The organism is Bacillus sp. FDAARGOS_235 (assembly GCF_002073415.2).
In the GTDB taxonomy this organism is placed as follows: Bacteria; Bacillota; Bacilli; order Bacillales; family Bacillaceae_G; genus Bacillus_A; species Bacillus_A toyonensis.
Genome location: NZ_CP020437.2, coordinates 1,268,774 through 1,326,444, shown reverse-complemented (window position 1 = coordinate 1,326,444; position 57,671 = coordinate 1,268,774). Strand labels below are relative to the sequence as shown.

Here is a 57,671-nt window from a genome sequence, read left to right as displayed (position 1 = left end):
TATTTATGTGAAGCCGTCTCATGAATTTGTTGCAAAGTTTGTTGGTAAGGCAAATTGGCTTGTAGAGAATAAACAAATGGTTCGTCCAGAGCACGTGAACTGGGCAAAAAATGAAGTGTGCGATACGTATACAGGTGAAATTCAGCACGTTACATATGTAGGAGAACGTTATGAAGTGAAAGTAAACATGGGGACACTCGGTGTATGGACAGCTTATCACAATAGTAAGCTAAGCGTCGGTAAACCGGTATCGTTATATGTACAAAAAAAATGTATTCATCATATAGGGGGAGAGTCGTATGAAGAAATTCAGTTCGCTTAAGTCTTTATTTGTATGTACTTTACTATTTTCAGCTGTAGTAACAGGGTGTAGTTCAAAGACAGGTAGTGCAGATGCAAAAAATAAAAATTCTAATGAAAAGAAAATTGTTGTATATAGTGCAGGACCGAAAGGATTAGCAGAAAAAATTCAAAAGGACTTTGAAAAGAAAACCGGTATAAAAGTGGAAATGTTTCAAGGAACAACAGGTAAGATTTTAGCGAGAATGGAAGCTGAAAAGAAAAATCCAGTCGTTGACGTTGTCGTACTCGCTTCTTTACCAGCGATGGAAGGACTAAAGAAAGATGGTCAAACGTTACCTTATAAAGAAGCGAAACAAGCTGATAAGCTACGTTCTGAATGGTCAGATGATAAAGGACATTATTTCGGATATAGTGCTTCCGCATTAGGAATTGTGTACAACACAAAAAATGTGAAAACAGCACCTGAAGATTGGAGCGATATAACGAAAGGAGAATGGAAAGGAAAAGTGAATCTTCCAGATCCAGCACTTTCAGGTTCAGCTTTAGACTTTGTAACAGGATATGTGAAAAAGAATGGACAAGATGGATGGAAATTATTTGAACAACTTAAGAAAAATGAAGGTACAGTAGCGGGGGCAAACCAAGAAGCGTTAGACCCAGTTGTAACAGGTGCGAAAGATATGGTAATTGCGGGTGTTGATTATATGACGTACAGTGCAAAAGCTAAGGGTGAACCGGTTGATATCGTATATCCAAAAAGCGGAACAGTTATTAGTCCACGTGCAGCAGGCATTATGAAGGGTAGTAAAAATGTAGAAGGTGCAAAAGAGTTTATTGATTATTTATTATCAGATGATGTACAAAAACAAGTTTCTAAAGCGTATTTATTGCCAGGTAGAAAAGATATAAAAGCTGAAAATAGACCGAATGTAGAAGAGATTCCAGTATTACATATTGACTGGAAAACAGTTGAGAAAGAACAAGATGCAATAGGAAAACAATTTAAGAAAGTATTTCAATAAGATGGTGATTACATGGTAAATCGATTCGTGTCAGTAAGACAAGTTGGAATGACAGTAGCGTTGTTACTTGTGGCGATGTTAATCGTCATTCCGCTTTTTCTCATTTTATTTTCTAGTGTATATGAAAATAGCAGTTGGAATTTTTTAAAGCCTTTTGAAGTCATGCAGAGTGGCGGATTAGCTGGGATTTTTCTGAATTCGATGCTGCTAGGTGTACTCGTTGTAATAGGAGCTACAATATTTGCATTTCCATTGGCGTTCATTATGAGTAAAACAGATGTAGGAAAGTATAGTAAGTTAGATATTGTTTTTATGATTCCATTTATGACCCCGCCTTATATCGGATCGATGGGATGGATTTTGTTCATGCAACCTAAGGGCTATTTTGAACAATTTTTTCCGATGCTAAAGACGATTTCATCATCGTTTTTTAGTTTAGGAGGTATGGTCTTAATTATGAGTCTGCATTTATTCCCATTCCTTTATTTCATGTTGAAAAACACGTTACTTCAGATTGGGAGTAGTAAAGAAGAAGCGGCAGCAGTTCATGGTGGGAGCTTTTTCTATCGTTTACGAAAAATAATATTGCCGTTATTAGTATCAAGCTATGTCATGGGTGCTTTACTCATTTTCGTAAAGACGATTGCTGAATTTGGAACACCAGCTACATTTGGGCGTAGAATAGGATTCCACGTGTTAACATCAGAAATCCATAAATTTATTTCGAGTTGGCCGATTGATTTTAGTAGTGCAACAGCATTATCTTCTTTATTACTTAGTGCATGTATGCTCATTTGGTATATGCAAAATGTATTGAATCGAAAGTATTCATATGCAATGGTTAGTGGAAAAGGTGTGAAATCTAAAAGGTATACTTTGTCTATATTTGCGCGCGTTGTAGCATGGGTTTATGTGATTAGTTTGCTAATCGTATCAATTGGTATCCCATACTTTTCTATACTAATTGCTTCATTGTCGAAATTAAGAGGTGGTGGATTACATGTAAATAACTTTACAATAAGTCATTATGAAGCATTGTTTACAATGGGTTCTCCAGGATTAGAAGCTTTATGGAACAGTTTTCTTTTTTCGCTCGTAACAGCGGTTGTTGCTGTAATGATTGGAGTCTTTTTAGCACTTATGATTCGAAAGGGGAAGAAGTCTTCTGAAAAATGGCTTGATATGTGCGGTATGTTACCGAATATGGTACCAGGAATAGTGATGGTTGTAGGTCTTATTTTATTTTGGAATTCACCATATATGCCTATGTCCATTTACAATACACCTGTTATGGTTATCGTAACGTATGTTGTTCTTTTTTTACCTTATACAGTGCAGTATGTAAAATCATCGCTCGGACAAATTGATGACTCTCTTGTGCAGGCAGGAAGTATTTTTTCCGGGAATTATATTTATATTTTTAGGAAAATAATATTGCCTCTTATTATTCCTGGCATTCTCGCTGGATGGGCGATGACATTTACGATTTCAATACGAGAGTTAGTAGCATCGCTTCTCGTATTACCTCCATCAGTAGAAACGTCAGCAACGTTTATTTTTGCTCAATTTGAACAGGGGGAAGTATCTATAGGAATGGCGATGGCAGTTGTTTCTGTTGGACTTACAACACTATGCTTATTACTTCTGCAACATATGGAGCAAAAAAGAAAAGGGGTCGCATGATGAGGGTAGAAGTATGGGGAGGAGCAGGAGAGTACGGTCGTTCCTGCTATTTTGTAAAAAATAAAGAGACAAAAATCGTATTTGATTGTGGTATTAATCGATCGTATGAAGATAGTTATCCAAAAATAGAAAGAGAAGTCGTTCCATTTTTAGAGGCGGTATTTTTATCGCATATTCATGAAGATCATACGATGGGTTTACCTTTATTAGCGAAGTATGGATATAAGAAAAAAATTTGGACAACTCGTTATACAAAGGAACAACTTCCAGCTTATTTTGAAAAATGGAGAAACTACAATCTTTCGCAAGGGTGGAATGTACCTTATAACGATCAAAATATAAAAGATTTAAATTATGTATGTATTGATGAGATTAGTAATCCAAATGAATGGATACAGATTACTCCTACATTGCGGTTTCAATGGGGGTATAGTGGGCATGTATTAGGAGCGGTTTGGTTTTTAGTGGATATGTGTAATACATACGTATTTTATTCTGGTGATTATTCCGCAGAATCTAATATACTACGAGCTAATTTACCTGAGAAGTTGCGAAGCAATATAAAAATTGCAATTGTAGATGCCGCTTACCATACTGATGATGTTTCGCAAAATGAAAGATTAGATGATCTATGTGCAGAAATTGAACGAGTTATGAAAAATAAAGGAATAGCATTACTACCGCTGCCGCAACTTGGTAGGGCGCAAGATATAGTATTGTATTTATATGAACGATATAAAGAATTTCCGCTTATAGTAGATAAAGAAATTTTGGCTGGATTTGAAGAGATGTTCCTATATAAAGATTGGATAAGAAATAATGAAGAACTTCAATGGGTTATGGAGAGTTTAAAAAGAAACATAATCGTTATGGATCATGACATTAGTATACAAAATAGTTACGGAATAGTTGTAATGAGTGATGCGAATATGCAAACGAAACGCGCACAGTTATACTATGAACAACTTCGGCATGAAGAACGGAATTCCATTATTTTTACAGGACATATTGCGAAAGAGAGTTTTGCAGAAAAAGTTATGAAAGAGCATGTAAGGAATACATGTAGGGTGAATCGAGTTCCGTATAAGGTTCATCAAAGTATGGGTGATGTTAAGGCCATGTTAAATATATTATTACCGGAACATACTTTGTTAGTGCACGCTCATAAAGAGGATACGGATCGATTACAACAAAAGCTAAGTACAGCAGGATATGAAAATATATATTCACTTGCAATGGAACGTATAGAAGTCATTTAAAATGTAAAGGGGATAGGTATATGAAAAAAGTATTTGTATTCGTAAGCATTTTCTTTTGTTGTTTCCTTTATAACGTGATGGAAGGGTTTGCTGCTAGTCCAATGAAACCTAGTTTTGAAGTGAAGTTATTATTAAAGCCAGAACAAGTATTAGGTTATAACAAAGAGATGAAGCAAGAGGTACTAGAACATTTCCAGGTTGGTACAAATTATGAAAGAATACAAGTGCAATTTTTAGATACGGCGAATAAAAGTTTAAGTAACGAAGGTTGGTTTGCGAGAATTCGAAAGAAAGAATTTAGTAAAGATTTTGAGCTAACATATAAAAAAAGATATCCTATTCAAAATGGTGTAATTCAAGATGCACTAGAAGTAGCTAAAAAAGAAGGATTTGATAGTAAAACTGATAGTTATGAGGCGGAAGTAGATTGGGGATTTGGGAAGAAAACGTTAAGTATTTCAAATAAGAAAAGTTACAGTGCTAAAAGATATGGGGTACTTGATTTACCAAATGAACATGCTTCTCAAAATATGTTAATAGAAAAGTTACCAGGGAAAATGAACAAATGGTTGTATACGAATTGGGGAGAAGAGATGTTAAGGGGTTCTCACATATACGGTCCTGTATTAATGAAACGGTATACAGGTGAATTTGAAAATATAAAAACGAATATTGAAATTTGGCCATTAAGTAATACTGGGAAGATAGAAGATGACTTCGTAATAGAAGTGTCGTTTAAAACAAATGAGGAAATTATTGCGACAAAACAAAGAGAATTATTAATGGCGAGTATAGAGAAAAAAGGATGGTTGTTACCGAAAGATAGTTTGAAGACAGAGCTTATTTTTCAGTAAATGAGAAAAAAGGAATCCATATTTCGTGGATTCCTTTTTCTAATATATGAGTATTAAGCTAAGTCAGCTGACACGAACATATCACTATTTTGAAGATTTTTAGAGCGTAAACTATAAGCAACTACCTTCTTTTTATGTTGTTTTACAACATCAACATGCTCCTCGTGACTATAAATATAAAATGTAAAATCCTTTTTGCCACGTTTTGCATTAATAATTAAAGGAGTGCCTTCATTGTGAGGCGGTGCATAATAGCGATCTAAAAATAAACCTTCATTAAAATCATGAATGATTTGAGACTTTTTTTCGTCTTCTACGCTCTTCCCATTAATAGTAACAGTCACATTCTCTTCTTCAAGTTGTGGATGTGTTTCGTACTTGCTAATAATGGATTCAATAACAGTGTTAGGAAGGCTAGAAACGATAATTTTAAATGCCCCAAATACAACTAACATTACAATAAACCAAGTCGTCATAGTATATCATCCCCTTTATTCTATTTAATAATATAACTCATATGGTAATAGTACATATGGTGAAGTTTTGTATAATTTGTGAAAAATATGCCATTTTTACGAACGAAATGTTAGAAAAATCAATTTTGTTACAAAAAGTTGAAATCGAAGTATTTTAAAAGAAAAAGGTTTATAATAAAAATATAACTAATAACCACATTACTAATTATAAGGAAGTGTAACTATGAGTACTGTAGCAATCGTGTATGGTATTATTCTTTCTACAATTATTGTTTTATTTTTCGTTGGAGTTTCACGTTATATTCATAAATGGAAAGAAGGCGTTGCGAAATTAAATCACATTGAAGAAGAACTTAGTGATTTAATGTTACATCATGGTAAGTAAAAGAGTTATTATTTAACTAAACAATGTGAAGGCTATCACAAAACATGTTTTCCTAATGAAAGCATGTTTTTTTATTATGTGCTGAATAGGCACATATCATCTATTTTTTCCATACGATACATCGTTAAGTACAAAATGTTAGGAGCGGAAAAGAGGGATGATATGAGTACGTCAGGTTATGTTCCAGATAATAAAAATTTAAAGAAAAGCTCAGGAACTCCAAACCTTTTCTTTGATTCAAGAAAAAATGTCTTTTTTAAAAGGGATGAGAAAAACGTTGCATATGAAGTTACTTCAACGCAGTTACCAGCAATGATTGGAGGAGCATTTGTTGATTTATTTATGACGAAGGGACATATGCGAGAACCGCATTGGCATCCGAATGCATGGGAATTAGATGTTGTTGTATCAGGAGAAGCAGTTACATCCATTTTAAATCCTGAAACGAATCAATTGCAAAATTATCATGTAAAAGCGGGGCAAACAGTCTTTATTCCAATGGGATGGTGGCATTGGATCACAGCCATAACAGAAGAAGTACAATTACATTTGTTCTTCAATAACGATCAGTTTGAAACAGCAGAAGGATCAGACATACTTAGATTAACACCACCAGAAGTATTTCAAGCTGCATACGGTGTAAGTGCAGAGAAATTAGAGAAGGACCTTTCGCCAATTAAGGAGTCAGTTGTAATTGGTCCACCTAACTCCAAACGGCTAAAAGATGTTAAAGAAAGTGACGACTCAAATATAGTCGTTACGTTAAATGGACAAATAACTTCATGTGAAATAGAGTAACTCTTTCTTTTTTAGGAAGAGTTATTCTGTTTTGTATAATTTTGTAATTAAATTCGTTATAATAATTATATAGAAGGGAATGTATCTGGCATTGACGGGCAGTAAAACTCCCACCTTAAAATTCGGCTGGAGCGAAGATGTTAGGTGAGAGTCGGGCTGCCCGTAAACGTCGATTGGTTTAACTAATAATCAGTGGGGGATGAAGAACCCCACTGATTATAGTTTCACTTTATTAGAGGGGGTATATTGTGAACATATTTAAGATTATAGGAATTGTTGCAGGAGTGATTCTAGTAGCTGTTATAGCTTTCTTTGTCATTATGAGAAGTACTATTTGTCAAAAGAAGATCCTGATTACGTATTAAAGTACATAAAAGAACATAAAGACGATGAAACATGTTCATTATTTATTAAAAGAAATGGAGAAGTATTAACTTCTATAAATGCAAATAAAAAATTACCATTGGCGAGTACGGCGAAAATCGTAATAGCAGTTGAATTTGCTAAGCAAGTATCAGAAGGGAAAATAAGTCGAGATGAACAAATTTCATTGCAGGAGCTAGAAAAATATTACGTTAAAAACACTGATGGTGGAGCGCATCCTAACTGGTTAGAAGATGCTAAAGCGAGAGAGTTAGTGAAAATGGACAAATCGCTTTGGAAGAAGTCGCTAAAGGGATGATTCATTATAGTTCGAATGCAAATACAACATATTTGTTAGAAAAGCTTGGAATAGAAAGAGTAAATGAAAGTATAAAAGAGTTAGAGCTTACTAGTCATGACAAGTTCTCTTCGTATACTGCTTCACTATATATGAGAGGGTATGTAGAAAAAGAGCTTCATGAGCCAGAAAATCAATCTTTAGAAACGATACGTAACATGTCAAAGGATGAGTATAATAAACATGTGTTACAAATACATGAATGGATGAAAGATGAAGAAGAATGGAAAAAACGGGATATCCCATTAAAGGTAGATATGGAATTTCAGCGAATTTGGTCAGATCGATTAGTGGGTGCAAACGCTAAAGATTATATGAGTATAATGGGGAAAATAAATAGTAGAAATTATTTTCCAAAATCAATGCAAGATGAAATTGAGAATGTTTTTAACGGAACAGTTAAAAATAGTAAGTTTGAATATGCTGGACAAAAGGGTGGTTCTACCGCATTCGTATTGACAAAAAGTTTGTATACTACGGATAAAAACGGCAATAAGGTGGAAGTTGTAATTATGTTTAACGATATAGATGATCAAGTTGCATATCAAAAACTTAGAAATAACATAGATTATTTTATTCAAGATTTTATAACAAGTAAGGAATTTAGAAATAAATTATAATGAAATAATTTTATTATGTAAACAAAAGAGTGCTTTTTAAAAAGCACTCTTTTCTATAAATGATACAGGATTTTCTAATTATGCCATTGAATATAGATTGAAAATAAGAAAGGAAGTTGAAAAATGACGACAATATATTTCGTTCGCCATGCCCACTCAACATATACAAAAGAAGAACGTGAACGGCCTTTATCTGAAAAGGGACACTGTGATGCAGAAAATGTAACACGCTTATTAAAAGATGGACATATTGATGTTGTGATCTCTAGCCCGTACAAAAGAGCAATTCAAACTGTACAAGGAATTGCGAATACATATAATGTATCGATACAAATAGAAGAAGATTTACGGGAAAGGTTATTAAGTTCAGAGCCACTAGAAGATTTTAATGATGCCATTGAGAATGTGTGGGAAGATTGGACTTTTGCATATGAAGGCGGAGAATCAAATGATGTAGCACAAAAGCGTGCTATATTATGCATGCAAAATATATTGGAAAAATATAAAGGGAAGAATATTGTAATAGGTACTCATGGGAATATTATGGTGTTACTTATGAATTATTTTGATTCGAAATATGATTTTCAGTTTTGGAAAACAATTCAAATGCCTGACGTGTACAAATTAACTTTTGATAATAATCGTTTCATTTCTGCTGAAAGAATAGAGGAAGCAGGTCATCGGATAAATATTTTGTAAAAGTTTATCAAAAAAAGAGGAAAGAGAGAAGTTATTGTAGAAGTATGACTTTGTAACATAAAAAATATATGTTAAAGGAGGCTGTTTACATGTTTGAGAAAGAGAAAGAAGGGCTTATTGAAGTTCACAACGTATATGAAATTGCACCAGCAGATGGAACAATTATTGGTATGGCAACGGAAGAAGAAATGGAAATTGCTGCTGAGCTAGAGTTACAGTACTGTGCCCATTCTCGTTTGTTAGAAGCAAATATTCAGTTAGACGGTTCCTCCTATAAAGAGTTACTTCAGGAGTTCCAGGAGTATGAAAGAAAATCGATGAACTTTTGGCGAGCATTACATAAACGTTTAGCTGTGCCATGGGCATGGGTACTACGTATTGATGTTGCGAATGGTCCTATATATGTAAGCAATGGGTATTCGTATTACGAAGAAATTGATGATGAAGAAGATTATGAATAGATAAGTAAGGAAGCAGCTTTAGTTGCTTCCTTTTTTTGTGTGTAATGAGTGAATAGCTTCAATGATAATATCTGGTCGATCATTTTCTATTCCGTGACTAGCATGTTCAGCTAGAATATATTGACTGTTTATAGAGAGGTGAAATTGTTCACGAATTAGTTTTTGCCACGTCGATTCAAGTTGTGTTGCTTCCTCTTTTGGCATGCCGCCCTCAATCATTTGAGTAATAGAATAATGAGGATCTCTACCGATAACGATTAATGGTATTTCTAATATTATATCTAGCTCTTTTATTGAACGAGCACAGTTTTTCCACTTGGATAGTTCAGAAACCGTCGCTTTATATAATGAGGGTGATGTGGAGAATTCTATATAATGTTTTGGTTTGTTGACGAGCATAGGTTTTTGTTCATTATAAAGTGTGTCGACATCCATTTTGGAGTACGTATTATATTTTTGAAGCCACATATCATCAGAATCAGTTTGATCAGAAATCGGTAAATGAAGTTCGTCTAATCGGTGTAAGTTTATGGAAGTAGAATCAACTAAAAGAAGTGCTTGTAGCCTATCTTCATGTAACATCGTAAAATGTTGTGCACATAATCCTCCATAGGAATGACCGATTAGAATGATTGGCTCATGAATATATAGTTTGTCTAGTAACATATGTAGTTCTTTTGCTACTTGTATCGTAGTACGCGGATACATTCCCAACTCACTTTTTCCGTAACCTGGGCGATGGTATGAAACGACTGTAAAGTGCTCGGAAAGCTTTTTCATAATGGGAAGCCAATCATAAAAGGAGCAAGTCATTCCAGTTTGAATGACTATAGTTTGTTTACTACTTCCTTTTATATATACTTCTATATTTTGTCCCAATATCTCTACAAATTTATGAATAATAATTCCTCCTAAGTTTGAAATAATTTTTGGCAAGCAAAAACGATACACCAAGCACCTATACCGAGTAGGACAGATGTACTAAGTGCAAATGAATTTTTTAAACTAATATAGACGATAAATAGTAGTAGTGCTGATGCAGGAAATCCATATAATACACCTAAAGCAAATTGACTCAATTCTTGTTTGTTACCGCCTTCGAAAGAAATCCAAAATAGACTAAGTAAACTTACAAGAGGAAGGGCAGCGATAAAGCCGCCTATCGTACTATAATGTTTAGCGACTTCAGTAATGATACCGATAATAAGTGCCGAAACGATAACTTTAACGAGGAAATGCATATTTTGCCTCCTTCGCTAATAAAGAAAAGGCTTTTTCAATTAATTGTTGTTCTTCTTTTGATAACTGTGCTTCTAATATTTTTATCTTTTCTTTATCTAGTAAAGTATGCTTTTCTAATACTTCCATTCCTTCGGTTGTTAATGTAAGATTTACGACCCTTTCATCTTGTTTATTTCTCTCTTTAAGGAGGAAATCCTTTTGAATAAGGCGCTTTACGTGTTCAGATGCTGTGTTATGAGAGAGACTAAGCTCAGAAGCAACTTTTCCAATTGTTATATTTTTCTCACGGGAAACAATTTGTAAAATACGAATTGCTTGGTGGGAAAGATTGTCCTCATATTCACATCGTAAGTGATAATAAATGCTCTCCCAATGTTGATTGATGTCTTTCATAATAATAAATCCCCCTATTTTTATATCGTATAATAAGATATATTCGTTAATGCAGAAATAAAATCCTTTTATTTGGATAAAAAATATTGAAAAAGTTTATTTTTATTGAAATATAAGGTAATCTATGTGTAAAGGTATACATTTAGCAAGAGAGAGGATGATAGCTGTGAATACATTTAAATGGATTAGTCATGAACAGATGTATGTAGATGAAATACATGTTGAAAAATGTGGTCCTCTTTCAGTCGGCGTATACGGTGGAAACCAAGAAAGTGATGCATATGAAAGAGGAGATGCGGTGCTTGCTTGGTGGGATCCTGAATTACAATTTGAATTTGTTATGATTTTTGATACACATCATAAAACGAAAAATATCCATTATATAATAGAAGCAATTTCAGAAAGAAAAGAGAAACTAAAAGAATTATTTTCATACCCAATACATTTAGCTTTTCATCATACACATATGTACTTATTAGCGTTATTCACAGATGAGTTATTTATTGAAAAATGTGATCAAAATGATGAAGAACTTGCATGTTTAATTTGTTTGCGAAAAGGCGAGTTTTTATATTGGCTATCAGTTGGTGATTGTTTCGCATACTTATTCCATTCTGAGCAAACGAAGAATGGAAAAGGACGATTAAATAAACGGAAGAATTACGAATATATTGGCAGGAAAAATATTTTCGCAGCAAATACACCTTGTTTTACTTCAGGTGTGAGGGGATTAGAAAAAGGTACGAATCACATTGTAATGGCAACGGACGGTATTTTAGAGTGTGATAAACGAAGGTTTGATGATGATCAATCTTTAGTAGAAATATTACACGACGGAAATAGCTTACAAATTGAGCCGGTATTAACAAATGTACTGCAGTGGAAAGGTAGAGATTGTGCCACGATTATCGGATGGTCTATCGATACTGAAAATAAACAATGCGCTAATTAATAACAAAAAGGAGTTCAAGGTTTGTTGTCCTTGAACTCCTTTTTGTTAAGCAATATGAATATGATACGTTTTCAACCATTCATTTACTTGTAGCATATACTCCATAGCACTCCTCGCTTCAAAAGTGTTAATCTCTTTATTACTTTGATTAGCAATTGAAAGTAGAATGGAATGGTTAATGAGTGAGAAAATAGGATTGTTTTTATTACTACACATATCAAGTGTTAAATTACGAATTGTTTGTAAGTAGTGTGGGTCTTGTGAAGTTGGATAAGCGCTTTTTCTTCTATTTCGTATATCGTCAGGTAAAGCTGGTTTTAGTGCTCTACGTAAAATGCCTTTTTCAATATTATCAATACTTTTTATGTTGAAAGGAACGTTCCATAAATATTCAACTAATCTATAATCACAAAACGGTACACGAACTTCAAATCCTACAGCCATACTCATACGGTCTTTACGATCAAGTAAGAACGGGAGAAATCTCGTTAAAAATAAATAAAACATTTGGCGTTGTTTCGCGGATTTTTTACTTTCCCCTTTAAGAGTAGGTACTTCAAGAACAGCTTCATGGAATCGTGTATGAATATAATGCTCAGGATTACATTGCTTTGATACGTCGTTTAATAATAGAGAAGATGTGTTTTTCCAGTTTGTTAACCATGGAAACTTATCTACATATAATAGTTCTTCTTGATGAAACCAAGGATACCCACCGAATACTTCATCGGCAGATTCCCCGGATAAAGCTACAGTTGCATCTTTTTTCATTTCGCAAAATAGTAAATATAGTGAAGTTTCCATTTCGCCTGCACTTGGTAAGTCTTTCGCATGAAGGGGAACGAATAAGTGATTTGCTAATTCTTCAGCATTCACAATAATGTCATGATGCGACGTCCCTACATGTTCAGAAACACGTTTTACCCAAGGAGCATCTAGACCAGTTCGAGCAAATGTCAGTTCGAAATCTTTCGCGCTATTTAAAAAGTCGATTGAATATGTGTGAAGTGTTTTGTGTTCCTCTGCAAATTCTTTCCCCGCAAGTGCAGTAATACCACTAGAATCTAATCCGCCTGATAACATACAAACGAGTGGAACATCGGCAATTAATTGTCTTTTTACTGTATCTTGTAAAATAGATAAAATATGAGAAGATGTATCTTCTATAGAGTCTGTATGGATCTTACTTTCTAAGTTCCAATACTTCGTAACTACTTTTTTATCACGTGTAAATGTTATAGAATGTCCAGCACGTACTTCTTGAATATGCTTAAACACACCACATCCTGGAGTTCGAAATAACCCTAATCCAAATATTTCATTTATTCCATCCGCATCAATTTCAGCAGGGACAGATGGATGCGCTAATAATGCTTTAATTTCAGAACCGAAAATAATACTGTCATTTCTTTCTGTATAAAAAAGTGGTTTTACACCTAAATGATCGCGTGCTAAAAATAATTGTTGTTTCTGATCATCCCATAAGGCGAAAGCGAAAATTCCATTTAAATGTTGTACGCAGTCTTCTTTCCATTCTAAATAAGCATGTAGTAACACTTCTGTATCTGAATGAGTTTCAAATGCATGTCCACATTTTTGAAGTTGCTCTCTCAGCTCACGGAAATTATAAATTTCTCCATTATAAGTAAGAGCATACGTATAATCACCAGCACGGAATGTTTTTGGTTGTGTCCCGCCTTCTGGATCAATTACAATTAATCGCCGGTGTGCAAAAGCCGCTCTAGGTGAAAACCAAAATCCTTCAGCATCCGGACCACGATGCTCAATGCTATTCGCCATCTTTTCTAAAACAACATGTTCATTGGAAAGGTCCTTCTTCCAATCTACCCAGCCTGTAATTCCACACATACACATCTCATCTCCTAATTTAAAATAATTAAAAGTAGATTAACAAAATAAAATGTACACTAAGTTAAAGAATGACTACATAAATAGTGTACTACATGAATTAAACTGTAGACTTGAGAAAATTTTCTTCAAATGCAAAGTTATATGAGACAATGGCTGAGGAAAAGTATTCCATTACATAAAAAAATAATAAAAAAGATGAGAGAAAACATTTTTCAGGACGTTATATAGGGTGTAAAAGCTTTTACAAAAAAATAAGGGGAATCGCTACATGAAATCAAATGAGAAAAATTTTATAAAAAGATTACAGCGGCAAAAAGAAGATGCCTTAGAATTTGTTGTTGATACATACTTACCACTCATAAAGGGGATCACGCATAAAGTTCTTCTTCCAGTTCAAAATGATGGATTGATGGAGGAATGCATAAATGATATATTTCTTTCCATTTGGAATAACGCAAATAAATTTCATGGAGAGCCGAGTGACTTTAAAAAATGGATTGCGGCAATTGCAAAGTTTAAAGCAATTGATTATTACCGAAAAGCGAATAAAAAAGTAGAAATCATTTCAGATGAGTTTCATATTAGTACCAAAAAATCGGCAGAAGACGAATTAATCGTTATGGAAGATAGGGAAGAATTATTGAATCTTATTAATCAATTGGAACCGTTAGATCAAAAAGTATTCATTATGAAATATCTTCTCGGTATGAAGACAGAAGAAATAGGAGACAAGTTAGGGTTAACTCGGGCAGCGATCGATAATCGCGTGTACCGTGGGAAAAAGAAACTACAACAAAATGCTACGAATATTAGTTTTGGAGGTAGTGCAATATGAAAGATATTTATGAACTATTAAATGATATTGATATAGATGAAAAAGAACTTGAGGAAATTGGGACTTCTGAAATTGAAAAAGAAAAAGTGAAGCGTAACTTAAAACAGTCGATACGTACGAAGAAAAAGATGAAAAGTTGGAAAAAAGGTGTTGCTGCAGCATCTATTTTAGTCGGCGTATCGGTTGCCATGCTTGGCATCGGATTTCCTACATACGCTGGAGGACTACCAATAGTAGGGGACATATTCCGATTTTTAGATAATGGTAGAACAGGGTTATATGAAAATTATAAAGCTGACGTAGAGAAGACGGCGGAGCTTCATAATAATTATAAACAATACGCTATAGTACTAAATATGATAAAAGAAAGCAATGGAATTAAGATAACGGTAAATGATGCGATTTTCGATGGGAAGACAGTATCAATAAACTACTCTATAGAAAGTAACAGAGATTTAGGCAAAAATCCAAGTACATTGGATTTTTTAACTATTAAAGGAGCAGGTGCCCAATCAGGAAGCAATGAAATTACTAAAGTCGCTGATAGAAAATATACAGGTTTAATAAAAACAAGCAGCGATCTAGTTAGTAGTAAAGAAACTACAGTGAACATTGAATGGAGTATAAAAAGTATAGACATTTTAGAAACAGAAGAAACGATAAAAGGGGATTGGAATTTTAATATTAATCTAAGAGGAATAGAAAATAAGGAGCAATTGATTAGAGGTAGTACAGAAAAAGATGGTGTAAAAGTAAATATGGAGAGAATGGAAATAACACCAATGTCGTTTATTTTATACTACAATCAAGAAGTATCTCAAGAAATAAGGGGTGTATGGGATGGAGTGGATATCGATTTAGAAGTGAGGGATGATTTAGGTAATCAGTATTCTGGGGAAGGAAATGGAGGCTCAGGTGAGAATTCTTATAATTTTAATTGGAGTAAAACATTCCAACAACTCAATGAGAATGCAACCAAGCTAATAATAACGCCTCACGTTAATTTAAGAATTCACACTCCTGAAAATTATGGTTCGGTAACAATAGTTGGAGGACAAGTAAAGGAGAGTTTCGTGTCTCGAAAACTGGGAGGCAATAAGGGTATTGTGTTAGATGATATTGTAATTGATTTAAAGAAATAAAAGAGAGACTGCCTAAAAACATTAGGCAGTCTCTTTTTCGTTAAAAACTAGTTATGAGTAAAGCATGCGGATGCTGCGTTTTATACTCATCTTTCCACGGAATGTTTAGTTGTTCCCACGATTCGCCGCTATCATTGGATTGAAAGACGCCATTGTTATTTAAAGTGTAAAACGTATGTGGTTCTGCTGGATTTGTCGCAAACATCGAAATGACTGTACCGATTGCAGACGGTAGTCCTTGCTGTACTTGCTCAAAAGGAGTATCTTTCGTTTTTCGATATATATAAGATTCATAAGGAATACGGTGATGAGCGAGATCGGCACTTGGCGCAGCAGAAACGAGAACAGTATCGCAATCAGCTGGATCGATAGCCATGCTGTATAAATAATGATGCTCAAGTCCTTCACTACATGAGATCCAGCTGTTTCCACTGTTATAACTTTCAAGATAGGCACGATCAGGTCCGCCCATAAATCCGTCACCACATGATGCATAAAGGCGATTGGGGGCTTCGGGGTGCATGAGTAATTGATGGGCGTCGATAGGAGCACCGAATTTTTTATCAATCCATGTATGCCCTTTATCGTTACTTTGAATAACAGCACCAGCTTCGATTGAAACGTGAATTGTATTTGGATTGTTTGGATCAACTGTGATCCAGCGTACGTGATGGGTAAAAGGTCTAGGCGGGAAAGCCCACGTATAAGAAGATAATAATGATTTCATATTTTTAAGTTCCGTCCACGTTTCACCACCGTTTTCTGAACGGAATAAAGCGCTCGGTTCAGTCCCTACATAAACGACTCCATATTCGTTAACTTGTTCATTAGGGCTTATCGTTATAGAAGTGATAGAGGAGTGTAAAATACCATCTTCTTTAGGGAAATCAAAGTAGCGATAGGAATCCCCAATTGGTCTCCACGAATCTCCGCCATCGTCGCTTAACCATAAACCTCGTCCAAATGTTCCGCAATATATACGATTTTGTTGGAACGGATCAACGGCAATACAGGTAGGTTGCATATTTTGCAAGTGACAAGTCGTTTCGTAGTTACCATCTTGTTCTTTCACTACAACAAGTTCACGCTCCATACAGAGAAATAAACGTTTCATTTTCGTAACCTCCTTAAAATTTCTTTCAATAGTAAACAATATGAAAATAAAAAAGAAGTAGTCTTGTTTTTATTTGAGAAAAAGGGATTGTTTAAAAAGTAGCGAAGTGTGTATACAGAGGAAGCGGGGTTTACGGGCGGTCAATTCGGGATAAAGATGGGGAGTTTGTTTCATACTAACATACAGGTATGGCACTTAAAGGAGTATAAGTATGGGACATTCACATGATCACGGGCATTCTAAAAATAAAAAGGCGTTACTACTTGCATTCTTACTAACAACAAGCTTTATGGTTGCTGAAGTTATTGGCGGATTTGTAACAAATAGTTTAGCACTATTATCTGACGCGGGGCATATGTTAAGTGATGCAGTATCCTTGGCTTTAAGTTTACTTGCGTTTAAGCTTGGAGAAAAAGTAGCGACGACTGCAAAAACATACGGGTATAAGCGCGTCGAAATGTTAGCGGCATTATGTAACGGTGTCGTTCTTATCGTCATTTCTATATACATTTTTATTGAAGCAATTCGTCGTTTTAAAGAACCAGTTGAGATTGCTAGTAATGGGATGCTCATTATTGCTGTACTTGGTTTGCTTATTAATATTTTATCAGCTTGGATATTAATGAGAGGCGGAGATGTGAAAGGTAATTTGAACTTAAGAAGTGCTTTCTTACACGTACTAGGTGATCTATTAGGGTCAGTTGGAGCGATTATTGCTGCGTTACTTATTAAATTTTTCGGATGGAATGTTGCAGACGCAATTGCTAGTATTCTTGTGTCTATTTTAGTCGTTATTAGTGGGTGGCGTGTAACACGTGATACAGTCCATATATTAATGGAAGGTGCACCGCAGCACATAGATATGGATGAGGTGAAAAATACATTATTAACGATTGCGATTGTAAAAGAAGTTCATGATTTGCACATATGGTCTGTCACATCGGATTTTCAAGTATTAACTTGCCACCTAATTATAAAAGGTAATGAAACGCAAAGTGTATTAAAAGAGGCTACGGATGTATTAAAGGAGAAGTTTCATGTAGAACATGTCACCATCCAAGTAGAAATGGAAGGTGAGTTTTATCATAGCGAGACAACTTGCAAAGTATGAAAGAAAAAGGATCAGAAAAAGTGTCATAACATTTTTCGCAGGGCATACATATATATAATGTGGCCACAAATACTTTGTAAGGTAAATATTTCATAAGATTACTTTACTTATTAAGAATCATCTTTTATAATCAAAAGTGGTAATTGATAAAGATTATCATTTTCAATGATCGTAGAAAGGAGTTTTTTAAAAGATGAGTAGTCAACTCCGTTTTGCTGTTGAAAATCGTAAGAGGCATTTAATTGATGAGTTAATTGGAGCAGGGGTGTTTAAGATTCGCGACAGACAATTATACGAGCTATCTTTAGAGGAATTGGAAAAAGAGTACGAAGATATTGAAGATTACGCGAATATTCAGGCATAGCATATAGATTAGTAAAGAGGGAGCTGGTTACACTTTTGTGTAACCAGCTTTTTTATTCTTTCATAGAAATCATTTTTTGTATTTCTTTCATGGGACGGAGCCAGTTTTGAGCCATCATTTGTTCCATTTGTTTTTCGTCCTGCTTTTGAAGTGCTTGAATGATAGAGTGATGTTCTTTAATAGATTGACTTGCAGGCACAAAGTTTTGGAAAAACAAATATTCAAGTCGTAAAACGTGAAGCTGCATATTTTCTAGAAAAGGTTCAATATATCGGTTTTTAGCAATAGAAGTAATTGTATTGTGAAATTGTATATCTAGTTTTAAAGCTTTTTTTGAATCTTTTTCATGTATAGATTGTTGAAAAGTATCATTTATCTCGGAAAGTAGTTTAATATCAGCATCTGTAACTTTTTGAAGTGCTTGTTTTCCTATAATTGAGTGAAGACCGGCCAGCGTCTCATAAATGATAGATACGTCTTCTAATTTAATAGGAGCAATTTTCGTTTTTTGACCGGGAATCATTTCTACTAGCCCAGAAAGCTCTAAAATTTGTAAAGCTTCTCTAACTGGTGTTCTGCTTACACCTAGTGCTTCCGCCAATTCCCCATCATTAATTTTTTCATCTGGTTGTAATACACCTTCTATAATCCAATCTTGTAGTTGGGTTAAAACGAGTGACTTTGCGGAAACTCTTCCAGGTTTTTTATAATTTTGAGGGACAGGCATAAATAATTCAATCCTTTCATTGTATGTTTTGTTTTTTTCTACTCATAAGTTTTAGCTTCGGTTTTCCTTCATCCGGCTTTTGGCTTAATATAAGCACCATTACAATGACACAAAAAGCACCTAATAACTGAAAAGATTGAAACGGTACGTGCAAAATAAGTACGGAAGAAATAATAGCTGCGAGCGGCTCTGTACAACCAAATAACGTTGTTTCTTTCGGCGTAAGGTATCTTATACTATCTAAGTACAAATAAAATGCTATGAGTGTCCCGAAAATGACTACAAATGTAATGAGCGGGAGGGTACTTAGTTTTACATACTTTATAGTGGATAATAAAATGAATTCGTTTGTGGAAACAAAGTGTAAAATCGTTACACCAATACCCCCAATAATCATACCCCAGCCAACGATAACAGATGAAGACCACTTTTCTAACAATTTTTTTGAATACAAACTATAAAATGCAAGAGATAGTCCAGATAAAATGCCCCAAATGATAGCTGGTGTAGATACAGCTAAGTTATGCATAGACCCGTTTGTTAATAAGAGAAAAGTCCCTACTAATGAGAGTGTAATTGAAATATAATCAATTTTTGATGGACGAACGTTCCATTTGAAAAGTAAGTATACAGTGATAAATATAGGGGCTAAATATTGTAACAAAGTTGCAACAGCAGCGTTTCCTTCTTTAATAGAGGCGAAGTACGTATACTGTACAGCAAGCATGCCGAAAAGACCGAACAAAATCATTTTACTAGCGTCGGATTTTTGCTTCCAGATGGCAAAAATCTCTTTTTTTCTCGTTCCGAATGATGAAATAATGAGTAGAATAACCCCAGATATAAGCAAACGGATCGTAACTAACCATTCGGTTGAAACATTTTCATATTGAAAAAGTTGTTGCGCAGCTGTTCCGGACAAGCCCCATAAACAAGCACCGATTATGACCATTATAATTCCTTTTAATCGATTTGGATCCATAAGACATATAATCCTCCTTCCAAAAATATATATTGGATACAATATGCAATATATCACAAAAAAGAGCATCAATAAACTGAAACTTCTAATTAGATGAAAAGTTATTAATAATGGAGACGAATTTTTTTTGTACGTGGTAAAATATTGTAGAGAGGGTGGTATTGAAATGCTAGCAGGATTTTTGGTTTGTTTATTTGTTGGATTACTTATCATTTTTTTAGGGTATCAAATACATGTGAAAAAGAGATTGTTTTTGCTGGCAGGATATCAAGAAGAAACGTTTGTTGGAGATAAAAATAAATTAGCGAAGCTTTCAGGAGTATTTTCCTATATAGTCGGAGTTGCTACTATACTATTACCGTTTGGCTTAGAAAAAATAGGTGATGTAGTTGGTGTCGTATATGCTACCTTAATTGTTTTCGGTACAATGGTGTTTCTTATGAAAGCAAATATGTTAAATAAGAGTACTACAAAGTGAAAAAAGGCTCCATGCTACGGAAGCCTTTTTTCACTTTGTTATGAAGTATAAGTAAAAGCTGGAATAGGATCAACAAAGTTATTCCAATCTTGTTTCATTTCTTTTTCTGTTAATAGACAACTATCTAATGATTGTTCAATTAAAGAACGATCCATGTCAATTCCGATAAATACGAGTTCAGTTATTCGATCTCCATATTGTTCATCCCAGTTTTTCAATACTTCTGGTTCTTCTGTAATGATTTGATTTTTTTCCGCCTCAGGTAATGCCGCTATCCATTCACCAGCACCTTGAATTGTAATAGAGGAACCAGCTTGTGATAGAAGCCCTATCATAGTATTACGAGAGGCGAGCCAGAAAAATCCTTTCGCTCTTACAACATCTAATGGCCATTTTTCTAGCCAATTCATAAAGCGTTCAGGATGAAAAGGATATTTACGACGGTACACAAAGGAATGAATACCGTATTCTTCCGTTTCAGGTGTATGATGGTCACTATTTAATTCTTGCATCCAGCCAGCCGATTGACTGGCCTCTTCATAATTAAATAAATTTGTGTTTAAAACTTCTTGCAATGGTACTTTGCTAAATGAAGATTCAATAACCTTGGCGCTAGGATTTAATTTCTTTAGTAAATGATGGAGTTCTATCACATCTTCTTTTTCTAGTAGGTCTATCTTATTAAGAATAATTACATTTGCAAACTCAATTTGATCTATTAATAAATCAATAACTTCCCGAGTATCAGTTTCATCGATTGCCTGTTTTCGGTCTAGCAAACTTTCTCCATCTGCAAAATCATCCCAAAATCTATGTGCATCTACAACTGTAACCATCGTATCGAGGTGACAATTTTTCGTTAAATCAATGTTAAGAACTTCATCTGTATAAGTAAAGGTTTGGGCAACTGGAATAGGCTCACTTATACCAGAAGATTCAATAACTATATAGTCAATATCACCATTTTCAACAAGACGATTCACTTCTATCATTAAATCTTCTCGTAGTGTACAACAAATACAACCATTTTGAATTTCTACTAGTTTTTCCTCTGTGCGTGAAAAACCACCTTTTTTTATAAGGGACGCATCAATGTTTACTTCGCTCATATCATTAACGATAACAGCTACTTTTAAGTTGTTCTTATTAGTCAAAATGTGATGTAGTAAGGTAGTTTTTCCAGATCCTAAAAAACCACTTAATACAGTGATAGGTACTTTTTTCATGAAATAATCTCTCCTTCAAATCGTAATCATTACGTTTTATAATAAATGATGGGAAAGGAAAAATCAATAATAAATCATAATGATTACGATTTAAGGTTGGGATATACCATAAAAATTGTGCTGTATTAGGAATCATTTTGACAATCATCCGGCTTAAAGTGAAGGCGAGACAATGAATCTTTAATTGAATTTCAAAAGAATAAATTCTGCATATTTTTATGAAATATAATCATAATCGCAATGAAAAAAAAATAAAGATAAGAGTAATTTGGTTTGTTAAAAATATGTGTATAAGGAGATATGCAATGAACTGGGTTACTCATAAACCATCGTTTGACTTTGAAAAATTTAGTCCTATTATTCGGTCACAATCTGCGTGGAGTGGGCATTTAAATTTCGCATATGACTTAGTACGATTTGAAAAACCAGCAACTTTAGTTGAGTTAGGTACACATCTAGGTGCTTCCTTCTTCAGTTTTTGTCAGGGAGTAAAAGATGGTGGGTTAACTACAAAATGTTTTGCTGTAGATACCTGGGCTGGAGATGGGCATACAGGTCCATATGGAGAAGGGGTTTTTCAAATAGTAGAAAAAGTTGTGAGCGCTAACTACCTTAATATAGGAAAATTAATTCGGTCTACTTTTGATGATGCTATAGATCAGTTTCAAGATGAAACGATAAATCTTTTGCATATTGATGGCTATCATACGTATGAAGCTGTTTCTCATGATTATAAAACGTGGTTACCTAAAGTTTCCAAAAACGGTATTGTATTATTTCATGATATTGAAGTGAGAAGTGGTGATTTTGGCGTGTATAAGTTTTGGGATGAGATCAAGGCGAAGCACCCTCATTTTCAGTTTGGACATTCATACGGACTCGGAGTATTATTTCCAAAAGGGTGTAGTGATAAGTTTTCGGAGATACTTAAAAATAAAGAAGAAATACAAAATTTGTATAAATAAAAGTGGAGCATGCATCATTTTAATGATGTGTGCTTTTTTTGGGAGAAAAATGGTAGTCCTTAAAAGGTGAAGATAATAGTAAAAAATCTTATTGTGGCAAATATTAAAAAAGTTATTCTTAGATTATTCTATCTAAATAAAAATGTAACATTTTTTATATTTTCCATTGCGAAAAGTAACATCTACTTTTACAATAGAAAAGGTGTCCAATATATTATACTGGAAAAATAAATCGAAATAATATGAAAATTTTGTTTTGTCTTCGCTAATTGTATACTACATACATGTAAGACGACATACATCATGTTATCGACTTGTAAGGAGAGAAAAAAATGAAAAGTGTAAGATTACCATCGATACCAGAAATTATCGTTCTTTTAATGCTATTTCTTGCTGTCGTCTTTTCCTTCCAAACGATTTTTGATCTCCCAATTCAATTAGCGCTGTTTATTTCATGGTTTTTAGTTATTGCGCTTGGATTAAGGTTAGGATTTCGTTATCAAGAATTGCAAGATGCAATTACAAAAGGAATTTCTAATGGATTAGAAGCTATTCTTATTTTAGTTGCAGTAGGGGCTTTAATTGGAACATGGATTGCTGGTGGGGTTGTACCAACATTAATTTATTATGGATTAGAATTTATCCACCCAAGCATATTCTTACTGGCAACTTTAATTATTTGTTCTATAACTTCTATTGCGACCGGAACATCATGGGGAACAGTTGGAACAGCTGGTATAGCTATGATGGCGATTGGTGAAGGGCTTGGATTACCACTGCCGCTTGTTGCTGGTGCAGTTCTTTCGGGAGCTTATTTCGGAGATAAATTATCACCACTTTCTGATAGTACAGTTCTTGCAGCTTCTATGGCCAAAGTAGATGTTATTGCTCACGTTCGAGCTATGCTTGTATTAGACGTTCCAGCGTATATTATTACTAGTATTATGTTTACTGTAGCTGGCTGGATGTACGGCGGGGATAATGTAGATTTGAACCGAGTAGAGTTTTTAAAAGAAGCTTTATTAAAGCAATTTGATATTAAAATATGGATGCTTGTTCCAGCGGTCATTGTTATCGTTCTATTAGCAATGAAGAAACCGTCGATGCCAACAATTGCAATGGGAGCTTTAATCGGTGCAATTTGGGCAACTCTTTTCCAAGGGATGAACTTTGGGGAGGCAATTGGAACAGCCTATAATGGATTCTCAATTCAATCTGGTGTTGAGTTTGTCGATAAGTTATTAAACCGTGGTGGAATTAACGGTATGCTTGGCTCAGTAGCCGTTATTATATTTGGCTTAGGTTTTGGTGGATTACTTGAAAAGCTAGGTGTTCTTAAAGTAATCGTATCGAAATTTGAGAAGAAATTAAATTCTGCAGGTAATGTAACGTTGTCTACATTAATCGTTGCATTTTTAGCGAACGTATTTGGTTGTGCGATGTACGTATCACTTATTTTAACGCCGAAAATTATGGAAGATAGCTATGATAAACTAAAAATAGACCGTCGTGTATTAGCACGTAACTCAGAAGTAGGTGGAACGTTAACTTCAGGTATGGTTCCATGGTCGGATAATGGTATTTTTATGGCTGGTATTTTAGGGGTAGCAACGTTATCATATATTCCATTTATGTGGTTAAGTTTTGTATCGTTAATTTTAGCAGTTATTTACGGATATACAGGCAAGTTCATTTGGTATGTAGATGATGCGGATAAAGGAAAGCAAGCATCATAAATGAAAAATCACCTTCTACACATTGTAGAAGGTGATTTTTTTATTTTGTATTTTGAGCTATTGAGGTTATTTCATGCTCATATTTAGTGATTTTTTGTTGTATCTTTTTTAAGTTCTTTTCAGTATCTTGAATGTGCTGTAAAACATTTATCTTTTGTTGTTTCATTAATTCTAATCGTTGAAGGATAGTAGATTCTCCATCCATGGACCAGTCAATAAATTGTTTTATTTTTTGAATAGGCATACCAGTTTCTTTTAAACATAAAATCATCTCTAAATATTTGAGTGCTTCTTCGTTAAAAACTCGATCTCCTTTTTCATTTCTTTGAAGAAAAGGGAACAGTCCTTGTCGATCGTAATAATGTATTTGAGAAATAGTTAAGTGGTGCATTTTGGCGACTTGACCAATTGTATAATACATGCGATTCATCCTCTTGTTACCAGGGTATAATTCCGTTTTTATTTAATATTTTACCATTATAGTTTGTTGCACTTAATGCATATTTAATAATAATCTTAGCACTTTCATTGGTTGTATGGCCACCAGGTGCATTTCCATTAAGGTCGGTAGTTGTAAAACCAGGTGTTACCCCGAAAACTGCTGGACCGTTAGTACCAAATTCTTTGCTAAAAGCTAATGTTAAAGCGTTAATAGCTGTTTTTGAAGAATTATATCCTAAAGCATTAATTGGATGTGTTTCACCATTAGCGAACATTGTTTGTGAAGCCATGTCAGTTGTTACATTTATTATTTTGCTGTTGTTTGACTTCTTTAATGATGGTAAAAAGGCTTGCATCATTTGGAAAGTTCCAAAAAAGTTAATTTCAAATCCTTGACGTAAAGTTTCAATATTTAATTTGCTAGGTAGCGTATTGAAGTCTAGTGCTATACCTGCGTTATTGATTAGTAAATCTAAGTGATCAGTCGTTTCATACATTTTTTTCATTGCTTTTTGAATGGATTGTGAATTTGAAATATCTACTTGAACATAAGAAACGTTGGAAATATTTAAAGATTTCACAGCTTCTTGACCAAGTTGTTCATTGCGAGCACCTAAAAATACGTGATAGCCTTTCTCTGCTAATTGGCGAACGAGTTCATATCCAATTCCTTTATTTGCACCTGTTACAAAAGCGTATTTTTTCATATTGAATTCCTCCAGTATCTTTTTAGTAGGTCACAATGGAAAGGATACAGCCTAAACTTAAGTTTAGGTCAAGAGGAATTTTAAAAAATAAATATCAAATATTTATATATACGAGTGAGAATCCTTATCATTTGAAGGGAAGTCTGTTAATATAAGAAATGTAGGTATTAAATTTTCAAGGGGATGAAAAAATGGAGTACAGAATTGAAAGAGACACATTAGGAGAAATAAAAGTTCCGGCTGATAAATTATGGGCAGCGCAAACACAAAGAAGTAAAGAGAACTTCCCAATTGGAACAGAGCAAATGCCGCTTGAAATTGTAAAAGCATTTGCGATTTTAAAGAAAAGTGCGGCCCTTAGCAATCAAAAACTAGGGAAGTTATCAGAAGAGAAAGCAAAAGCAATTGTGGAAGCTGCTGATGAAGTGATTGAAGGGAAATGGAATGAGCATTTTCCACTTGTCGTATGGCAAACGGGTAGTGGTACACAATCTAACATGAATGTGAATGAAGTAATTGCAAACCGCGGGAATCAAATTTTGAAAGAAAAGGGATCTGACGTACATATTCATCCGAATGATGATGTGAACATGTCTCAAAGTTCAAACGATACATTTCCAACAGCGCTTCATGTAGCATGTGTAATTGCGGTAGAAAATCACGTATTACCAGCAATTACGAAGTTAAAAGAAACTTTAGCAGAGAAAGCAACTGCATTTGAACATATTATAAAAATCGGTCGTACACATTTACAAGATGCAACACCGTTAACTTTGGGACAAGAAATTAGTGGATGGCACCGTATGCTTGAAAAAACTGAGCGTATGATTGCTGAGAGCAATACATATATGAAAGAGTTAGCAATTGGTGGTACTGCAGTTGGAACGGGTATTAATGCTCATCCTAAATTTGGTGATATGGTATCTGAGGAAATTAGCCAATTTACAGGTAAGAACTTTATTTCTGCACCAAATAAGTTCCATGCATTAACGAGCCATGATGAAGTTGTATATACTCATGGTGCATTAAAGGCATTAGCGGCTGATTTAATGAAGATTGCTAACGATGTACGTTGGCTTGCAAGTGGTCCACGTAGTGGTCTTGGAGAAATTATTATTCCAGCAAATGAGCCAGGAAGCTCGATTATGCCAGGTAAAGTAAACCCAACACAAAGTGAGGCGTTAACAATGGTTGTGGCGCAAGTGATGGGAAATGATACAACAATCGGATTTGCTGCGAGCCAAGGGAATTTTGAGTTAAACGTATTTAAACCAGTTATTGCTTATAACTTCTTACAATCAGCGCACTTATTAGCGGATGCAATTGTTTCGTTTAATGATAATTGTGCAGTTGGTATTGAAGCGGATGAAGAAGTAATTAACGAAAACGTGAATCGTTCATTAATGCTTGTTACAGCATTAAACCCTCATATTGGGTATGAAAATGCAGCGAAAATTGCAAAACATGCTCATAAAGATGGTTTAACTTTAAAAGAGGCAGCATTGCAATCGGGATTATTAACAGAAGAGCAATTTGACGAAATTGTAGATCCGAAAAAAATGATCGCTCCAAAAGAATAATAGAAGAAGCCCAGATTCGAAATTTCGAATCTGGGCTTCTTTCTCACATATAAATTTTAATCCCTTTTTATGTTTTCTTCAACTGCACAACTGTAAGTTCTGAAATATTATTTGGTAGTGGTCGAATGGATTACTTTTATATGTGGGCAGTTCTCTTTTAAGAGTGAAATGAATTTTTCTTCGTCTTGTGGTACGAAAGTTTTCACGGAATCAAATAAATTGTAATCAATTTCTAATTGCTGTCGAGTCCATTTTTCTGAACGGAGTTTTTTTCCAGAGTATTTAATGTGACGAATGTCTTCAAATGGAATTTCAGTGCGCAGTATGAACCCGTGTTTTACAACAATTGATGATTTCGTTATATTATAGTGTGAAAAATAGAATGAAGAAAGATTCACGATATTTAACAGCATCATAAGAGTAAAAAAAATAGAATTTTCATTTTGGAAGAATAGTGAAATGAAAAAAAAAATTATAAATAATATAATGAAAATGACGTGAAATGGATTTTTTTTTGCTTTAAATTTCAAGTAAGTCACCTCGATAAAAGTGTTCTTTAAATAAATTAAATCACAATATCTTAATGAATCGCAAAAATATGCAAGATTGCATATTTTTGGGGTTTGTTATTCGTGTAAAATTTTTTGATAGGATAAATGTAAATAAAGTTTTTTTATAGTGGAGTGGCATGAAGTGGCTTATAAGAATAGAAATGTAGCGCTAGTCATATTTAGTTGTATAATGATTATGAGTGGCTGTTCAAATAAAATGGTTGAGGATGGAAACCGAAAACATGTATTTATAGAGACAAGTAAAGTTTTAGTAGAGGTTGTTTACAAAAAATATAAAAGATGAAAGGGTGCTTCCATAAAAGGAAGCGCCTTTTTTGTAGTTAAAATGGAATATTTGATAGGGGGTAAATAGAGGGTTTGTTTCATTTCGGATATCACTTTAATTAAGTTATTACAGTTTCTCCATGGAATAATAATTTCATTATAGTTAGCGGTTATTTGAGAAATTTATAGATGATTTTATAAAAGTTTGCAAAATAGGTAAACGAAACATTGAAATGTCTGATTTCTGTATGTTAAGATGATGAAGTGATAATAAACGTAATTGTAATTTGTTTGTTTTTAAATAAACATTTTGAAGGAGTGTTTAGTGTGAACGATATTTCAGAGAAGTTTTGGGATGCGTCGGTAGAGGAATTGAAAAAAGGGTATGTGTTTGATGAGGAAGCAGAGGAGTATATTTGTTTAGCATGTGGAGAAGCGTTTATTAAAGGAGTTATTTATCAACATAATCAAGTTTTGTATGAAGCAGAGAAGTTTGTCCAATTGCATATGCATAGTGAGCATACGTCTATGTTTGATTATTTATTAAATCTTGATAAGAAGTTTACTGGTTTAACCGATTTACAAAAGAAGATGGTTCAGTTTTTCCATATGGGACTGAATGATAAAGAAATTGTAAAAGAGATGGACGGCGGTAGCACATCGACGATTCGTAATCATCGTTTTACATTGCGAGAGAAGATGAAGCAAGCAAAAGTATTTTTAGCGTTAATGGAATTATCAGAAGAAAAATCGAAGGTACAAACGAAATTTGTACCAATTCATAGAACAGCAACGATGGTGGATGATCGATATAATATTACGGAAGAAGAAAATGATGAAGTATTAAAAACTCATTTTATAGATGGATTAGATGGGCCGCTTTCTAAATTTCCGAAGAAGCAAAAGCGTAAATTAATTATATTACGTCACTTAGTGAAAAAGTTTGATAGTAATCAAAAGTATTCCGAAAAAGAAGTGAATACAATTTTAGAAAATGTATATCCAGATTTCGTGACTTTAAGAAGATATTTAATTGAATATGGATTTTTAGATAGAACAGTAGATGGAAGTCAATATTGGGTGAAGTTATAATAATGCGGAAAGAAAATGAATAGAAGCAAATCATTATAACAACTATACAAAGAGATAGAGATGGAAAAAAGATTTTTAATAAAAGGAGAAATGTAATTTGAAACCACCTACAGATAACAATAAAGAAGGTGTGGAGTCACATAAGTTAGAAAGTGAGAGTAAACCGATTTGGAAATCGATGTCTATGTTTTTAGTACCGTTATTATTAAGTAATGTACTTCAATCAGTTGGACAATTATTTGGTATGGTCGTAGTAGGGAGATGGCTTGGTGTCAATGATTTAGCAGCTATATCAGCATTCTTTCCGTTATTTTTCCTACTCGTTTCATTCGTAATTGGAATTGGGTCGGGTAGTTCTATTTTAATTGGTCAGGCGTTTGGCGCTAAAAATGAAGATCGTTTAAAAGCTATCGTTGGTACGACACTTACATTTACGTTTATTATCGGAGTTGCATTGGCGATAATAGGCAGTATTTTTGCAATGGATATTATGCGTCTAATGGGAACGCCAGAAAATATAATTGAAATAAGTGTACATTATGCAAGAATTTTATTTATATCGATGCCAGTATTATTTTTATATTTTGCATACACAACATTTATGAGAGGGACAGGAGATTCTAAAACGCCATTTTACTTTTTAATTGTAAGTACAGCGCTAAATATGATCTTATTACCAATTCTTATTTTTGGCTGGTTAGGAGCTCCGAAATTAGATGTGTATGGAGCAGCATATGCTTCTGTTATATCGACAGTTATTACGTTTATTGTCATGCTAGTGTATTTAAAGAAGAAAAATCATCCACTACAACTAGATGGAACGGTAAGGAAATACCTTCGAATGGATGGTGAGTTGTTAAAGCTATTGCTACGACTCGGTATTCCAGCGAGTATTAATATGATATTAGTTTCATTATCTGAAATTGCGGTAATCGCGTTTGTAAATCGTTATGGTTCGGATGCAACAGCTGCTTATGGCGTCGTGAATCAAGTTGCCAGTTATGTACAAATGCCAGCCGTTAGCCTTGGCATTACAGTCTCTATTTTTGCGGCACAATCAATTGGTGCAAATCAATTTGATCGATTGCAGAAAGTTGTAAAGGCTGGAATTATTATGAACTATGTTATCGGTGGTATGTTAATATCTCTTATTTACTTGTTCTCAAGAGACATTTTATCACTATTTTTAACGAGTCAAACTACAATTGATATTGCTCATAGTTTAGTTATGATTACATTATGGAGTTATTTAATTTTCGGTCATGCACAAATTATTAGTGCGACAATGCGAGCGAGTGGTACAGTATTATGGCCAACTGTTATTGGTGTTGTATCAATTTGGCTAGTTGAAGTACCAGTAGCATATTATCTTTCTTACCATACAAGCCTTGGAATTGAAGGGATATGGATTGGATACCCAGCAGCATTTATTGTTAGTCTCATATTACAGTATGCATATTATAAGCTTTCATGGCAGAAGAAACGAATTACACGATTAGTTAGTTAAATAGTGAAAATGTCCCTAAGTTATTATACTTAGGGACATTTTTTTGAAGCGTATGTTTATCTCGCAAAAGCCTGATTGATGAGGGCTAATAATTAGTGGGGATGAAGAAAACCCCCACTGATTAAAGTTTCACTTTATAAATAGCTTTTTAAAGTGATATCAAAATGTTGTCTAATAAGTTTTTTATCACTCATATAAAACTCCCACGCTTTTTCTGGTGCACCGATAATTTCAAAGGATTCTTCTGTAATATATAAAGCGCAATCATCTTCTAGTGCAATCCCCTCTATATTACCTTGGTGATTTTGTAAAAAGGAATGAAAAGCATTCATTCTATTTAATTGATTATAATGTGGGCAAAACCTTTTGTTAACAATCCCCCAGCCGTTACTTTCTACATAACCAGAACCTTCATAATCTGATCGGATACTAGATGTGAACCAACACATAGCACCAGCACTATACCCTGCAATGAGTGTTCCTTGCTCGAGAGCCAATAGTAATTTCTCATCTAGTTTATGTTCTTTCCATTGTGTAAGCATTTCAACATAGTTTCCACCACCAAGGTAAATGAAATCGGCTGAATGAATCATCTCATCTATTTCATATTTAGAAGGCATATCGGTTATTGTACGTAAAATTTGTACATCACAATGGAATTGGTTTTCAAACGTGTCTAAAAATAATTTTATATAGCTTTCATCATCATGACTAGCTGTTGGAATGAATAATATTTTTGGGTACTGTTTATTTGTTAATTCTATAAGTCGTTCATTAATATGAAAGTGATTTAAATCTTGTAAATCACCACCACCAATGACAGCTAATTTCATAGTAAAGCACCACCTAATCATTTTTGTTATGTAAAAATTCGATAGAAGAGAGTTACATTCCTTCTCTAATGTAATGAATAAAGAGAAAATACAGTTTAAATATATTGGAATAGTAAAGGGAATGATGATTATATAGAGTGATGAATTAGAAACAGTTTATTGATATATAATATTGCATACTATTGTTTCAAAATATGGAAACAATATGGTTAAATGGATATAACGACTCATTAATTAATATTGAATGAGTGTATATATTTTATAAAGGCGTCGGAAATACTAGGGATTTTACAAACGTATTTTTTACTTTTTATAGGAACTTGTATTACAATATGGTAAAATTATATTAATATATTTATTCGGTATAGAATGAAAAAAGGAGCGTGAAAAAAGTGGATTTTCGATTTGAATTTACAACGAAGTTGAAAGAATACTTAGATGATGAGAAGGATGAAAAAGTAATAAAAGATGGACATAGAGATATAATTTTTCATTATTTATATGCATTAGAGAGTGAAATTGGCGTCGTTAAAAATCCTAACTTTACTTTTTTTGCATCAGGAAGACGTTCACATATAGTATTGGAGAATGTTGAATTTAAAACGGAAGTCAATGTGAAAAGTAATATAATTGAAATTACAAAAATAGTGGATAATGTAGCTATTCCGTTAGACACTATCGTAGCGAAAAATCGGGAATTATTTGCACTTGGGCGTAATGAGAAGTTTAGTGTACAAATATTAGAGCAGTATCTATTTGATACATTTGGAGAGAAGTTAGGTTTACAATGAATGGATATTCATAATTAGTGGATAGCAGTTTATATCATTCGTGTTTGACCTTTCATTTAATTTGTACTACAATCTGTAGTGTGAAAGGAGCCATACTATGTTTACTCAAAATTATAAGTTAAATGAGCAAGGGTTAAATCACTTCTTTGGACCACTTGAAGCGAAAATAATGGAGATTGTTTGGTCCACTGAAGGTATTACCATTAAAGAAGTACAGCAGAAATTAAGTGAAGAATCACCGGTGAACTTTAATACTGTTATGACAGTTATGAACAGGTTAGTAGAGAAACTACACTTAGAAAAACAGACTGTGAGAAGAAGTGGCATATATCATGCTGTACAAACAAAAGAAGAATTCTTATCCAATCAAACGAAGAAAATGACGCAGGAATTAATGGGGGAATTTGGAGATTTAGTTGTAAATCATATGTTAGATGAGTTAGAGCAGGCTGATCCGACTTTACTAAAAAAATTAGAAGATAAATTGAGTCAGTTAAAAAAAGAGGATCGATAAAATGAAATGGCAAATGCGTAAAATCGTATTGTTAGCAGTAATTGTTAGTACTCTCTTTTTTTGTATGTTAACGTATTACGTTACATATCCATTTCTTTTTCAAAATAAGGCGTTCTTTCTTTCAAAGTTTTGCTTGTTTCAGTTAGAAAAACATATGAAAGAACTATCGTTGATTCGTATCATAATAGCTGGATTATTATTACTTACTGTACTGATAGTGTGCAAAAGAGTTTGGCGGCAATTTTTCTATAGTAAAAAATTACAAAAAATACTTGTACCTTTTATTAGAAAAGGAAAACAAATATATATATTACCGACCGAGGAAATTGCAGCATTTACAATTGGATTATTTCGTCCGAAAGTTGTCATGTCAGAAGGGATAATTCACACGTTTTCAGAGGAAGAAATTGATGCGATTGTTTTTCATGAAGAATATCATCAAAACAATCGGGATCCACTAAAATTATTTTGTTTTACGTTATTAGCAGAAGGAATGTTGTACATCCCGATATTAAAAGGGCTGCTACAGCGATACCATACGTATCAAGAGTTAGCAGCAGATAAATATGCGATGCAAAAAATGAAATCCTCATTCGAGTTAGGTAGCGCGTTATTAAAATTAATTAAAATAAAGACAATGGAAAATCGATGTGTGACAGCTTCATTTGCAAAAACAGCAATAAATTTACGAATTGAGCAAGTGTTAAATGAAAAAGTTGTGAAGCTTACTATCCCGTTACATACAAATTCGGTATATGTAACGCTAGGTTTATTCTGTATGTCGATTGTACTTATTGTCGGAGAGTGCATATAGCCTCTTTTTTTAACAATTAACACTACTAGGTGTAGTGTTTTTAGGGGGAATAAAATGAACGCAGCAGATTTAACAATTTGGCTTGTAGCTGGGGCGGGAGTATTGTCATTTATATCGCCATGCTCTTTACCTCTATATCCATCTTATTTATCTTATATTACAGGTGTTTCAATTCAAGATTTAAAAGAGAATCGTGGGATTATGCAAAAATCAGCGATTATACATACCGTATTTTTTATGATTGGATTTTCGGTTATATTTTATGCGTTAGGTTTGTCGGTAAGCTGGATTGGAATAACATTCTCATCTAACCAAAAATTGATTCAACAAATTGGTGGGGTTTTTATTGTTTTGATGGGGTTATTTATGACTGGATTGTTTCAGCCTAAGTGGCTTATGGCAGAGAAAAAGGTGCAGTATAGAAGTAAATCGACTGGATATATTCGTTCGATATTAGTCGGTATGACATATGCAGCGGGATGGACGCCATGTGTTGGGCCGATATTTTCAGCTGTACTCATGCTTGGCGCGACGAATCCTGAAGGGGCACTTCTTTATATTACAGCGTATACTCTTGGGTTTGCGGTTCCATTTTTCGTGATGGCATTCTTTATTGGGAAGGTAAAATGGATTGTTACATATGCCAATGTCATGATGAAAATTGGCGGTGGAATGATGATTGTAACAGGTGTTTTATTGTATACAAATCAAATGACGAAAATTACAGCGTTCTTTATTCGCCTATTTGGTGGATTTACAGGATTTTAAAAAATGAGGAGGAAGAAAAGTGAAGAAACTAATTGCTATTATATTAGTAGGAGCACTCGTTTGGGCGGGTGTTAACTTTTATAATTCAAAGAAAGAAGAAAAGGAAAGAAAAGCGAAACAAGCGGAGTTAAAAGAGAAAGAAGTATTACCACAAATAGGGTTTAAAGCACCAAATATAACATTAAAAGGATTAGATGGAAAGTTGTATTCGCTAAATGATGCGAAGGGAAAACCATATATTATTAATTTTTGGGCATCGTGGTGTGGACCATGTGAAATGGAGGCACCTGACTTAGTTCGTTTTTATGACAAATATAAAAAGGATATTGAAATCTTTGCAGTAAATGCAACTGTTAGTGACCCAGTACAAGAAGCAACTGCATTTGCGGATCGCTATGGATTTGAGTTTCCAGTTCTTCTAGATATGGATGGAGTAGCTGGATTAGATTATAAAGTATTTTCTTTACCAACGACATTTTTTGTTAATAAAGATGGAATTATAGTAGATCATGTACGAGGGGTATTACCTCCAGATCAATTAGAAAAGAAATTTCAAAAATTAATTGAGGGTTAAGAGGGGATTTTGCAGCGATGGAGTGGATCATGAGGTTACAACCCGTATCTCTTATAATTGGAAGTCTATTTGGATTTATGCTGATGAAACGAAAGATGAAGCGTCAAAATGTACCGTATGAAAAAATGATGGATGCTGTAACAAATGCGTTTCTTATTATCGTATTTGTATGGAAATTTGCACCGGCAATTTTAAATCCAGTATGGGCTTTTAGGTCGCCATTGCAAGCATTACTAGCTGTAGGAAGCATGCAGCACATTTTAATAGGGGGCATAATTGCGAGTGCATACATTGTTTGGAAAAGTAAAAAGGAGCAATTTTTGCTTCATATTTTACTTGATGCATTGCCTTTTGCATTGTGCGTGAGCAGTATCTTTTATTTTCTATTCCATCGAGAAGTAGGTGTACAAACGACACTACCATGGGGAATGAAAATATATGAATCTAAATTTTTATATCATCCTATTTTCGCATACGAGATCATCCTCGCCCTTTGTGTAATTGGTTTGTTATGGATGAAAAATGAAAGATTAGGAACTGGAAAAAATATAAGTGTTTTTCTAATTTGTGAGGGGACTGCTCATATTGTTATTTCGCTTATTAGTGAACAAAACTCGGTTCTATTTGGCCTGTCAATACAGCAAATACTTAGTTTTTGTGTTGTTAGTTTAGGCATTTTGTTCATGCCGAAAAAATAAAAATAGCCATGTACGGAGAGTATCCGTGCGTGGCTATTTTTATTTTATATATTAAAAAATCGGCGGGGTAACAGAAAATAAGACAATTGCATTTTTCTCGAATTGATTTACCCATTTATGCTTTAAATAAGCAGGTATTTTTACACTATCACCAGTTTCTAATGTGTACTCTTCTTCATTTAAATACAATGTAATTGTTCCGTCTAATACAAATGCTAATTCTTCACCTTTATGTTCTAGAATATTATCTGATGAAGAAGTATTTGGGGGAACAGTCATAATTGCTGTTGCTAAATTACCTGTGAAATCAGGCGATAGCATTTCATATGATAAATTATCGATAATCATTTTTTTTCGTTTATGAGAGCGCACGATTAAATCGTCTGTATTTGTTTCTTCAAGTAGAAAACTAAATGTTGGAACATCCAGTGCCTTTGCGAGTACCTTTAACGTTTGAATAGAAGGGTTAGCAGAACCACGCTCAATTTGACTTAACATAGATGGTGTAATTTCAGCCATATTTGCTAGTTGTTTACTAGTTAAACCTTTTTCTTTTCTTTGCTTTTCAATCTTTTTACCAATATCTATATTTTCCATAAAACATTCTCCTTAATGATTATTAAATTATATTTAAATAAATTAAATTAAAATTAACTAAAATGAATAATTTATGTTAAACTATATTAAAATTAAATTAATTATAATTTATTGTATAGCAAGCTACAAGGATATGAGGAGGAAACGGAATGAAGGAAATAGAGGTATTAAAAGCAGAGTATCCATTAGTTAACAAGCTTATTGCAACAGAAGAAATATTTTGGATAAACCCGAATATAGAAAAATATGAAACAGCAATAACAGCTTCACCACTTAATGAAGAAGATGTCAAAGACGCGGAAGAGAGATTAAAGCGTTTTGCACCATATATTGCGAAAGTTTTTCCTGAAACGAAAGAAACGAATGGTATTATAGAATCACCTTTAGTAAAAATACCTTCAATGAAACAGTCTTTAGAGAAAAATTACGGGCAACTTATACTAGGAAAATTACTATTAAAATGTGATAGTCATCTTCCGATATCAGGATCAATTAAAGCTAGGGGCGGGATTTATGAAGTGTTGAAACATGCTGAACAATTAGCTCTGCAGCATGGAATGTTAACAGAGGAAGATAATTATTCTATTTTAGATAGTGACACATGTAGAGAGTTTTTTGCAAAATACTCAATTGCGGTAGGTTCTACAGGTAATTTAGGGCTAAGTATTGGGATTATGAGTGCGAAACTAGGTTTTAACGTAACTGTCCATATGTCAGCAGACGCAAAAGAATGGAAAAAAGATTTATTAAGAAATAAAGGTGTAAATGTTATTGAATATGAAGCTGATTATAGTAAAGCAGTAGAAGAGGGGCGTCAGCAAGCAGATGCAGATCCTAGCTGTTATTTTGTAGATGATGAAAACTCACATGATTTATTTTTAGGATACGCAGTAGCAGCATCTCGTTTACAAAAGCAATTAGAAGAGTTAGAGATTATAGTAGATGAAGAACATCCTTTATTCGTTTATCTTCCGTGTGGAGTAGGTGGGGGACCTGGCGGGGTAGCATTTGGTTTAAAGTTATTGTATAAAAACAACGTCCATTGTTTCTTTGCAGAGCCAACACATTCTCCATGTATGTTACTCGGGTTAATGACAGGACTTCATGATAAAATCGCCGTTCAAGATATCGGGATTGATAATATAACAGACGCGGACGGACTGGCAGTAGGAAGACCGTCTGGATTTGTCGGTAAAACGATAGAACCATTTTTGAACGGAAATTACACAGTAAGTGATGAAGAGTTATATAGATTATTAAAAGAACTGGCTGATAAGGAAAATATTAATTTAGAGCCTTCTGCATTAGCTGGTATGGTTGGGCCAGTGAATGTATGTAAAAATGAAAACGAGTATTTACAAAAGCAACAGTTAACAGAGACGGTGAAAAAAGGTACTCATATTGTGTGGGGAACTGGTGGGAGCATGGTTCCAGAAGATGTGATGAATGGGTATTATAAGAAAGGTTTGGAATTAACAATATAAGAAAAATGAGGCTAGTTGTAGCCTCATTTTTTCATGTACATAAAAATCTTTGTTATTTTCACAATAGTTCTTTATAGTATAGATATGAAGGATTACTAATATCGAATAAATATAACAAAACAGCTTTATTTTACATAATAAGAGGATGTGTGTATACGATGTCATTACAGACTAAATATATAGCGGGTATTTCGCTTGGGGTTATGGGAGTAGGCTTTGCTGCTTCTATCCCTTTTCAAGGAACGATAGCTGGAGAGATTATACAAGGGGGATTTGAAGCTGGATTAGTTGGCGGACTTGCGGATTGGTTCGCGGTTACAGCATTATTTCGTCATCCGATGGGAATCCCAATTCCGCATACAGCTTTGTTACCTAAAAACCGTAAACGAGTAACGAAAGGGCTCATTCATACGTTAGAAAATGAGTGGCTGACGAAAGAAAGTATTACGAATAAAGTAAAAGAAATGCAGTTAGCGCAAATGGTGCTACAAATTGCTGAGAGAGAAATGCAGTCTGATGCTGTGAAAAAGGGAATTGTAACGATTGCTGAGAAAGCGATTGTTTCAATAGATACAGAAAAGTTAGCTGTTATTATTGAAAAAGAACTTAAAACATATTTGCATACAATTAATACGAGTAACATCTTACAAGTGCTTGTTGATCAATTAGTTGTGCAAGAATATGATGAAAAGACACTTGATTACATATTAGTAAAAGTGAAAGATTGGACAGCGCAAGATGAAGCTCGTTACCAGCTTGGAAGCTTAGGTATGAAGGCGATGGAAAACATAAAAGTAGATGGATTCTTACAGTTTACTTTGAAATCGTTTATGAATATTGTAGATGAAGATAAAATTGGCGGCATTTTGCAGAAATTTATTATTAGCAATATTAACAGCTTACAAGATGCAGATAATGGCACAAGACAACTTATCTTATCAAAAATTCGCCAAGAAATTATAAATGTAAAAGAAAATGAAGCTTTACTACAGGAATTAGAAAATTGGAAAGAAAAGTGGATTGCGAATTGGGATGCTACTGACAAAATAAAAGAGATGCTGGAGCAAGTACAACAAAGAGCAGTTACCTTTGTAAACAAAGAAGAATTTGCTGATACATATGTTATTCCATTTTTACAAACGCAAATGAATAAAATAAAAGAAGACGAAGTGACGGTTCAAAAAATAGAAGATTGGTTACAAAAGCAAGTTGTCACACTTGTTGAAAAGAATCATTCGAAAATTGGAAAACTTGTACAAGAAAACCTTGATAAACTAGACGATAAAACATTAATTGAAATGATCGAAAATAATGTCGGTAAAGATTTGCAGTGGATCCGAGTGAACGGGGCTGTTTGCGGATTTATGATTGGCTTAATTTTAGAAGGAATTAAAGCGATTATATGAGAAAAACCTTCCACATTTGTGGAAGGTTTTTCTTATTTTTCGATAACGTTCATATTCAAATTATAAGCTTTCTCAATATTTAATTTGTACGTTCCATTTCCAGTTTTAATCGAATTTTTATACCAATGTTCTCGGTCGATTAATTCTGGATTTTCTTCTGAAGTATTATTTTCTTTTTTCGTTAAATCTTCAACTTGTTCCCAAGGTGTGTTTCCATGTGTTTCTTTTTGATTTGTTACTGCTGTTAAAGATACATCACTCTCTTTTGCAAGATGGACAGACACTCTTGAGCTTTCTTGTACAAACCAATTATTTTGTAATTGACCTGGATAAAGAGATAGTTCGTTATTTGAAGCACGGATTTCCACATTTTTATTTTGCGGAAGAACAAGCGTTGGTTTCACCTGTGGTGCCGAGTTAAATAACGTATGCTGAACAGGTAATGATTTTAATGTGATATGCATCGTTTCTCCAGCCGTTTGAACGGAAAGGAAATCATCTCGTTTTAAATTGAGTTTTTCATTTGCTTTCGTCGTCATTTCATACGTTCCCAAAAGATGAATTTGATTTGTATTATTTCCCTCTATCGTTAGAGGCTGATGTCCTGCATCTACTACGATTTTTTTGATAGATTCAGGTATATCAAGTGGTCCGTCTGGAATATTACTCGTTTGCCTCGTTGTATTCATAGAATGACGAACTTCGTCTAGTAATCCAGTAGATAATAAACAGTAAAAAGCAATTCCAACACTTCCTAAAACGCCGATAAAGAAAATACTAAAAATATCATATTTAATAAATGATTGTTCCTTTTTAGAAAATAGAAGGTATAGTAAAATTTCAGCGCCAAGTATAATAAGTAAAACAGGCCACCATGCTGTTAATGTATCCAATACTTGGGTGCCTTTAATGACTGAAAATAGTAAGAAGCAACCTAATGTAATAATGGAAAGCCCCATTGAGAATGTTCCAACGCGCCATGTTCTCATTCGTTTGTACCACCTTTATTTTCTTTATTTCCAAGTAACAATTTAAAGCCGCCGCCAATTAAAAGGAGAGCAACGATAGACGTTTGGAAATAGCGATAATATAGTTCGCTAAGATGAATATTAAATATAGTTGCAAAATAGTCATTCAAAATAGGAAGGACTGTTTGATCTAATAAATAATAACCACCTAATACAATTAATCCGATACCGATCCATCTTTGATGATTTATAAAATAATCTATGATAGGTTCGTCATTAACACGTTCTTTTCCGTATTTTGCAGTTTGCTGTAACGCATCAAAAAAGCTATAGAACCAAATGATTGGTACTAAAAATAAAAACGCAGAAAGTCTTAATAAGTCGAGCAAATAAATGGATAGTAAAAAGGCTGCCATAAGCTGAAGACCACGGCGCTGTAAGCCTAAATACATATGTCCTGCTCCAGGAAACATCGCTAAAATGGAAGCGAATGTTTTATTTTTCTTTCCTTGTTCTCGGTGCTCTTCAAACTCTTCAAAAATAGTACGGTCATCTAGTTGCTCTCCGCGTTCTTTTTTCTGTAGTTGTTGAACAACATCGAAGAAATTATAAATCCATAAAACAGGTAACGTCACGAGAAAGATAAGGAAACTTTCTTGAGATGTTAAAAGGGCAACGAAAATGATCATACTTCCGATTCCTGTACAAGCTACTAAAAATGTAAGGCCACGTTGCATAAGTCCTAATTGAAAATGACCAAGTCCAGGGATAATTGATAGAAGAATGATATAAAATCGTTCGCTCTCTTTAGAGGACTCTGTAAATTCTCCGGCCGCTTGTTTTTTCGATTGATTAATAATAGTGATAACTAAATCTAATAAATTGATCGCCCATAACACGACTAGTAAAAATAGAGAAAGAAAAGCAATATCACGCTCTCCTAATGCTATTGTGCAAAATGCTGCAAAGATAAATAGAAATACAGCCCCTCCGCTATATAAAATAAATCGTCCAAACTTCTTTAAATATAAATGTCCAAGCCCAGGAATTAGCCCTAATACAAGTGCTAAAAAGGGGTTTTTATTCATGCTTTGAACCTCCGTCCTTTGTTGATGTGTCTACCGATTTGTTTACAATTTGTTGTGAGATAGAAGACTCGTTATGTTTTGAAGATTTCTCGAAATTTGATGTCGCTGTAAAAATATATTGGAATAAACCACTTACCATAAAAATAATTGTAGCCGCAGTCGCAATTATGTAGTGAATAATTGTGCGTTTTAGTGAGTTTGTTTTTATATATTCATTAGACTGTAGTGTTTCAAAATTAATTTGCGTCATAACTTCGTTCGTAAATGAATCATCATTTATCATTGGAAGGTTTTCATGTTGTTCATCAATACTTTCCATATAAAGTGCTAAACAATAATCACATTCAAAAAGATGTTCTTCCATAGATTCACGTTCATTGCTTTCTATAAAATCTAATGTATAATTGCGCCAATCTTCTTTTGAATAATGCATCATAGAAACTCTTCCTCCTTCCAATGTTTTTTAATCCATTTTCTTGCCCGATACAGTTTCATTTCGACTGTTTTCACTTCGATGTTTTCCTGCAAAGCAATTTCTTGATAACTTTTTTCTTCTAAATAATGCGAGAGAACGACATCACGGTAATTTTCAGGAAGTTCTCTTAGTTTTTGAGCAATGAGTAATTTTTGCTCTTTCGTCAATAGTAAAGCTTCAATGTTATGAGAGGATTTTATATTTTCCTCAGTTTCTTTACATAAGGAGAGTTCTTCGTGTTCTCTAGCTTTCTTCCTTTTATAATCAATAGCGTGATTGGTGGCAATACGCGCCATCCACGTTTTTAATCCGCGAAATTGATAATTTGGGAGAGAGGCGTGAATTTTTACGAATACTTCTTGTGTAACATCTTTCGCATCTTCTTCATGTCTTAAAATAGAAAAGATAACTTGAAAAATATAATGACGATACGTTTGTACAAGGATACGAAAAGCATGTTCGCTTCCTTGCTGTGCTTTTTCAATTAATTGTTTTTCCTCAATGGGTCTCTCCCTCCTTTTTGACGCATTCTATTATATAGACGTAAGAAATGATAAGTCACCCTACACATGTTGTAAAAAAAGAATAATATATTTTTAGAAAGGAGGCTATATGAAAAAAGGTGTGAAAAAATGGTAAAAAGGAGTATATAATGAGCAAAGAGGAAATGTTACGCGGAGAAAGGATGTGAATGTTAGTAGGAGGACGTCCATACTAACAAACATGAAAATTAAAATATTAATAGCAGATGATAATTCTTTTATTAGAGAAGGCATGAAAATTATTTTAAATACATACGAAGAGTTTGAAGTGTTAGATACTGTAAATGATGGAAAAGAAGCTGTAGCATATTGTAAGAAACATGAAGTCGATATTGTGCTTTTAGATGTCCGCATGCCAAACATGAACGGGGTAGAGGCGACAAAGTTAATTTGTGAAGAGACGAAAACGAAGCCGCTTATTTTAACGACGTTTGATGATGATGAATATATATTGGACGCAGTAAAAAACGGAGCAAAAGGTTATTTATTAAAAAATAATGATCCGGAACGTATTCGTGATGCGATAAAAGGAGTGTATAACGGTCAAACTGTTATGCAAGATGTAGTACTTGATAAAATTAAATCTAATTTAATGGAAAGTAAAGAGGAAGAATGTAAAATAGATAAGAGTCTTTTTACAGAAAGGGAGCTTAGTATTATCGCATTAATTGCGAAAGGTTTCTCGAATAAAGAAATTTCAAAGCAGCTTTTCATATCAGAGGGAACAATCGCAAATTATATTACATCGGTTTTAGGGAAAACTGGACTAGAACATCGCACACAAATTGCGATTTATTACTTAACAGGGAAAGTAGATTAATGATATGGAATTTTGGTTAATTGTAAGTAAATTAATTGTTTTTATATATATTGTGTTTAGTTACATTTATTTAAATGTCGCGAACTTACCATGGATTATATTTACTTTGCTTTTATATCTTTCTGTAAACGTACTGATTTCTATATTTAAAAAAGATACGTACAAAAACATATTAACTTCTGTGTCAATTGGCGTAGTTATGTTATTTACATGGAAGATTCATCCGCTTTTTATTTTGTTTTTACCATTGAATTTATATGAACTTGTATTTCGATATATAGAGAAGAAATGGCAGCTCTTTATCGTTATGATGATTCCTATTATCTTTACAGATGAAAGTATTCGAATGACATATGGATTAATTGTTGCATTTTCTTTCATTGTATTAACTATGGCAGAGCGGTATATATCGCGTGTATTAAAGCTTGAATCACAAAATGATAAGATGCGAAAAGATATGCAGCGGCTGACGAAAAGCTTACATGAAAATAAAGAGTACATAAAGCAATCAGAATACACATTTAAGTTAGAAGAGAGAAACCGGCTATCACAAGAAATTCATGATAAAATTGGCCACTCGATGACGGGTGCACTAATTCAAATGGAAGCAGCAAAGAGGTTAATGGAAATAGATAAAGAAAAATCTGCCGAGTTATTACAAAATGCAATTCACATTTCAAAAGATGGAATTGAAAGTATTCGCATTACATTAAAAAATATGAAGCCACCAACTGAGCAAATTGGTATCCATCGTATGAAATTATTCATAGAGGAATTTGCCGGTAAGCATGATGTAAATATTCCTTTCGTATATAAAGGTAACTTAGATATGATTTCTCCTATTCAGTGGAAAATTATCGGTGAAAATGTTACAGAGGCACTTACAAACGCAATGAAATATGCTGATGCGACAGTCATTTCCATAGATATTCATGTACTTAACAAGATGGTGAAAGTACAAGTGAAGGATAACGGAAAAGGTGCAGCTCTCGTTAAGAAAGGTCTCGGAATTATGGGGATGGAGGAGCGAACGGCATCAGTAAACGGAAAAATTATTGTAGATGGGACAAGTGGTTTTTCAGTAACAATGTTGCTGCCGATATAAAAGAATGGGACGAAGATGAATCATCTCATATGAAAAAAGTGAATAATCTCATGTGAAAAGAATGAACTTCTGCACTGAGCAGGTTCATTTTTTTTGTTTATAATAAATAGCAGAGAAACCGAAATAGGGGTGAAATGATGAATACATTAGAAATTAAAAATTTAACGAAAAAATTTGGTGATTTCATCGCAGTTGATAATATGTCTTTATCTATTAAAGAAGGAGAGATATTTGGATTTTTAGGATCAAATGGTGCTGGTAAAAGTACAACGATAAATATGATTGCTGGGTTGTTAAGAAGTAATGAAGGTGAAATTAGCATATTAGGAAAAAATATAAAGAAGCATAATCGGTTTGCGAAGATGAATATTGGTATCGTTCCGCAAGATATTGCAATTTATGAAGAGTTAAATGCCTATGAAAATGTGAAATTCTTTGCTGGACTTTACGGGTTAAGAGGAGCTGAATTAAAAGCGAGAGTAGAGGAAGCACTTCAATTTGTGGGGCTTAGTGATAAACATAAAAATTACCCGAAAAACTTTTCTGGCGGGATGAAACGAAGACTGAATATCGCTTGTGCGATCGCTCATAGACCGAAGTTAATTATTATGGATGAGCCGACAGTTGGAATTGATCCACAGTCAAGAAACTATATTCTCCAGTCTGTTCGAAAATTAAATGAAATGGGAAGTACCATTATTTACACGAGCCACTACATGGAAGAAGTAGAAGAGATTTGTACGAAAATAGCAATTGTAGATCACGGTAAAGTGATTGCAGAAGGAACGAAAGAACAGTTAAAAGCAATTATTACCGACACGAAAGATATTTGGATTGAAGTAAAGTCGGTAGAAAAATTAGATGTAGAGCAGTTAAAAGAGATAAACGGTGTGAAAGCTGTTCAAATTGAAGAGAACGTAATTAAAGTAAACTCGGATGCAGGATTAAACAATTTAAATAAAATTATTCAGCATTTCATTAATCATGACATTGAAATCCGTTCGTTAGAGGAACAGGCTCCAAACTTAGAAACAGTATTCCTTACGTTGACTGGAAGAAACTTACGAGATAAATAAAAGGTAAATGAAGAAAAGGTAAAGGGAGGTTCATCAATTGAACATCTTCAATATTGCAGTTATGCATATTAAAAGAGATTTCAGGGACGTAAGAACTTTAGTTTTTATGTTAGCATTTCCTATTGTGCTTATGCTTGTGCTAGGGACAGCGTTAACGAATGCATTTAATAGTGATAGTCAATCGATTAAGGATATACAAGTGCTATATAAAGATGAAGCGAGTAGCACATTTTCTCAATCGTTTGAAGCATTTACGAAAGAAGTCGATAAATCGGGTATTCATTTTAAAAAAGCTTCTGAAGGTATAGATGGGAAAGAGGCAGTGAAGCAAAATAAATATGCTGCTTATGTAGAATTAAATAAAGATGGTGCAAAGTTTTACGGAAGTGACAAAAGTAGTATTGAGGGAAGTATTGTGGAAGGTATGCTTACAACATTTGTTGATAAGTACAATGTAGCAACCGAAGTGGCAAAAGTAGATCCTAGTAAGGTGAGCGCAGTTATTTCAAATGGGAATCATAATGATTATATAAAAGAAACATCTTTACAAGCTGCGAAAAAGCCAGGTTCTATGGATTACTATGCGGTTGTAATGACGACGATGATCGCACTATATGCTGGGATGGGAGCGAGTTCTTTAATTCGAGGAGAACGAATACGTAAAACAGGAGATCGTCTCATTGCTGCGCCTATAAGTAAGGCTGAAATATTCATTGGAAAAGTACTTGGTAGCCTAGTAGCAAACGCCCTTTGCGTATTACTTGTCATGTTATTTAGCAAATTTGTATTTCAAGCGAATTGGGGCGACCATCTTGGAATTATATTTATTATTTTGTTAACACAAGTCTTTCTAGCAATTAGCTTCGGTTTAGGGATCGGGTATATTACGAAAACAGCTGAATCATCGAGAGCAATTATTCTTGTTGTTATACAGTTAGCTTCTATTTTTGGTGGTGCATACTTCGTAGTAGAAGAAAATTTCGTTACGAACTTATCACCATTAACGTGGGCAAACACAGCTGTCATGAAAATTATTTATGCAAACGATGTAGGAGCGGCACTGCCGGTAATATGTTTAAATCTTGGGATTTCAGCACTCTTTTTATTAATTGCAATTATTGCATTACGTAGACGGGAGGGGCTATAGTATGAAAGATATTTTATGGCTCATACAAAAAACACTATCTGTCCTTTTGAAAAATAAAAAAGGATTATTCATTATTATTAGTTTGCCGATAATCGGAACGCTCATCTCTTTTTCGATATACGGAAATGCGGGGCAAGGTACGTTAAATATCGGGATTGTAAATAAAGAAAATGAGCCGATAGCAAATGATACGATAAAGTTTTTAGAAGGATTAAATCATGTGAAAGTGAGTAAGGTTAAGGAGTCGGAAGTAGAAGATAAACTCACTTCCAAAAAACTTGATGGAGTTATTACATTACATTCTGGTTTTTCAAAAAGTGTTCGAGAAGGGAAACCTAATCATATCGAGATTGCATCGATTAAAGGTGATCAAGTAACAGCATTTATAAAATCATATTTATATAACTATATTGATAATGTAGCAGCTATTAGTAAAGTAGCAGGAACAGATCAAAGTACATTTGATAGTATGTACGCAGGGTATCAAAAAAGTTCATTTAAAATGAAAACTGAGACGCTAGAAGATACTTCGAAAAATAAAGATATGACAAACCAAACGATGGGTTACCTTATTATGTTTATGCTGTTTTCAGCAGTGAACTTATCAGGATTTATTTTAAAAGAAAAAGAGAATAGAACGTACTTTAGATTATTATCAACACCAATTGATGGAAAGAAATTTATATTGTCCAACGTCGCGGTAAATATGATGATACTAACATTGCAAATTGTCATTGCAGTATTATTTATGACGAATGTTTTTCATACAAATATTAATATGCCTTTCATAGTAATGATTGGTGTGCTTATGATATTCGCTTTAATTGCAATTGGTTTATCATTAGTTATTGTGTCTTTTTCAAAAAGTTCGGCTGCTTCAAATGCAATGCAAAATCTAGTGATAGTACCAACATGTTTGCTTGCTGGATGTTATTTTCCATATGACATTATGCCAAAAGCGGTACAAAAAGTAGCTGATTTCCTACCGCAGCGCTGGTTACTAGATACGATAGCAAAACTACAGCAAGGTATTCCATTCTCTGAGTTGTATTTGAATATTTTAATCTTATTCGCCTTTGCAATAGCATTTTTCTTAATTGCAATTTATAAGTTTGGAAGAAATAATGATGCGAGGAATTTTGTTTAATGTGAAATGGGTGTGACGTTAAGTCGCATCCTTTTTTGTATGAAGCATGAAATCTAAACTTGAATGACAAAATAGAAGGGTGGAAAGAAAATGATCGGAAGGAAATCAAAATGATTAAAAAAATATTACGAGTTACTTCTATTATTATTGCTATTTTCGTTTTTATTTTAATTTGGATGCATATCGATGTTACCCTAGGTAGGAAAATGGAAGCTGGGAAAAACATGCCGACAGAGTATACACCTCATTATAGTGACTTTCAATTATATGTAGAAGGGAAGTCATTATATGAGCAGCTATTTGAAGATATTAAAAAAGCGAAAAGCTCCATCTACACTTATTTTTTCATTTTGTCGGATGATAAAAGTAGTCATATTTTTTTAAACTTATTAAAAGAGAAGGCGAAAGAAGGAGTAAACGTCTATTTATCGGTTGATCGCATTAATGATTTATCATTTGAAAGAAAGATGAAAAATGAATTGCAGGAAAGTGGTGTGCATTTTACATATAGTAGAAAACCTGAATTACCATTCGGGTTTTATTCTCTTCATCATCGTAATCATCGCCGTATTACGACGATTGATGGGGAGATTGGCTATACAGGCGGATTTAATATAGGAGATGAGTACTTAGGGAAAGATAAGCGATTTGGATATTGGCGTGATTATCATGTACGGCTTAAAGGAGAAGGAGCAAAAGATTTAGAACAGCAATTCGCTTTAGATTGGAAACGAGATACGAAAGAAGATATAAAGAGGAGTACGAATAAAGCTAGTAAAGGGAATACATTACATACTATGACTAGTTACAATGGGCATTACGTTGCTGAAAAATATATAGAGCTCATAAAACAAGCTCAACACTCCATTGTAATTGCAACGCCGTATTTTATAGCAAAAAATAAAGAATCCATGAATGCTTTAATCGCAGCACAAAAGCGTGGTGTTACAGTAAAAATACTTTGGTCATATAAACCAGATCTACCTCTTATAAAAGAAGCGGCGTATCCATACATACGTCAAGCTGTTAATAATGGGATTACTGTATATGGGTATAAAAAAGGAATGTTTCATGGGAAGTTAATGTTAATTGATAATGAATTAACTGTTATCGGTACAACGAACTTTACTGCACGTAGCTTCTATATTAATGATGAGATGAATTTGTATATTCATGGTGGATCTATCGTCTCAGAAGTGAATGAGGCGTTAACGCAAGATTTTCATGATTCGAAAGAAATGACGAAAGAATTTTTTGAGAAGTTATCATTTTGGGAGCGTTGTAAGGAGAAGTTGGGGGGATTGGCTGATTTTTATTTATAAAGGTTAATGAAAAGGGTGTCTTTAATAGACACCCTTTTCATGAGAAATAACTATTATTCATGCACAAGCATCGAAACATCATCATTAATCAACGTCCCCACATGTTCCCCTAAACATATTTTCTTCATCACCCCAGGCTCATCGAAGTTAAAGACATGTGCTGGTAAATTGTAGTCCCGAGCAAGCAATAAAGCGGCTTGGTCCATGACTTGTATGTTTTGTCTAACAACATCGTTATAGTTCAGCTTTCGATACATTTTCGCTGATTTGTTATGTTTTGGGTCACTTGTAAAGACACCGTCTACTCCTTGTTTTGCGACTAATATGGCGTCACTATTCATTTCGATTGCTCTCTGTACACTTGGGTAATCTGTCGTAACGAAAGGTTGCCCGTTACCGCCTCCAAAAATAACGACATAACCGTTATCTAAATGATGGACTGCACGCAAGCGAATATATGGTTCAGCTACTGCGTTAAAAGGGATGGAAGTCATAACGCGTACTTCTTTATTTGTTTTACTAGTTAAAACACCGCGGAGCATTAAGCTATTAATGATCGTACCTAACGTACCGATATTATCAGCTTCTACACGATCAATTCCCCATTCTTCAGCTAGATGACCTCTGAAAATGTTACCGCCACCGATAACGATGGATACTTCGATACCTAAATCAACAATGGATAAAATTTCGTTTGCGATATGTTCTAATCGTTTGGAGTTAAAGCTATTTCCAGTTTGATCGGCAAGAGCGCCGCCGCTTAGTTTTATTAAAACTCTTTTATATGGCCTCATAACAATTCCCCCTATATAGATCGCAATAAAAAAGGAACAAAGGCGAATGCCTTTGTTCCTTTTTAAGAAAATGAAAAAGAAAAGAAGAAGATAGGACGAATTGCTTTGTGTAGTTTTTCATACTATCCACTCCTTTTCATTTCGATTTGTTTTAAGTATATATCTTTTTGATTATACGAAACAATCTGATTACTTATCAAGTATATTTTATCGTTTTTTAACAAAATGGTGTCAATGAAAAATAGAAGAAAAATATTTGAATTTTTTGTGACAAACTTGTAGGTTTTTGTATGATTTTGTAGGTTCGCTTATATGATGTGTGAGTAGCTTTTATAAATTCAAATTGAAAGCGTTCGCATGAAGGGGATGAACATAAATGAAAAAATTCGGATTGGCAACACAAATTTTTGTCGCGCTTGTTTTAGGGATTGTAGTAGGGGCAGTCTTTTATGGCAATAAAACGGCGATTTCTTATATCACACCAATTGGGGATATATTTATTCATTTAATTAAGATGATTGTAGTACCAATTGTTATTTCAGCATTAATTGTTGCGGTAGCTGGCGTGGGAGATATGAAAAAGCTTGGGAAACTGGGCGGTAAGACAATTCTTTATTTCGAAATTATTACGACGATTGCTATTTTAATGGGATTACTTGCAGCGAATATATTCCAACCAGGTACTGGCGTTGATATGAGCAATTTACAGCAAAGTGATATTTCTTCTTATAAACAAACTGCAGATGCAACAGAGAAGAAAGGATTTGCTGAAACGATTGTTCATATTGTACCGAAAAACGTATTTGAATCTATCTCACAAGGTGACTTATTACCGATTATATTCTTCTCCGTGTTATTTGGTTTAGGAGTTGCAGCAATTGGAGAAAAAGGAAAGCCTGTCTTTAACTTTTTTGAAGGTGTACTCGAAGCAATGTTTTGGGTTACAAATCAAGTTATGAAGTTTGCACCATTCGGTGTATTCGCATTAATTGCTGTTACGGTTGCAAAATTTGGTGTAGCAACACTACTTCCGTTAGGAAAACTAGTGCTAGCTGTATACGTAACTGTTATACTATTCGTTGTGATTGTATTAGGTATTAATGCACGAATGGTTGGCGTAAACATTTTTACATTAATAAAAATTTTAAAAGAAGAACTTATTCTTTCATTTACGACAGCAAGTTCAGAAGCTGTTTTACCTAATATAATGAGAAAAATGGAAGAGTTCGGTTGTCCAAAGGCAGTTGCCTCTTTCGTAATTCCGACAGGTTATACATTTAACTTGACTGGATCGGCTATTTATCAAGCGTTAGCGGCATTGTTTGTTGCACAAATGTATGGTGTACACATGTCACTGACGGAGCAAATAACGTTATTATTCGTTCTCATGTTAACATCCAAAGGTATGGCGGGAGTTCCAGGTGCATCGTTCGTTGTTGTATTAGCAACGTTAGGTTCAATGGGGTTACCACTAGAAGGTATCGCGTTAATTGCGGGAATTGACCGCATTTTAGATATGATTCGCTCATCTGTCAATGTATTAGGAAATGCATTAGCGGCCATTGTTATGTCGAAGTGGGAAGGCGAATTCGATAATGAGAAAGCAAAACAATATGTAGAAACAGTCAAAGAAACAAAAGCAGCATAAGAAATCGTTAAGGAGTGAATAATCATGGCAACATTAACTGAAGTTAAAAATGGTGTGCGAATTGAAAAAGATTTTTTAGGTGAAAAAGAAGTACCAAATTATGCATACTACGGCGTACAAACAATGCGTGCAGTAGAAAACTTCCCAATTACAGGTTACAAAATTCATGAAGGTTTAATTCAAGCATTCGCAGTTGTAAAAAAAGCAGCAGCACTTGCAAATACAGATGTAGGTAGATTGGAATTGAATAAAGGCGGCGCGATCGCAGAAGCTGCTCAAGAAATTCTAGATGGAAAATGGCACGATCATTTCATCGTCGACCCAATTCAGGGCGGTGCGGGTACTTCAATGAACATGAATGCAAATGAAGTCATTGCCAATCGTGCTCTTGAATTATTAGGAATGGAAAAGGGAGACTATCATTATATTAGTCCAAATAGCCATGTAAATATGGCACAATCAACAAACGATGCATTCCCAACGGCGATTCATATCGCGACATTAAATGCATTAGAAGGCTTATTACAAACGATGGGTTATATGCATGATGTATTTGAATTAAAAGCAGAACAATTCGACCATGTTATTAAAATGGGTCGTACGCATTTACAAGATGCTGTACCAATTCGTCTTGGACAAGAGTTTAAAGCGTATTCTCGCGTACTAGAACGTGATATGAAACGTATTAAGCAATCACGTCAACATTTATATGAAGTAAATATGGGAGCAACTGCAGTTGGTACAGGCTTAAATGCAGATCCAGAGTATATTGAAGCAGTTGTAAAACATCTTGCTACAATTAGTGAATTACCGCTTGTTGGTGCAGAAGATTTAGTGGACGCGACGCAAAATACTGATGCGTACACAGAAGTATCTGCAGCACTAAAAGTATGTATGATGAATATGTCTAAAATTGCGAATGACCTTCGCTTAATGGCATCAGGTCCACGTGTTGGTTTAGCAGAAATTATGTTACCAGCTCGTCAACCAGGTTCTTCTATTATGCCAGGGAAAGTAAACCCTGTTATGCCAGAAGTTATTAACCAAATTGCGTTCCAAGTTATTGGTAACGATCATACAATTTGTCTTGCTTCAGAAGCAGGACAATTAGAATTAAATGTTATGGAACCAGTACTTGTTTTCAACTTACTTCAATCTATTAGCATTATGAATAATGGTTTCCGTGCCTTTACAGATAATTGCTTAAAAGGAATTGAAGCGAATGAAGATCGTTTAAAAGAGTACGTTGAGAAAAGTGTAGGAATTATTACAGCCGTGAACCCTCATATCGGTTATGAAGCAGCAGCTCGTGTTGCGAAAGAAGCAATTGCAACAGGTCAATCCGTTCGTGAACTTTGTGTAAAAAATGGTGTATTGTCACAAGAAGATTTAGAGTTAATTCTAGATCCATTCGAAATGACACATCCAGGGATTGCAGGAGCAACTCTTTTAAAGAAAAATTAAAAGAAGAGGGGGACAATCCCCTCTTTTTTGTTTACAATATAGAAATGCTATATATGAATAGAGGTAGGGATGTTATGAGTAAGTTTACAGTGGCTTCTAATGGTGCATTAGAAACAACATTAAGAGGAGCAGAAGTATTATCAACACCACTTTTAAATAAAGGGGTAGCTTTCACACAAGAGGAAAGAGAAGAGTTAGGTTTAAAAGGGTTATTACCGCCAGCTGTTTTAACATTAGAAGAACAAGCACGCCGAGCATATGAACAATTTAGTTCTCAGCCGGATGATTTATTAAAAAATGTATACTTAACGGCGTTACATGATCGAAATGAAGTATTATTTTATCGTATATTAACAGATCATTTACGTGAAATGTTACCGATTGTATATACACCAACTGTAGGTGTAGCAATTCAAAGGTATAGTCATGAATACCGTAAACCACGTGGTATTTATTTATCAATTAACGATCCATCAGGTATTGAAGATGCATTTGCCAATATCGGTGCAACAGCTGAAAACATTGATTTAGTCGTTGTAACGGATGGAGAAGGTATATTAGGAATTGGTGATTGGGGTGTTGGTGGAATTAACATCGCAATCGGGAAATTAGCTGTATATACGGCCGCAGTTGGAATCGATCCTAGCCGTGTATTACCGGTAATTTTAGATGTAGGTACAAATCGTGAGGAATTATTAAACAATCCATTTTATATTGGAAATCGTCATCCTCGTATAACAGGTGAAGCGTACGATGAATTTATTGATACGTTTGTTCAAGCGGTAAATAAACAATTCCCAAAGGCGCTTCTACATTGGGAAGACTTCAGTTCTCGAAATGCACGAAAAATTTTAGATAAATATCGTCATGACGTTTGTACATTTAATGATGATATTCAAGGTACAGGGGCAGTTTCACTTGCTGCTGTATTATCGGCAGTAAAAGCTTCTGGTGTACCGCTAAGTGAGCACCGTGTTGTTGTGTTTGGTGCTGGTACGGCTGGAATCGGTATCGCAGATCAAGTAAGAGATGCAATGGTTCGCGTCGGCTTATCAGATGAAGAATCTCATAATCGTTTCTGGTGTATTGACCGTAACGGATTAGTTACAGATAATATGGAAGGTCTTCTTGATTTCCAAATTCCATATGCAAGAAAAGAAGCGGAAGTAAGTGATTGGAAACAAAATGATGTGATCGGGCTTGCTGAAGTTGTGAAACATGTAAAACCGACAATTTTAATTGGAACATCAACAGTTGCGGGCGCATTTAAAGAAGAGATTATTAAAGAAATGGCTTCTCACGTAGAAAGACCAATTATTTTACCAATGTCGAATCCAACACCACTTGCGGAAGCGAAACCAGCAGATTTAATCGAGTGGACAGAAGGAAGAGCGTTAGTTGCAACAGGAAGTCCGTTTGAACCAGTTACATATAACGGTGTAACGTATGTGATTGGACAGTCAAATAACGCACTTATTTTCCCGGGACTAGGTCTTGGTACAATTGTTGTTCGTGCAAGCGTCATGACGGATGGAATGTTCGCAGCAGCAGCTGAAGCAGTTGCAAGTATGGTAGATACAAGTCAGCCAGGAGCACCTATTTTGCCAGAAGTTGAAGAGTTACGTAATATCTCTGAACTAGTTGCAATTGAAGTAGCGAAAGTTGCAGTTGCAGAAGGTGTTGCTAGAGAAAACTTAAGTGATAACGATATTAAGATTGCAGTGAAAGAAGCAATGTGGAAGCCTGAGTATCGTCAAATAAAAGCGGTAGAAAAGGTTAGTATATAGAGAAAAAGCCCGTTTATAATAATAAACGGGCTTTACTTATACATTTTGAAAAATATATAGGAAGTGGCAGCTTTGAATTGGAATCAATTATGGAAGAAAGATATGTATCTTTTAATTATATTAATGGTAGTTGTCCCAATTGCTGGAGAGCTTAATTTTCATCCTTTTAATGATATGTTTCGTGTTAGCTTCGGGACACCGCTTTTCTTCTTTTTATTATTATTTTTAAGAAGAATACCAGCAGCAGCTGCAGGTGTTCTCGTCGGTATATCTGTAGTTTTATTCCGTGTAAGTCTTGACTGGGTATTGCAAGGTTCATTCCATATGACAGAATCATTTTATTTGCGCTATCCTGTGTTCTTTTATTATTTTATTTATGGAAGCCTCTTTTCGTTTTGTAGGGTAAATAAGTTTCATCAGAAGCCAATTGTTATTGGGTGCCTTGGAATTTCAATTGAAATTATTGCAAGTATGTCAGAACTTGCGTTTTATCATATGCTCGTACTAGGCACAACGATAACAGTTTCTGAAGTGAATAAACTAATCATTATAGCTATTTTCCGTAGTTTCTTTGCGCTCGGTTTTTTAAATATGATGAATTTATATGAAACGAAATTAAAAGAATCCCAAGTTCGAAAAGAAAATGAAAATATGTTAATGTATCTCTCTAATTTATATGTGGAATCTGTCCATTTGAAAAAAACGTTACAAAATGCTGAGTTAATTACACAGGAAGCATATCAACTATATCGAAACTTACAAGCGAACGATGACTTAAATAGCAAAACAGCTTTAAAAATAGCAGGAGAAGTGCATGAAATAAAAAAGGATAATCAAAGGATTTTTGCAGGGTTATCTAAACTGTTATTAGATAAAAATGTGGCTGAGTATGTAGAAGGACATGAATTAGCGGAAATAATTGTAAGAATAAATGAGAAGTATGCTGAAATGCTAGGAAAAGATATACGTTTTTCTAAACATATAGAAGGTGAGCACGCTGCATATCACGTGTATACAGTTCTATCAATTTTTAATAATTTAGTTGCAAATGCAGTGGAAGCAATTGAGGATAGAGGTCTCATTAGTATAAAGCTATATAAACGAGATAAACATATATTCTTTGAAGTAATTGACGATGGTCCTGGTATTGCACAGAAGTATAAGAAATTAGTATTTAAGCCAGGGTTTACTTCAAAGTATGATCAAACGGGAACACCGTCAACAGGTATTGGACTTTCTTACATAAACGAAATGGTAACAGAGCTAGGTGGAGAAGTGAGATTAGAAGAACGAGAAACTGGTGGCGGGTGTAAGTTTATCGTTTGTTTACCGGAGTGCAGTTTAAAGCGGGAAGGGGAATAATGTTGTTTTATTATATCGTAGATGATGATGAAGTTTTCCGTTCTATGCTTTCGCAAATTATTGAAGATGGAGATCTTGGGGAAGTAATTGGAGAGTCGGAAGACGGAGCTTTTATTGAAGCGGACCAACTGAATTTTAAAAAAGTAGATATTTTGTTTATTGATTTATTAATGCCAATGCGAGACGGAATTGAAACAGTTCGTCATATTGCGTCCGCTTTTACTGGGAAGATCATTATGATTTCTCAAGTTGAATCGAAGCAACTTATAGGTGAGGCGTATACACTTGGAGTAGAATATTATATTACAAAGCCACTGAATAAAATTGAAGTTGTATCTGTTGTACGAAAAGTAATGGAGCGTATTCGTTTGGAGCGTTCTATACATGATATTCAAAAATCATTGAATAACGTTTTTAAGTGGGAACAGCCGCAAGTTCGAAATGAGCCAATACAAGAAGGGAAGAAAATAGCGGATTCAGGGCGCTATTTATTATCAGAACTCGGTATTGCGGGAGAGAACGGAAGCAAAGACTTGCTTAGTATGTTGGAATATTTATATGGGCAGGAAAAGGCACAAACATTTGAATTTGGATTTCCTGCATTAAAAGATATTTTCCATCATATTACAATAAGGAAATTAGGGGATGTAGCTTTAGATACGGATATTGATAAAGAGAAGAAAGCATCTGAGCAAAGGGTAAGAAGGGCGATTTATCAATCGTTAAATCACTTAGCTTCCCTCGGGTTAACAGACTTTTCGAATCCGAAATTTGAAAGCTATGCTCCGAAATTTTTTGATTTTACTATAGTTAGAAAACGGATGACAGAAATGACGAAAGATGAAGTAGCGGCTTCTGGTCATATACGTATTAACACGAAGAAGTTTATTCAAGTGTTGTATTTTGAGGCAAAACGGTTGATGGAGATAGAATGAAAAGAGATAAGTGTTTCAGATTGTAGACAAAGTCTTGTTCAAATGACATTGAGTTTCTTGGTGCTCAACACGCTTTTGACTCTCTTTTTTCATTAGAGTTGGAATAGAAGCAAAAAATAAATATAATATGGTTAATGCACCAACGGGGAGGAGGACAGGGCATGAATAAAGAAGAAAAGATCATAGTGGGTTTCAGGGACTTATATAATAAGATTGTTTGGCTTAATAAGGATAAGATGGAAGACAGTCTTAAGGGGTATAATTCTTCTGAAGTACATTGTATCGAATACATTGAAAAAAATGTAGATTCTAACGTGACAAAACTTGCGGAGTCCTTTTATATGACTCGCGGTGCCATAAGTAGAATAACAAAAAAACTTATAAAAAAAGGCCTTATCGAAAGTTATCAGAAGTCGGATAATAAGAAAGAAATCTATTTTAGGCTTACTGAACAAGGGAAAGTAATTTATAAAATACATGAGGATCTGCACAAAGAGTTTGAAGAACGGGATAAAGTTGTGTTTGATCAAGTAACCGAGGAAGAATTTGATAGTATACTTAGCTTTGTGGAAAAGTATAGTAGACATTTAGATACAGAAATAAAGAAACAAGGTGTACATATTAAGTCGTAATCTATTTAAAAAATAAAAATGAAACGAAAGGCAGTCCAAGGATGGATTGCCTTTTTTATTGTTGTAATTTTGTTGACAGGGAAACAAAATGGAGTTATTGTTTTGTTGATAAGGAAACAAAAATAACTGTTGGGGTGAGAATGTAAATGTCCAAATTCAGATCACATAATGAACATAATACGGAAAGAGTCATAGATAAACACGCCTTACTATTCGGTCTTATCTCTGTGTTTCTTTGTGGAATAGGATTCAGCATTATAATACCTGTCGTTCCATTTTTAGTGCAGCCGTATACAA

Annotated in this window: 61 protein-coding genes and 1 pseudogene (2 of these 62 running past the window's edge); 43 read left to right on the top strand and 19 right to left on the bottom strand. The window is 34.2% G+C overall.

Annotated features, from left to right (window positions below; genetic code table 11):
* The 5 genes in view from A6J74_RS08385 to A6J74_RS08365 are tightly spaced (at most 20 nt apart) and all read left to right on the top strand, a layout consistent with a single transcriptional unit that may run on beyond the window.
* A protein-coding gene (locus tag A6J74_RS08385; RefSeq protein ID WP_000351786.1) for an ABC transporter ATP-binding protein crosses the window boundary here: on the top strand, positions 1-322 show its 3' end. Its footprint begins 671 nt before the window's first position; only the last 322 of its 993 coding nucleotides appear in the window; its start codon lies beyond the left edge, outside the window; the stop codon is at positions 320-322.
* On the top strand, positions 300-1,325 hold the full coding sequence (locus A6J74_RS08380) for an ABC transporter substrate-binding protein (RefSeq protein WP_000714709.1): 1,026 nt from the start codon (positions 300-302) through the stop codon (positions 1,323-1,325). Before A6J74_RS08385 ends, A6J74_RS08380 begins: the two co-directional genes overlap by 23 nt.
* A gap of 12 nt (positions 1,326-1,337) precedes the next feature.
* Positions 1,338-3,008, top strand: a complete 1,671-nt coding sequence (locus tag A6J74_RS08375; RefSeq protein ID WP_000248157.1) for an ABC transporter permease — start codon at positions 1,338-1,340, stop codon at positions 3,006-3,008.
* A complete protein-coding gene (locus tag A6J74_RS08370; RefSeq protein WP_033658363.1) occupies positions 3,005-4,267 on the top strand; it encodes an MBL fold metallo-hydrolase in 1,263 nt (420 codons plus the stop codon). The genes A6J74_RS08375 and A6J74_RS08370 overlap by 4 nt, the downstream gene beginning before the upstream one ends.
* 20 nt (positions 4,268-4,287) lie before the next feature.
* Positions 4,288-5,121 (top strand): hypothetical protein, encoded by an 834-nt coding sequence (locus A6J74_RS08365; protein ID WP_000755335.1) that lies wholly within the window; start codon positions 4,288-4,290, stop codon positions 5,119-5,121.
* A gap of 53 nt (positions 5,122-5,174) precedes the next feature.
* Here the strand turns inward: A6J74_RS08365 and A6J74_RS08360 are convergent, their stop codons facing one another.
* Positions 5,175-5,597 carry a YfmQ family protein gene (locus A6J74_RS08360; protein WP_000214604.1) on the bottom strand — a complete coding sequence of 141 codons (423 nt, stop codon included), beginning with the start codon at positions 5,595-5,597 and terminating at the stop codon, positions 5,175-5,177.
* A gap of 41 nt (positions 5,598-5,638) precedes the next feature.
* Between A6J74_RS08360 and A6J74_RS08355 the strand changes: the two genes are divergently transcribed.
* The 6 genes and pseudogenes from A6J74_RS08355 to A6J74_RS08330 all read left to right on the top strand — a co-directional run bounded on the left by A6J74_RS08355 (position 5,639) and on the right by A6J74_RS08330 (position 9,281).
* Entirely contained in the window at positions 5,639-5,755 is a 117-nt protein-coding gene (locus A6J74_RS08355) for a hypothetical protein (RefSeq protein ID WP_001987133.1), read from the top strand.
* Positions 5,756-5,820: 65 nt separating this feature from the next.
* Positions 5,821-5,982: a hypothetical protein gene (locus A6J74_RS08350; protein ID WP_000108701.1), complete on the top strand. Its 162-nt coding sequence runs from the start codon at positions 5,821-5,823 to the stop codon at positions 5,980-5,982.
* A 162-nt stretch (positions 5,983-6,144) separates the two neighbouring features.
* Complete coding sequence (locus tag A6J74_RS08345) at positions 6,145-6,780, top strand: cupin domain-containing protein (protein WP_000107762.1); 636 nt, start codon at positions 6,145-6,147, stop codon at positions 6,778-6,780.
* A 248-nt stretch (positions 6,781-7,028) separates the two neighbouring features.
* A pseudogene (locus A6J74_RS08340) lies at positions 7,029-8,121 on the top strand (serine hydrolase).
* A gap of 123 nt (positions 8,122-8,244) precedes the next feature.
* Complete coding sequence (locus tag A6J74_RS08335; protein WP_000208273.1) at positions 8,245-8,820, top strand: histidine phosphatase family protein; 576 nt, start codon at positions 8,245-8,247, stop codon at positions 8,818-8,820.
* 89 nt (positions 8,821-8,909) lie between these two features.
* Positions 8,910-9,281, top strand: coding sequence for a hypothetical protein (locus tag A6J74_RS08330; protein WP_000461765.1), 372 nt, complete (start codon positions 8,910-8,912; stop codon positions 9,279-9,281).
* 18 nt (positions 9,282-9,299) lie between these two features.
* On the opposite strand, the gene A6J74_RS08325 is transcribed toward A6J74_RS08330, so the two are convergent.
* Genes A6J74_RS08325 through A6J74_RS08315 form a run of 3 tightly spaced genes read right to left on the bottom strand, consistent with a single transcriptional unit; the run spans position 9,300 to position 10,916 of the window.
* Positions 9,300-10,232 (bottom strand): alpha/beta fold hydrolase, encoded by a 933-nt coding sequence (locus A6J74_RS08325; protein WP_002105430.1) that lies wholly within the window; start codon positions 10,230-10,232, stop codon positions 9,300-9,302.
* A complete protein-coding gene (locus tag A6J74_RS08320; RefSeq protein ID WP_000545617.1) occupies positions 10,193-10,522 on the bottom strand; it encodes a DUF3147 family protein in 330 nt (109 codons plus the stop codon). Before A6J74_RS08320 ends, A6J74_RS08325 begins: the two co-directional genes overlap by 40 nt.
* Positions 10,506-10,916 carry a MarR family winged helix-turn-helix transcriptional regulator gene (locus A6J74_RS08315; RefSeq protein ID WP_000651922.1) on the bottom strand — a complete coding sequence of 137 codons (411 nt, stop codon included), beginning with the start codon at positions 10,914-10,916 and terminating at the stop codon, positions 10,506-10,508. Before A6J74_RS08315 ends, A6J74_RS08320 begins: the two co-directional genes overlap by 17 nt.
* A 124-nt stretch (positions 10,917-11,040) precedes the next feature.
* Between A6J74_RS08315 and A6J74_RS08310 the strand changes: the two genes are divergently transcribed.
* Entirely contained in the window at positions 11,041-11,868 is an 828-nt protein-coding gene (locus tag A6J74_RS08310; RefSeq protein ID WP_002047737.1) for a PP2C family serine/threonine-protein phosphatase, read from the top strand.
* Positions 11,869-11,913: 45 nt separating this feature from the next.
* On the opposite strand, the gene asnB is transcribed toward A6J74_RS08310, so the two are convergent.
* On the bottom strand, positions 11,914-13,737 hold the full coding sequence (gene asnB, locus A6J74_RS08305; protein ID WP_000333949.1) for an asparagine synthase (glutamine-hydrolyzing): 1,824 nt from the start codon (positions 13,735-13,737) through the stop codon (positions 11,914-11,916).
* 271 nt (positions 13,738-14,008) lie between these two features.
* On the opposite strand from asnB, the gene A6J74_RS08300 reads away from it, so the two are divergent.
* Together A6J74_RS08300 and A6J74_RS08295 are read left to right on the top strand one after the other, a co-directional pair.
* Positions 14,009-14,575 carry a sigma-70 family RNA polymerase sigma factor gene (locus A6J74_RS08300; protein ID WP_000840025.1) on the top strand — a complete coding sequence of 189 codons (567 nt, stop codon included), beginning with the start codon at positions 14,009-14,011 and terminating at the stop codon, positions 14,573-14,575.
* On the top strand, positions 14,572-15,717 hold the full coding sequence (locus A6J74_RS08295) for a DUF4179 domain-containing protein (RefSeq protein ID WP_000653165.1): 1,146 nt from the start codon (positions 14,572-14,574) through the stop codon (positions 15,715-15,717). The genes A6J74_RS08300 and A6J74_RS08295 overlap by 4 nt, the downstream gene beginning before the upstream one ends.
* A gap of 40 nt (positions 15,718-15,757) precedes the next feature.
* Here A6J74_RS08295 and A6J74_RS08290 read toward each other — a convergent pair whose 3' ends face one another.
* Complete coding sequence (locus A6J74_RS08290) at positions 15,758-16,831, bottom strand: WD40/YVTN/BNR-like repeat-containing protein (RefSeq protein ID WP_000825308.1); 1,074 nt, start codon at positions 16,829-16,831, stop codon at positions 15,758-15,760.
* A gap of 211 nt (positions 16,832-17,042) precedes the next feature.
* On the opposite strand from A6J74_RS08290, the gene A6J74_RS08285 reads away from it, so the two are divergent.
* The gene (locus A6J74_RS08285; protein WP_000510056.1) at positions 17,043-17,942 is read left to right on the top strand and encodes a cation diffusion facilitator family transporter; all 900 of its coding nucleotides are present in this window, start codon (positions 17,043-17,045) and stop codon (positions 17,940-17,942) included.
* Between the two features lie 193 nt (positions 17,943-18,135).
* Positions 18,136-18,306, top strand: a complete 171-nt coding sequence (gene fbpA, locus A6J74_RS08280) for a Fur-regulated basic protein FbpA (RefSeq protein ID WP_000098300.1) — start codon at positions 18,136-18,138, stop codon at positions 18,304-18,306.
* A 52-nt stretch (positions 18,307-18,358) separates the two neighbouring features.
* Here fbpA and A6J74_RS08275 read toward each other — a convergent pair whose 3' ends face one another.
* Positions 18,359-19,033 (bottom strand): GntR family transcriptional regulator, encoded by a 675-nt coding sequence (locus tag A6J74_RS08275; protein WP_001145066.1) that lies wholly within the window; start codon positions 19,031-19,033, stop codon positions 18,359-18,361.
* A 16-nt stretch (positions 19,034-19,049) separates the two neighbouring features.
* Positions 19,050-20,015: a DMT family transporter gene (locus A6J74_RS08270; protein ID WP_000371442.1), complete on the bottom strand. Its 966-nt coding sequence runs from the start codon at positions 20,013-20,015 to the stop codon at positions 19,050-19,052.
* Positions 20,016-20,181: 166 nt separating this feature from the next.
* On the opposite strand from A6J74_RS08270, the gene A6J74_RS08265 reads away from it, so the two are divergent.
* Positions 20,182-20,493, top strand: coding sequence for a DUF3784 domain-containing protein (locus tag A6J74_RS08265; protein ID WP_000879380.1), 312 nt, complete (start codon positions 20,182-20,184; stop codon positions 20,491-20,493).
* 38 nt (positions 20,494-20,531) lie between these two features.
* Here A6J74_RS08265 and A6J74_RS08260 read toward each other — a convergent pair whose 3' ends face one another.
* Positions 20,532-21,719, bottom strand: coding sequence for a GTP-binding protein (locus A6J74_RS08260; RefSeq protein ID WP_000757683.1), 1,188 nt, complete (start codon positions 21,717-21,719; stop codon positions 20,532-20,534).
* Between the two features lie 305 nt (positions 21,720-22,024).
* Here A6J74_RS08260 and A6J74_RS08255 point away from each other — a divergent pair, with 305 nt between their 5' ends.
* Together A6J74_RS08255 and nhaC are read left to right on the top strand one after the other, a co-directional pair.
* Positions 22,025-22,684 carry a class I SAM-dependent methyltransferase gene (locus A6J74_RS08255; RefSeq protein WP_001104663.1) on the top strand — a complete coding sequence of 220 codons (660 nt, stop codon included), beginning with the start codon at positions 22,025-22,027 and terminating at the stop codon, positions 22,682-22,684.
* Between the two features lie 332 nt (positions 22,685-23,016).
* Positions 23,017-24,420: a Na+/H+ antiporter NhaC gene (gene nhaC, locus A6J74_RS08250; RefSeq protein WP_000843971.1), complete on the top strand. Its 1,404-nt coding sequence runs from the start codon at positions 23,017-23,019 to the stop codon at positions 24,418-24,420.
* A 40-nt stretch (positions 24,421-24,460) separates the two neighbouring features.
* Here nhaC and A6J74_RS08245 read toward each other — a convergent pair whose 3' ends face one another.
* Both A6J74_RS08245 and A6J74_RS08240 read right to left on the bottom strand, forming a co-directional pair.
* Positions 24,461-24,841 carry a MerR family transcriptional regulator gene (locus A6J74_RS08245; protein WP_000291852.1) on the bottom strand — a complete coding sequence of 127 codons (381 nt, stop codon included), beginning with the start codon at positions 24,839-24,841 and terminating at the stop codon, positions 24,461-24,463.
* A gap of 16 nt (positions 24,842-24,857) precedes the next feature.
* Positions 24,858-25,568: an SDR family NAD(P)-dependent oxidoreductase gene (locus tag A6J74_RS08240; RefSeq protein ID WP_000759568.1), complete on the bottom strand. Its 711-nt coding sequence runs from the start codon at positions 25,566-25,568 to the stop codon at positions 24,858-24,860.
* A gap of 191 nt (positions 25,569-25,759) precedes the next feature.
* Between A6J74_RS08240 and fumC the strand changes: the two genes are divergently transcribed.
* Positions 25,760-27,148 carry a class II fumarate hydratase gene (fumC, locus tag A6J74_RS08235; RefSeq protein WP_000456622.1) on the top strand — a complete coding sequence of 463 codons (1,389 nt, stop codon included), beginning with the start codon at positions 25,760-25,762 and terminating at the stop codon, positions 27,146-27,148.
* A gap of 107 nt (positions 27,149-27,255) precedes the next feature.
* On the opposite strand, the gene A6J74_RS08230 is transcribed toward fumC, so the two are convergent.
* On the bottom strand, positions 27,256-27,678 hold the full coding sequence (locus tag A6J74_RS08230; RefSeq protein ID WP_000669051.1) for a PH domain-containing protein: 423 nt from the start codon (positions 27,676-27,678) through the stop codon (positions 27,256-27,258).
* A 633-nt stretch (positions 27,679-28,311) separates the two neighbouring features.
* Between A6J74_RS08230 and A6J74_RS08225 the strand changes: the two genes are divergently transcribed.
* Both A6J74_RS08225 and A6J74_RS08220 read left to right on the top strand, forming a co-directional pair.
* On the top strand, positions 28,312-29,076 hold the full coding sequence (locus tag A6J74_RS08225; RefSeq protein WP_000997951.1) for a DUF2087 domain-containing protein: 765 nt from the start codon (positions 28,312-28,314) through the stop codon (positions 29,074-29,076).
* A gap of 97 nt (positions 29,077-29,173) precedes the next feature.
* A complete protein-coding gene (locus A6J74_RS08220) occupies positions 29,174-30,583 on the top strand; it encodes an MATE family efflux transporter (RefSeq protein ID WP_000804166.1) in 1,410 nt (469 codons plus the stop codon).
* A gap of 134 nt (positions 30,584-30,717) precedes the next feature.
* On the opposite strand, the gene A6J74_RS08215 is transcribed toward A6J74_RS08220, so the two are convergent.
* Positions 30,718-31,416 (bottom strand): peptidase E, encoded by a 699-nt coding sequence (locus A6J74_RS08215; protein ID WP_000762103.1) that lies wholly within the window; start codon positions 31,414-31,416, stop codon positions 30,718-30,720.
* 392 nt (positions 31,417-31,808) lie between these two features.
* Between A6J74_RS08215 and A6J74_RS08210 the strand changes: the two genes are divergently transcribed.
* The 6 genes from A6J74_RS08210 to A6J74_RS08185 all read left to right on the top strand — a co-directional run bounded on the left by A6J74_RS08210 (position 31,809) and on the right by A6J74_RS08185 (position 35,575).
* On the top strand, positions 31,809-32,207 hold the full coding sequence (locus A6J74_RS08210) for a DUF3942 family protein (RefSeq protein WP_000347531.1): 399 nt from the start codon (positions 31,809-31,811) through the stop codon (positions 32,205-32,207).
* A gap of 97 nt (positions 32,208-32,304) precedes the next feature.
* The gene (locus A6J74_RS08205; RefSeq protein WP_000495072.1) at positions 32,305-32,721 is read left to right on the top strand and encodes a BlaI/MecI/CopY family transcriptional regulator; all 417 of its coding nucleotides are present in this window, start codon (positions 32,305-32,307) and stop codon (positions 32,719-32,721) included.
* 1 nt (position 32,722) lies between these two features.
* Positions 32,723-33,535, top strand: coding sequence for a M56 family metallopeptidase (locus tag A6J74_RS08200; protein ID WP_000871944.1), 813 nt, complete (start codon positions 32,723-32,725; stop codon positions 33,533-33,535).
* A gap of 54 nt (positions 33,536-33,589) precedes the next feature.
* Positions 33,590-34,303 (top strand): cytochrome c-type biogenesis protein CcdA, encoded by a 714-nt coding sequence (gene ccdA, locus A6J74_RS08195; RefSeq protein WP_000990445.1) that lies wholly within the window; start codon positions 33,590-33,592, stop codon positions 34,301-34,303.
* A gap of 19 nt (positions 34,304-34,322) precedes the next feature.
* Complete coding sequence (locus A6J74_RS08190) at positions 34,323-34,877, top strand: TlpA family protein disulfide reductase (protein WP_000733179.1); 555 nt, start codon at positions 34,323-34,325, stop codon at positions 34,875-34,877.
* A gap of 17 nt (positions 34,878-34,894) precedes the next feature.
* Positions 34,895-35,575: a prolipoprotein diacylglyceryl transferase family protein gene (locus tag A6J74_RS08185; protein WP_000454798.1), complete on the top strand. Its 681-nt coding sequence runs from the start codon at positions 34,895-34,897 to the stop codon at positions 35,573-35,575.
* A 51-nt stretch (positions 35,576-35,626) separates the two neighbouring features.
* On the opposite strand, the gene A6J74_RS08180 is transcribed toward A6J74_RS08185, so the two are convergent.
* Positions 35,627-36,172, bottom strand: coding sequence for a helix-turn-helix domain-containing protein (locus A6J74_RS08180; RefSeq protein ID WP_000427659.1), 546 nt, complete (start codon positions 36,170-36,172; stop codon positions 35,627-35,629).
* A 149-nt stretch (positions 36,173-36,321) separates the two neighbouring features.
* Between A6J74_RS08180 and A6J74_RS08175 the strand changes: the two genes are divergently transcribed.
* Both A6J74_RS08175 and A6J74_RS08170 read left to right on the top strand, forming a co-directional pair.
* Entirely contained in the window at positions 36,322-37,656 is a 1,335-nt protein-coding gene (locus A6J74_RS08175) for a D-serine ammonia-lyase (RefSeq protein WP_000658443.1), read from the top strand.
* Between the two features lie 158 nt (positions 37,657-37,814).
* Entirely contained in the window at positions 37,815-39,062 is a 1,248-nt protein-coding gene (locus tag A6J74_RS08170; protein ID WP_000058290.1) for a DUF445 domain-containing protein, read from the top strand.
* 32 nt (positions 39,063-39,094) lie between these two features.
* On the opposite strand, the gene exsE is transcribed toward A6J74_RS08170, so the two are convergent.
* From exsE to A6J74_RS08150, 4 genes are read right to left on the bottom strand one after another with little or no spacing between them, the layout of a single operon-like run.
* Complete coding sequence (gene exsE / locus A6J74_RS08165) at positions 39,095-40,051, bottom strand: exosporium protein ExsE (RefSeq protein ID WP_001261438.1); 957 nt, start codon at positions 40,049-40,051, stop codon at positions 39,095-39,097.
* Positions 40,048-41,118 (bottom strand): hypothetical protein, encoded by a 1,071-nt coding sequence (locus tag A6J74_RS08160; RefSeq protein ID WP_001039103.1) that lies wholly within the window; start codon positions 41,116-41,118, stop codon positions 40,048-40,050. Before A6J74_RS08160 ends, exsE begins: the two co-directional genes overlap by 4 nt.
* Complete coding sequence (locus tag A6J74_RS08155; RefSeq protein WP_000972343.1) at positions 41,111-41,554, bottom strand: hypothetical protein; 444 nt, start codon at positions 41,552-41,554, stop codon at positions 41,111-41,113. The genes A6J74_RS08160 and A6J74_RS08155 overlap by 8 nt, the downstream gene beginning before the upstream one ends.
* The gene (locus A6J74_RS08150) at positions 41,551-41,991 is read right to left on the bottom strand and encodes an RNA polymerase sigma factor (RefSeq protein WP_229170007.1); all 441 of its coding nucleotides are present in this window, start codon (positions 41,989-41,991) and stop codon (positions 41,551-41,553) included. Before A6J74_RS08150 ends, A6J74_RS08155 begins: the two co-directional genes overlap by 4 nt.
* A 325-nt stretch (positions 41,992-42,316) precedes the next feature.
* Between A6J74_RS08150 and A6J74_RS08140 the strand changes: the two genes are divergently transcribed.
* The 6 genes from A6J74_RS08140 to A6J74_RS08115 all read left to right on the top strand — a co-directional run bounded on the left by A6J74_RS08140 (position 42,317) and on the right by A6J74_RS08115 (position 48,752).
* Complete coding sequence (locus tag A6J74_RS08140; RefSeq protein WP_000694089.1) at positions 42,317-42,955, top strand: response regulator transcription factor; 639 nt, start codon at positions 42,317-42,319, stop codon at positions 42,953-42,955.
* Between the two features lie 4 nt (positions 42,956-42,959).
* A complete protein-coding gene (locus A6J74_RS08135; protein ID WP_000397635.1) occupies positions 42,960-44,060 on the top strand; it encodes a sensor histidine kinase in 1,101 nt (366 codons plus the stop codon).
* 137 nt (positions 44,061-44,197) lie between these two features.
* Positions 44,198-45,136, top strand: a complete 939-nt coding sequence (locus A6J74_RS08130; RefSeq protein WP_001093803.1) for an ABC transporter ATP-binding protein — start codon at positions 44,198-44,200, stop codon at positions 45,134-45,136.
* A 37-nt stretch (positions 45,137-45,173) separates the two neighbouring features.
* The gene (locus tag A6J74_RS08125; protein WP_001020185.1) at positions 45,174-46,283 is read left to right on the top strand and encodes an ABC transporter permease; all 1,110 of its coding nucleotides are present in this window, start codon (positions 45,174-45,176) and stop codon (positions 46,281-46,283) included.
* Between the two features lies 1 nt (position 46,284).
* Positions 46,285-47,430, top strand: coding sequence for an ABC transporter permease (locus A6J74_RS08120; RefSeq protein WP_000651853.1), 1,146 nt, complete (start codon positions 46,285-46,287; stop codon positions 47,428-47,430).
* Positions 47,431-47,540: 110 nt separating this feature from the next.
* Positions 47,541-48,752 carry a phospholipase D-like domain-containing protein gene (locus A6J74_RS08115; protein ID WP_000591925.1) on the top strand — a complete coding sequence of 404 codons (1,212 nt, stop codon included), beginning with the start codon at positions 47,541-47,543 and terminating at the stop codon, positions 48,750-48,752.
* 53 nt (positions 48,753-48,805) lie between these two features.
* On the opposite strand, the gene pyrH is transcribed toward A6J74_RS08115, so the two are convergent.
* A complete protein-coding gene (gene pyrH / locus A6J74_RS08110; RefSeq protein WP_001248057.1) occupies positions 48,806-49,546 on the bottom strand; it encodes a UMP kinase in 741 nt (246 codons plus the stop codon).
* A gap of 376 nt (positions 49,547-49,922) precedes the next feature.
* Between pyrH and A6J74_RS08105 the strand changes: the two genes are divergently transcribed.
* The 7 genes from A6J74_RS08105 to A6J74_RS08075 form a co-directional block, all read left to right on the top strand.
* Positions 49,923-51,194, top strand: a complete 1,272-nt coding sequence (locus tag A6J74_RS08105) for a cation:dicarboxylate symporter family transporter (protein ID WP_000713298.1) — start codon at positions 49,923-49,925, stop codon at positions 51,192-51,194.
* 24 nt (positions 51,195-51,218) lie between these two features.
* Positions 51,219-52,658 (top strand): aspartate ammonia-lyase, encoded by a 1,440-nt coding sequence (gene aspA, locus A6J74_RS08100; protein ID WP_000224192.1) that lies wholly within the window; start codon positions 51,219-51,221, stop codon positions 52,656-52,658.
* A gap of 74 nt (positions 52,659-52,732) precedes the next feature.
* Positions 52,733-54,445 carry an oxaloacetate-decarboxylating malate dehydrogenase gene (gene malS / locus A6J74_RS08095; RefSeq protein WP_002093791.1) on the top strand — a complete coding sequence of 571 codons (1,713 nt, stop codon included), beginning with the start codon at positions 52,733-52,735 and terminating at the stop codon, positions 54,443-54,445.
* Between the two features lie 63 nt (positions 54,446-54,508).
* On the top strand, positions 54,509-55,807 hold the full coding sequence (locus A6J74_RS08090) for a sensor histidine kinase (RefSeq protein ID WP_002038412.1): 1,299 nt from the start codon (positions 54,509-54,511) through the stop codon (positions 55,805-55,807).
* A gap of 2 nt (positions 55,808-55,809) precedes the next feature.
* Positions 55,810-56,742, top strand: a complete 933-nt coding sequence (locus tag A6J74_RS08085; protein WP_033657313.1) for a response regulator — start codon at positions 55,810-55,812, stop codon at positions 56,740-56,742.
* A gap of 161 nt (positions 56,743-56,903) precedes the next feature.
* Entirely contained in the window at positions 56,904-57,374 is a 471-nt protein-coding gene (locus tag A6J74_RS08080; RefSeq protein WP_001030884.1) for a MarR family transcriptional regulator, read from the top strand.
* A gap of 146 nt (positions 57,375-57,520) precedes the next feature.
* Positions 57,521-57,671 carry the 5' end (the start) of an MFS transporter gene (locus A6J74_RS08075; RefSeq protein ID WP_000033172.1) on the top strand. It continues 1,085 nt past the right edge of the window, so the window shows 151 of its 1,236 coding nt (coding positions 1-151); its start codon is at positions 57,521-57,523; its stop codon lies beyond the right edge, outside the window.

What these genes read in the sequence shown, in the direction of transcription:
- A6J74_RS08380 (WP_000714709.1), top strand. Translation starts at nt 300, where the DNA reads ATGAAGAAATTCAGTTCGCTTAAGTCTTTATTTGTATGTACTTTACTA.
- fbpA (WP_000098300.1), top strand. Translation starts at nt 18,136, where the DNA reads ATGAGTAGTCAACTCCGTTTTGCTGTTGAAAATCGTAAGAGGCATTTA.
- A6J74_RS08170 (WP_000058290.1), top strand. Translation starts at nt 37,815, where the DNA reads ATGTCATTACAGACTAAATATATAGCGGGTATTTCGCTTGGGGTTATG.
- aspA (WP_000224192.1), top strand. Translation starts at nt 51,219, where the DNA reads ATGGCAACATTAACTGAAGTTAAAAATGGTGTGCGAATTGAAAAAGAT.
- A6J74_RS08080 (WP_001030884.1), top strand. Translation starts at nt 56,904, where the DNA reads ATGAATAAAGAAGAAAAGATCATAGTGGGTTTCAGGGACTTATATAAT.
- A6J74_RS08130 (WP_001093803.1), top strand. Translation starts at nt 44,198, where the DNA reads ATGAATACATTAGAAATTAAAAATTTAACGAAAAAATTTGGTGATTTC.
- malS (WP_002093791.1), top strand. Translation starts at nt 52,733, where the DNA reads ATGAGTAAGTTTACAGTGGCTTCTAATGGTGCATTAGAAACAACATTA.
- A6J74_RS08205 (WP_000495072.1), top strand. Translation starts at nt 32,305, where the DNA reads ATGTTTACTCAAAATTATAAGTTAAATGAGCAAGGGTTAAATCACTTC.
- A6J74_RS08330 (WP_000461765.1), top strand. Translation starts at nt 8,910, where the DNA reads ATGTTTGAGAAAGAGAAAGAAGGGCTTATTGAAGTTCACAACGTATAT.
- asnB (WP_000333949.1), bottom strand. Translation starts at nt 13,737, where the DNA reads ATGTGTGGAATTACAGGCTGGGTAGATTGGAAGAAGGACCTTTCCAAT.
- A6J74_RS08180 (WP_000427659.1), bottom strand. Translation starts at nt 36,172, where the DNA reads ATGGAAAATATAGATATTGGTAAAAAGATTGAAAAGCAAAGAAAAGAA.
- A6J74_RS08120 (WP_000651853.1), top strand. Translation starts at nt 46,285, where the DNA reads ATGAAAGATATTTTATGGCTCATACAAAAAACACTATCTGTCCTTTTG.
- A6J74_RS08320 (WP_000545617.1), bottom strand. Translation starts at nt 10,522, where the DNA reads ATGCATTTCCTCGTTAAAGTTATCGTTTCGGCACTTATTATCGGTATC.
- A6J74_RS08245 (WP_000291852.1), bottom strand. Translation starts at nt 24,841, where the DNA reads ATGTATTATACAATTGGTCAAGTCGCCAAAATGCACCACTTAACTATT.
- A6J74_RS08275 (WP_001145066.1), bottom strand. Translation starts at nt 19,033, where the DNA reads ATGCCTGTCCCTCAAAATTATAAAAAACCTGGAAGAGTTTCCGCAAAG.
- A6J74_RS08290 (WP_000825308.1), bottom strand. Translation starts at nt 16,831, where the DNA reads ATGAAACGTTTATTTCTCTGTATGGAGCGTGAACTTGTTGTAGTGAAA.
- A6J74_RS08355 (WP_001987133.1), top strand. Translation starts at nt 5,639, where the DNA reads ATGGTAATAGTACATATGGTGAAGTTTTGTATAATTTGTGAAAAATAT.
- A6J74_RS08270 (WP_000371442.1), bottom strand. Translation starts at nt 20,015, where the DNA reads ATGGATCCAAATCGATTAAAAGGAATTATAATGGTCATAATCGGTGCT.
- nhaC (WP_000843971.1), top strand. Translation starts at nt 23,017, where the DNA reads ATGAAAAGTGTAAGATTACCATCGATACCAGAAATTATCGTTCTTTTA.
- A6J74_RS08360 (WP_000214604.1), bottom strand. Translation starts at nt 5,597, where the DNA reads ATGACGACTTGGTTTATTGTAATGTTAGTTGTATTTGGGGCATTTAAA.
- exsE (WP_001261438.1), bottom strand. Translation starts at nt 40,051, where the DNA reads ATGAGAACATGGCGCGTTGGAACATTCTCAATGGGGCTTTCCATTATT.
- A6J74_RS08185 (WP_000454798.1), top strand. Translation starts at nt 34,895, where the DNA reads ATGGAGTGGATCATGAGGTTACAACCCGTATCTCTTATAATTGGAAGT.
- A6J74_RS08300 (WP_000840025.1), top strand. Translation starts at nt 14,009, where the DNA reads ATGAAATCAAATGAGAAAAATTTTATAAAAAGATTACAGCGGCAAAAA.
- A6J74_RS08115 (WP_000591925.1), top strand. Translation starts at nt 47,541, where the DNA reads ATGATTAAAAAAATATTACGAGTTACTTCTATTATTATTGCTATTTTC.
- A6J74_RS08375 (WP_000248157.1), top strand. Translation starts at nt 1,338, where the DNA reads ATGGTAAATCGATTCGTGTCAGTAAGACAAGTTGGAATGACAGTAGCG.
- A6J74_RS08240 (WP_000759568.1), bottom strand. Translation starts at nt 25,568, where the DNA reads ATGAAAAAATACGCTTTTGTAACAGGTGCAAATAAAGGAATTGGATAT.
- A6J74_RS08365 (WP_000755335.1), top strand. Translation starts at nt 4,288, where the DNA reads ATGAAAAAAGTATTTGTATTCGTAAGCATTTTCTTTTGTTGTTTCCTT.
- A6J74_RS08295 (WP_000653165.1), top strand. Translation starts at nt 14,572, where the DNA reads ATGAAAGATATTTATGAACTATTAAATGATATTGATATAGATGAAAAA.
- ccdA (WP_000990445.1), top strand. Translation starts at nt 33,590, where the DNA reads ATGAACGCAGCAGATTTAACAATTTGGCTTGTAGCTGGGGCGGGAGTA.
- pyrH (WP_001248057.1), bottom strand. Translation starts at nt 49,546, where the DNA reads ATGAGGCCATATAAAAGAGTTTTAATAAAACTAAGCGGCGGCGCTCTT.
- A6J74_RS08175 (WP_000658443.1), top strand. Translation starts at nt 36,322, where the DNA reads ATGAAGGAAATAGAGGTATTAAAAGCAGAGTATCCATTAGTTAACAAG.
- A6J74_RS08105 (WP_000713298.1), top strand. Translation starts at nt 49,923, where the DNA reads ATGAAAAAATTCGGATTGGCAACACAAATTTTTGTCGCGCTTGTTTTA.
- A6J74_RS08255 (WP_001104663.1), top strand. Translation starts at nt 22,025, where the DNA reads ATGAACTGGGTTACTCATAAACCATCGTTTGACTTTGAAAAATTTAGT.
- A6J74_RS08265 (WP_000879380.1), top strand. Translation starts at nt 20,182, where the DNA reads ATGCTAGCAGGATTTTTGGTTTGTTTATTTGTTGGATTACTTATCATT.
- A6J74_RS08140 (WP_000694089.1), top strand. Translation starts at nt 42,317, where the DNA reads ATGAAAATTAAAATATTAATAGCAGATGATAATTCTTTTATTAGAGAA.
- A6J74_RS08315 (WP_000651922.1), bottom strand. Translation starts at nt 10,916, where the DNA reads ATGAAAGACATCAATCAACATTGGGAGAGCATTTATTATCACTTACGA.
- A6J74_RS08200 (WP_000871944.1), top strand. Translation starts at nt 32,723, where the DNA reads ATGAAATGGCAAATGCGTAAAATCGTATTGTTAGCAGTAATTGTTAGT.
- fumC (WP_000456622.1), top strand. Translation starts at nt 25,760, where the DNA reads ATGGAGTACAGAATTGAAAGAGACACATTAGGAGAAATAAAAGTTCCG.
- A6J74_RS08155 (WP_000972343.1), bottom strand. Translation starts at nt 41,554, where the DNA reads ATGATGCATTATTCAAAAGAAGATTGGCGCAATTATACATTAGATTTT.
- A6J74_RS08335 (WP_000208273.1), top strand. Translation starts at nt 8,245, where the DNA reads ATGACGACAATATATTTCGTTCGCCATGCCCACTCAACATATACAAAA.
- A6J74_RS08350 (WP_000108701.1), top strand. Translation starts at nt 5,821, where the DNA reads ATGAGTACTGTAGCAATCGTGTATGGTATTATTCTTTCTACAATTATT.
- A6J74_RS08285 (WP_000510056.1), top strand. Translation starts at nt 17,043, where the DNA reads ATGGGACATTCACATGATCACGGGCATTCTAAAAATAAAAAGGCGTTA.
- A6J74_RS08310 (WP_002047737.1), top strand. Translation starts at nt 11,041, where the DNA reads ATGTGTAAAGGTATACATTTAGCAAGAGAGAGGATGATAGCTGTGAAT.
- A6J74_RS08160 (WP_001039103.1), bottom strand. Translation starts at nt 41,118, where the DNA reads ATGAATAAAAACCCCTTTTTAGCACTTGTATTAGGGCTAATTCCTGGG.
- A6J74_RS08215 (WP_000762103.1), bottom strand. Translation starts at nt 31,416, where the DNA reads ATGAAATTAGCTGTCATTGGTGGTGGTGATTTACAAGATTTAAATCAC.
- A6J74_RS08260 (WP_000757683.1), bottom strand. Translation starts at nt 21,719, where the DNA reads ATGAAAAAAGTACCTATCACTGTATTAAGTGGTTTTTTAGGATCTGGA.
- A6J74_RS08135 (WP_000397635.1), top strand. Translation starts at nt 42,960, where the DNA reads ATGGAATTTTGGTTAATTGTAAGTAAATTAATTGTTTTTATATATATT.
- A6J74_RS08370 (WP_033658363.1), top strand. Translation starts at nt 3,005, where the DNA reads ATGATGAGGGTAGAAGTATGGGGAGGAGCAGGAGAGTACGGTCGTTCC.
- A6J74_RS08345 (WP_000107762.1), top strand. Translation starts at nt 6,145, where the DNA reads ATGAGTACGTCAGGTTATGTTCCAGATAATAAAAATTTAAAGAAAAGC.